At 69.7% G+C, this 57,671-nt stretch carries 41 protein-coding genes (2 of these 41 running past the window's edge); 31 read left to right on the forward strand and 10 right to left on the reverse strand.

Features of this window, described 5'->3' with window-relative positions; genetic code table 11:
- Positions 1-2,177 carry the 5' portion of a 4Fe-4S binding protein gene (locus JJL56_RS24240; protein WP_345772630.1) on the reverse strand. It extends 58 nt beyond the left edge of the window, so 2,177 of the gene's 2,235 nt are visible here — the first part of the coding sequence; its start codon is at positions 2,175-2,177; the stop codon falls past the left edge of the window.
- Between the two features lie 249 nt (positions 2,178-2,426).
- On the opposite strand from JJL56_RS24240, the gene JJL56_RS24245 reads away from it, so the two are divergent.
- Entirely contained in the window at positions 2,427-3,329 is a 903-nt protein-coding gene (locus JJL56_RS24245; RefSeq protein ID WP_200486606.1) for a ferritin-like domain-containing protein, read from the forward strand.
- 4 nt (positions 3,330-3,333) lie between these two features.
- Here the strand turns inward: JJL56_RS24245 and JJL56_RS24250 are convergent, their stop codons facing one another.
- The 5 genes from JJL56_RS24250 to JJL56_RS24270 form a co-directional block, all read right to left on the reverse strand.
- Positions 3,334-5,256: a nitric oxide reductase activation protein NorD gene (locus tag JJL56_RS24250; RefSeq protein ID WP_200486607.1), complete on the reverse strand. Its 1,923-nt coding sequence runs from the start codon at positions 5,254-5,256 to the stop codon at positions 3,334-3,336.
- A 26-nt stretch (positions 5,257-5,282) separates the two neighbouring features.
- Positions 5,283-6,095: a CbbQ/NirQ/NorQ/GpvN family protein gene (locus tag JJL56_RS24255; RefSeq protein WP_200486608.1), complete on the reverse strand. Its 813-nt coding sequence runs from the start codon at positions 6,093-6,095 to the stop codon at positions 5,283-5,285.
- Positions 6,096-6,196: 101 nt separating this feature from the next.
- Positions 6,197-7,549 (reverse strand): cbb3-type cytochrome c oxidase subunit I, encoded by a 1,353-nt coding sequence (locus JJL56_RS24260; protein ID WP_200486609.1) that lies wholly within the window; start codon positions 7,547-7,549, stop codon positions 6,197-6,199.
- Between the two features lie 16 nt (positions 7,550-7,565).
- Complete coding sequence (locus tag JJL56_RS24265) at positions 7,566-8,018, reverse strand: c-type cytochrome (RefSeq protein WP_200486610.1); 453 nt, start codon at positions 8,016-8,018, stop codon at positions 7,566-7,568.
- 211 nt (positions 8,019-8,229) lie between these two features.
- Positions 8,230-8,979, reverse strand: coding sequence for a TrmB family transcriptional regulator (locus JJL56_RS24270; protein ID WP_200486611.1), 750 nt, complete (start codon positions 8,977-8,979; stop codon positions 8,230-8,232).
- A 295-nt stretch (positions 8,980-9,274) separates the two neighbouring features.
- On the opposite strand from JJL56_RS24270, the gene JJL56_RS24275 reads away from it, so the two are divergent.
- The 13 genes from JJL56_RS24275 to JJL56_RS24335 all read left to right on the forward strand — a co-directional run bounded on the left by JJL56_RS24275 (position 9,275) and on the right by JJL56_RS24335 (position 23,310).
- A complete protein-coding gene (locus tag JJL56_RS24275) occupies positions 9,275-10,114 on the forward strand; it encodes an ABC transporter permease (protein WP_200486612.1) in 840 nt (279 codons plus the stop codon).
- Between the two features lie 17 nt (positions 10,115-10,131).
- Entirely contained in the window at positions 10,132-10,974 is an 843-nt protein-coding gene (locus JJL56_RS24280; protein WP_200486613.1) for an ABC transporter ATP-binding protein, read from the forward strand.
- Positions 10,971-12,029 carry an ABC transporter substrate-binding protein gene (locus JJL56_RS24285; RefSeq protein ID WP_247891223.1) on the forward strand — a complete coding sequence of 353 codons (1,059 nt, stop codon included), beginning with the start codon at positions 10,971-10,973 and terminating at the stop codon, positions 12,027-12,029. Before JJL56_RS24280 ends, JJL56_RS24285 begins: the two co-directional genes overlap by 4 nt.
- Before the next feature lie 71 nt (positions 12,030-12,100).
- Entirely contained in the window at positions 12,101-12,865 is a 765-nt protein-coding gene (locus tag JJL56_RS24290; RefSeq protein WP_247891224.1) for a flavin reductase family protein, read from the forward strand.
- The gene (locus JJL56_RS24295; RefSeq protein WP_200486615.1) at positions 12,862-13,833 is read left to right on the forward strand and encodes a carbon-nitrogen hydrolase family protein; all 972 of its coding nucleotides are present in this window, start codon (positions 12,862-12,864) and stop codon (positions 13,831-13,833) included. Before JJL56_RS24290 ends, JJL56_RS24295 begins: the two co-directional genes overlap by 4 nt.
- Positions 13,834-14,226: 393 nt before the next feature.
- Positions 14,227-15,210, forward strand: a complete 984-nt coding sequence (locus tag JJL56_RS24300) for a ChuX/HutX family heme-like substrate-binding protein (RefSeq protein ID WP_200486616.1) — start codon at positions 14,227-14,229, stop codon at positions 15,208-15,210.
- A gap of 17 nt (positions 15,211-15,227) precedes the next feature.
- Positions 15,228-16,103 (forward strand): heme/hemin ABC transporter substrate-binding protein, encoded by an 876-nt coding sequence (locus JJL56_RS24305; RefSeq protein WP_200486617.1) that lies wholly within the window; start codon positions 15,228-15,230, stop codon positions 16,101-16,103.
- Positions 16,100-17,209 (forward strand): FecCD family ABC transporter permease, encoded by a 1,110-nt coding sequence (locus tag JJL56_RS24310; RefSeq protein WP_200486618.1) that lies wholly within the window; start codon positions 16,100-16,102, stop codon positions 17,207-17,209. Before JJL56_RS24305 ends, JJL56_RS24310 begins: the two co-directional genes overlap by 4 nt.
- Before the next feature lie 2 nt (positions 17,210-17,211).
- Complete coding sequence (locus JJL56_RS24315) at positions 17,212-18,033, forward strand: ATP-binding cassette domain-containing protein (protein WP_200486619.1); 822 nt, start codon at positions 17,212-17,214, stop codon at positions 18,031-18,033.
- A 61-nt stretch (positions 18,034-18,094) separates the two neighbouring features.
- A complete protein-coding gene (locus JJL56_RS24320) occupies positions 18,095-18,763 on the forward strand; it encodes a response regulator (protein WP_200486620.1) in 669 nt (222 codons plus the stop codon).
- A complete protein-coding gene (locus tag JJL56_RS24325) occupies positions 18,750-20,219 on the forward strand; it encodes a sensor histidine kinase (RefSeq protein ID WP_200486621.1) in 1,470 nt (489 codons plus the stop codon). Before JJL56_RS24320 ends, JJL56_RS24325 begins: the two co-directional genes overlap by 14 nt.
- Positions 20,220-20,306: 87 nt before the next feature.
- Positions 20,307-20,855, forward strand: a complete 549-nt coding sequence (gene hutX / locus JJL56_RS24330; RefSeq protein ID WP_200486622.1) for a heme utilization cystosolic carrier protein HutX — start codon at positions 20,307-20,309, stop codon at positions 20,853-20,855.
- A 124-nt stretch (positions 20,856-20,979) separates the two neighbouring features.
- Positions 20,980-23,310 (forward strand): TonB-dependent hemoglobin/transferrin/lactoferrin family receptor, encoded by a 2,331-nt coding sequence (locus JJL56_RS24335; RefSeq protein ID WP_200486623.1) that lies wholly within the window; start codon positions 20,980-20,982, stop codon positions 23,308-23,310.
- A 112-nt stretch (positions 23,311-23,422) separates the two neighbouring features.
- Here JJL56_RS24335 and JJL56_RS24340 read toward each other — a convergent pair whose 3' ends face one another.
- Together JJL56_RS24340 and JJL56_RS24345 are read right to left on the reverse strand one after the other, a co-directional pair.
- The gene (locus JJL56_RS24340) at positions 23,423-24,022 is read right to left on the reverse strand and encodes a hypothetical protein (protein WP_200486624.1); all 600 of its coding nucleotides are present in this window, start codon (positions 24,020-24,022) and stop codon (positions 23,423-23,425) included.
- Between the two features lie 11 nt (positions 24,023-24,033).
- Positions 24,034-24,843 (reverse strand): helix-turn-helix domain-containing protein, encoded by an 810-nt coding sequence (locus tag JJL56_RS24345; protein WP_200486625.1) that lies wholly within the window; start codon positions 24,841-24,843, stop codon positions 24,034-24,036.
- A 738-nt stretch (positions 24,844-25,581) separates the two neighbouring features.
- Here JJL56_RS24345 and JJL56_RS24350 point away from each other — a divergent pair.
- A complete protein-coding gene (locus JJL56_RS24350) occupies positions 25,582-26,880 on the forward strand; it encodes a plasmid replication protein (protein ID WP_200486626.1) in 1,299 nt (432 codons plus the stop codon).
- An 84-nt stretch (positions 26,881-26,964) separates the two neighbouring features.
- Here JJL56_RS24350 and JJL56_RS24355 read toward each other — a convergent pair whose 3' ends face one another.
- Both JJL56_RS24355 and JJL56_RS24360 read right to left on the reverse strand, forming a co-directional pair.
- Complete coding sequence (locus tag JJL56_RS24355; RefSeq protein WP_200486627.1) at positions 26,965-27,813, reverse strand: ParB/RepB/Spo0J family partition protein; 849 nt, start codon at positions 27,811-27,813, stop codon at positions 26,965-26,967.
- Complete coding sequence (locus JJL56_RS24360) at positions 27,803-28,798, reverse strand: AAA family ATPase (protein WP_200486628.1); 996 nt, start codon at positions 28,796-28,798, stop codon at positions 27,803-27,805. The genes JJL56_RS24355 and JJL56_RS24360 overlap by 11 nt, the downstream gene beginning before the upstream one ends.
- 473 nt (positions 28,799-29,271) lie before the next feature.
- Here JJL56_RS24360 and JJL56_RS24365 point away from each other — a divergent pair, with 473 nt between their 5' ends.
- From JJL56_RS24365 to JJL56_RS24440, 16 genes are all read left to right on the forward strand, one after another.
- Complete coding sequence (locus JJL56_RS24365) at positions 29,272-30,906, forward strand: ABC transporter substrate-binding protein (RefSeq protein ID WP_345772631.1); 1,635 nt, start codon at positions 29,272-29,274, stop codon at positions 30,904-30,906.
- Between the two features lie 13 nt (positions 30,907-30,919).
- Entirely contained in the window at positions 30,920-34,600 is a 3,681-nt protein-coding gene (locus JJL56_RS24370) for a hybrid sensor histidine kinase/response regulator (RefSeq protein WP_345772632.1), read from the forward strand.
- A 16-nt stretch (positions 34,601-34,616) separates the two neighbouring features.
- Positions 34,617-35,036, forward strand: coding sequence for a response regulator (locus JJL56_RS24375; RefSeq protein WP_200486629.1), 420 nt, complete (start codon positions 34,617-34,619; stop codon positions 35,034-35,036).
- Positions 35,037-35,347: 311 nt separating this feature from the next.
- The gene (locus tag JJL56_RS24380; protein WP_200486630.1) at positions 35,348-35,635 is read left to right on the forward strand and encodes a hypothetical protein; all 288 of its coding nucleotides are present in this window, start codon (positions 35,348-35,350) and stop codon (positions 35,633-35,635) included.
- Between the two features lie 3 nt (positions 35,636-35,638).
- Positions 35,639-35,956, forward strand: a complete 318-nt coding sequence (locus tag JJL56_RS24385; protein ID WP_200486631.1) for a hypothetical protein — start codon at positions 35,639-35,641, stop codon at positions 35,954-35,956.
- 43 nt (positions 35,957-35,999) lie between these two features.
- Complete coding sequence (locus JJL56_RS24390) at positions 36,000-37,640, forward strand: PepSY-associated TM helix domain-containing protein (RefSeq protein WP_200486632.1); 1,641 nt, start codon at positions 36,000-36,002, stop codon at positions 37,638-37,640.
- 217 nt (positions 37,641-37,857) lie between these two features.
- The gene (locus tag JJL56_RS24395; protein WP_345772633.1) at positions 37,858-39,795 is read left to right on the forward strand and encodes a TonB-dependent receptor domain-containing protein; all 1,938 of its coding nucleotides are present in this window, start codon (positions 37,858-37,860) and stop codon (positions 39,793-39,795) included.
- A gap of 106 nt (positions 39,796-39,901) precedes the next feature.
- Positions 39,902-41,152 (forward strand): enterobactin transporter EntS, encoded by a 1,251-nt coding sequence (entS, locus tag JJL56_RS24400; RefSeq protein WP_200486633.1) that lies wholly within the window; start codon positions 39,902-39,904, stop codon positions 41,150-41,152.
- On the forward strand, positions 41,149-42,234 hold the full coding sequence (locus tag JJL56_RS24405) for an efflux RND transporter periplasmic adaptor subunit (protein WP_200486634.1): 1,086 nt from the start codon (positions 41,149-41,151) through the stop codon (positions 42,232-42,234). Before entS ends, JJL56_RS24405 begins: the two co-directional genes overlap by 4 nt.
- 177 nt (positions 42,235-42,411) lie before the next feature.
- Complete coding sequence (locus tag JJL56_RS24410; protein ID WP_200486635.1) at positions 42,412-45,564, forward strand: efflux RND transporter permease subunit; 3,153 nt, start codon at positions 42,412-42,414, stop codon at positions 45,562-45,564.
- Positions 45,565-45,794: 230 nt separating this feature from the next.
- Complete coding sequence (locus tag JJL56_RS24415; RefSeq protein ID WP_200486636.1) at positions 45,795-47,000, forward strand: isochorismate synthase; 1,206 nt, start codon at positions 45,795-45,797, stop codon at positions 46,998-47,000.
- Positions 46,997-48,622 (forward strand): (2,3-dihydroxybenzoyl)adenylate synthase, encoded by a 1,626-nt coding sequence (locus JJL56_RS24420; RefSeq protein ID WP_200486637.1) that lies wholly within the window; start codon positions 46,997-46,999, stop codon positions 48,620-48,622. Before JJL56_RS24415 ends, JJL56_RS24420 begins: the two co-directional genes overlap by 4 nt.
- Complete coding sequence (locus JJL56_RS24425; protein ID WP_200486638.1) at positions 48,619-49,494, forward strand: isochorismatase family protein; 876 nt, start codon at positions 48,619-48,621, stop codon at positions 49,492-49,494. Before JJL56_RS24420 ends, JJL56_RS24425 begins: the two co-directional genes overlap by 4 nt.
- Positions 49,491-50,246 (forward strand): 2,3-dihydro-2,3-dihydroxybenzoate dehydrogenase, encoded by a 756-nt coding sequence (gene dhbA, locus JJL56_RS24430; protein WP_200486639.1) that lies wholly within the window; start codon positions 49,491-49,493, stop codon positions 50,244-50,246. Before JJL56_RS24425 ends, dhbA begins: the two co-directional genes overlap by 4 nt.
- Before the next feature lie 25 nt (positions 50,247-50,271).
- A complete protein-coding gene (locus JJL56_RS24435; protein ID WP_200486640.1) occupies positions 50,272-50,550 on the forward strand; it encodes an MbtH family protein in 279 nt (92 codons plus the stop codon).
- Positions 50,551-50,603: 53 nt separating this feature from the next.
- Positions 50,604-57,671: the 5' portion of an amino acid adenylation domain-containing protein gene (locus tag JJL56_RS24440; RefSeq protein WP_200486641.1), read on the forward strand. It continues 105 nt past the right edge of the window; the window shows 7,068 of its 7,173 coding nt (coding positions 1-7,068); its start codon is at positions 50,604-50,606; the stop codon falls past the right edge of the window.

The following is a 57,671-nucleotide window of genomic DNA, read 5'->3' on the forward strand; positions in this document are numbered from 1 at the left end:
GCGGCGCGGGGCTTGGCCTCGGCAACCGTGCCGGTGGATTGGGTGGCGTCGCGGCGCTCCCGCTTCAGGCGCTTCTGGATCATGACCGGGCACTTGCGGTCGTGGTGGTAGAGCACCTGGCAGTGGAGGCACTGGATGCATTCGTTGGGGTTGATCGAGCCGTCGGGGTGGATCGCCTGGACCGGGCACTCGTTGGCGCAGCGCCGGCACGGGTTGCCGCATTCCTTGTAGCGGCGCAGCCAGTCGAACATCCGCATCCGGCCGGGGATGGCGAGCGCCGCGCCCAGCGGGCACAGGTAGCGGCAGAAGAAGCGCTCGATGAACAGGCCGGCGGCGATCAGGGCCACGGCGAACAGGACGAACCACCAGTCGCGGACGAAATGCAGGATGATCGCGGTCTTGAACGGCTCGATCTCCGCCGCCTTCTCCGCCGTCGCCAGCGAGGTCAGCGACAGGCCGAACAGAAGCAGGAAGATCATGTACTTGATCGGCCACAGCCGCTGGTGCAGCCCGAAGGGCACCGCGATCTGGCGCACGCCCAGCTTCTTCGCGGCCTTGGAGGCCAGCTCCTGCAACGCGCCGAACGGGCACAGCCAGCCGCAGAAGGCGCCCCGGCCCCAGAACAGCAGCGACGCGGCGACCGAGAACCACAGGATGAACACCAGCGGGTCCATCAGGAAATAGTCCCAGCGGAAGTCGGTGCGCAGCGCGTTGGCGAAGGTCAGCACGTTGACCACCGACAGCTGCGCCGTCGCGTACCAGCCGAGCCAGACCAGCGTGAAGACGAGAAACCCGGTGCGCACCCGCTCGTAGAGGGCCGGACGCTTCACGAGCTGGTCCTGGAAGAAGAAGATACCGGTCAGCAGCAGGATCGCGCTCGCCAGCACGGCGACGTCGAACAGCCGGTTCTCCCAGATGCGCCGCCACAGCGGGATCTCGTCGGCCGCGTCCGGGTCCGCCAGGGCGGCGGACATCGGCACTCCGGAGGACGGCGCTCCGGAGGACGGCGCTGCGGCTGCGGGAGCGGCCACCGGCTCGGCCTTCAGGAACTTCTCCGGCGGCTGGTAGCCGAGGTCGAAGGTGACGAAGGCCTTGTCGAGCGCTGCGGTCGCGCGCTGCACCAGCAGCTGCAGGCGCCAGGGATCGGCGGGATTGAAGCCGGACCCTTCGGGGATGACGAACAGGCCGATCTCGGGGAAGTCCGGCGCGCCCGCCGCAGCCAGGGAACCCAGGCGCTTGTGCAGGCGGTCGCGGAAGCGGATGGCGCCCTCGTGCTGGACCAGTTCGAAACGGTCGAAGATGCCGCCGCGCACATAGCCCGAGCCCTTGAAGGAATAGCGCCCCTGCCCGGCCACGACGATGGCGTGCTGGCCCGGCTTCAGCCGCTGCACCAGCGCCTCGTACTCCGCGTCGCCCAGCAGGGAGCGGCCGACGGTGGGAATGGTGGCGAGCGCCGCATAGAGGTCGATGAAGCCGTCGTTCGGATCGCCGGCTTCGGGACGGGCGGCGGCTTCGGCCTTGCCGGTGCGCTCGAAGGCGGCGTTCACCTCGCCCACCGTCAGCGTCAGGCGGCGCACGGAGCCGTCGCCGACCAGCGTGGCCCAGTCCTCGACTCCGGTCTTGGACAGGTCGAGGCTGCGGGATACGGTCGGCGCGGCCTCGGCCGCTCCCGGCGCGCCCAGCGCCTGCAGGACCTTCTTGCCGGAACGGATGATCGAATCGCCGATCACCATCACCGTCACGGTGGCGCCGGACACGATGTCCACCGGGGGACTGGACGCGCTCTGCGAGGCCAGGGTCAGCACGTTCTTGCCGACGTAGCCGTCGATGAAGGCGTTGACCTTGGCAGGCGGGATGCCGATCAGGACGATGGGCTCGTGATGGTCCACCAGCTTCGCCCCGGTCACCGTGCCGTCCGGCGCCAGCCCGACCATCACATGGATCGGGCGCCCCGAATAGCCGGTCGTGTTCACGAAGTCGGAGGTCAGGAAGGCGTGGCCGACCAGCGCGTCGCCCTTGTAGAGGGGAACCAGCGGCGCGTTCGGCAGGGGGGGGCCGAAACGGTCCGCCCCGGCGGCGAGATCGCCCGGCTGCACCGTGCCGAGATACCGCGCCAGCAGCGCTTCGGCCGCGTCCGCCGTGCCGAACCCGGCCAGCAGAATCAGCAGCCCAGCCACCAGCGCGCGTGTCCTCCGCAAGAAGTCTGCAACCATTTCCCTTGCCCTGATGTCTTGATCTTGATCAAGAGGCCGCAAGCCCCTTTGACGCGGCGATGAGACCACAAGTTCGGAACCCTGTTCTTGACCGGCGTCAATTCGGAGAAAATGAGTCCGGACTATCCTCCTCCCGGCGTTCCGCTCCTTATGACCGTGCGGGACGCAAGATTGTATTTTAGGCAAACTGTATTTTGAAATTGAGGTGAAGCCATGCCGCTGCTGCGCCACGAGCCTCAGGGCGGGGTCCGCTCGCTGGACGAACTTCTGGGCATCGCCCTGGCGCTGGAACAGGAGGCGGTGCGCCGCTACACGCAGTTGGCGGCCCTGATGGACCGGCGCGGCGAGACCGAGACCGCCGCCACCTTCCGCGCTCTGATCGCGGAGGAGCAGGACCATGTGCAGGCGGTGGACGGTTGGGCGCACAGCCTCGGCCGCCCCACCCCCGACGCCCCGGCGTTCCTCTGGCGCCTGCCGCCGGAGCTTGCCGCTTCCTGGGAGGAACTGACCGAGCGCACGCGGCTGACGCCCTATCAGGCGCTGTCGCTGGCGGTGGTCAACGAGCAGCGCGCCTTCGCCTTCTACAGCTACATCGTTGCCAGCGCGCCGGACGACTCCGTGCGCAGCCATGCCGAGTCGCTCGCCCGCGAGGAGCTTCGCCACGCCGCCCTGCTCCGGCGTGAGCGCCGCAAGGCCTTCCGCCGCGAACGTGGCCGGGCGGACCGCAAGCCGGCCCGCGCGGACACGCCGGCGGAACTGGAACGGTTGGCCGTCGCCCTGCTGTCCGCCACCGCCGCCGAACACAGCGCGCTGGCGGCGCGCCTGCTTGCCCTGGGCGATGACGACGGAGCCGCACTGCTGACCCGCATCGCCGCCGAGGAGGAAGCGTTGATTCCGTCCGGCCCCGGCGCGGCGGCGGCGCAGGCCGCCATCCCCGACACCGATACCGCCTGCCTGCGCGCGGCGGTCGCCGCCTCCGAACGGCTCGCCGAAGCCTTCGGGGACGTGGCGGCCCAGGCGACCGACGAACTAGTCCTGAACGAATCCCTGCGCCTTCAGGAGGCGGTGGTGGGACACCTCGCGCAGTTGGCGGAGCGGATCGACGCGAAGGGTTGAGGCGCTACCCCACCACCTGCCGGTACAGCGCCGGCAGGGCCTTCGTCAGATGCGTGACCTGCGGGAAGATCGCGTAGCCGCCCCGGCCGAACAAATAGGGGAAGTAATCGCGTGCCTCGGCGTCCACGGTGATGCCGAACAGGGCGATTCCCTGGCGGCGGGCCTCCTGGATCGCCACGCGGGTGTCCTCGATGCCGTAGCGCCCCTCGTAATGGTCCACGTCGTTGGGCTTGCCGTCCGACAGCAGGATCAGCAGGCGGTGCCGGTTGGGCCGCTCCGCCAGACGCGCGGCGGTGTGGCGCAGCGCCGCTCCCATGCGGGTGTAATGGCCGGGCTTCAGCGCCTGGACGCGGCGCTGCACACGGGCGTTCAGCGGCTCGTCGAACTCCTTGACCGTCTGCACCCGGACCCAGTCCCGCTTCTTCGAGGTGAAGGCGAAGATCGCGTGTGGATCGCCGCAGGCGTTCAGGCCGTTGGACAGGGCCAGCAGCGCCTCCTTCTCGACGTCGAGCACGCGGTGCCCGTCCACCCAGCCGTCGGTGGACAGCGAGGTGTCGACCAAAACCGCCACCGCCAGATCGCGCGCCGCGTTGCGCGCCGCCTGATAGACGCGGTCGCTGCCCGCCCCGCCCGCGCGCTGGTCGGCGCAACGGCGCACCAACGCGGTGAGGTCGAGATCGTCGCCGTCCGGCTGGCCGGTGAAGACCATGCGCTTGGGGCGCAGGGCCTCGAACTGGCGGCGCACCTGCCGGATGCGGCGCAGCGCGGCCTCGTCGGGCGCCCAGTCCTCGCCGTCCTCCGGCGCCGGTTCGGCGACGACGCGGCAATGGGCGGGGTGGTAGGCGCGGCGGCGATGGTCCCATTCCGGGTAGGTCAGAACCGCGGTCAGCGGCGTCGCGTCCACGGCGGCCGGCGCCAGATCGAGATCGAGCTTCAGCCGGGTCGAAGGCTTGCGCTGGTGCTGGGCGAGCGCGATCTCCTCCATGTCGTCGGCGGCCTGGCGGGCGGCGTCCTCGTCGTCGTCATCGACCGGACGGGGGATGTTCATCATCTCCGCCAGACCGAAAATCTTCTCGAAACGGTTCAGGATCAGCGGGTCCTCGCGCTGCACCTGATCGCTGTCGCGCCGCGTCGCCTTGCGGCGCTGGCCGTCGCTTTCGGCGGAAGGGGCTGCGGCGTCCTGCTCCGCCGCATCGGAGGCGGCCGGCGCACCGGACGGCGCGGGACCCGACACCTCGCCCCACAGCGGCACCGGCAGGAAAGGCTTGTAGCCGGCCGGAGCGGTGAAGCGGTCCAGCGGAATCGTCCCGTCCAGCGCAGCGCCGCCGTCACCGGCGCCCAGCAGAGCCAGCACCGCCGCCTCCACCATCGCCTCGTCCTTCGGCAGGGAGCGCTTGGGCCGGACGGCGATCAGCGCCGCGCACAGCTCGTCGTGCAGGCGGGTCAAACCCGGCCAGCGCGCAAGAACCCGCGCGGTGGTCGCGTGGGCCTGCCGCAGCGCCCGCAGATCGGCCCGCAGCGGGTCGGCCCGCAGCGGACCGGCGGCAGCCTCGCCATCGGCCTCGGCGTGCGCGAAATAGGCGGCGAGCCATTCGTAGAGCCGCTCGTTCAGCGCCGCGTCGGGGAACACGTCGAGCATGGCGGGCAACTGCAGCACGTCGCCGTCCAGCGCCGGCCGCTCCAGCCGTTCGGTGCCGAGGCCGATGCGCTCCAGCACCGACAGCCGGTGGCCGGAGGACGCCCGTCCCGCGGCGGCCAGCCGCACGCCCCGGTCGCCGCCCAGCCCGCGGAAGAACACCGCCAGCCGGGGCCGGATCGCCTCCAGCGTCACCGCGGCATCGGGATGATGCGGCAGGCTCGACCGGCCACCGACCAGGCGGTGCCAGTGGCGGCCGATGAACTCCTCGGGCTCAAGCAGCGACAGCATGTCCGTTTCCCTTACCCCAGTTGCCCTTAGCCCAGGGCGATGTCGGCGACGCGCAGCAGCGCCTGCCGCACGTCGGCGTCGTCGGTCAGCGGTTCGATCAGCGCGGTGCGGATCGCCCGCTCGGGCTTCACGCCGGAACGGATCAGCGTCGCGCAATAGACCAGCAGGCGGGTGGAGACGCCTTCCTCGAGATCCTGGCCCTTGAGGGCGCGCAGCGCGCCGGCCAGACGGACCAGCGGGGCGACGCGCTCCTCCGGCAGGCCGCTTTCGCGGGCGACGATGGCGGCCTCGTCCTCCGGCGCCGGGAAGTCGAATTCGATGGCGAGGAAACGCTGGCGGGTGCTGGGCTTCAGGGTCTTCAGGACGTTCTGGTAACCGGGGTTGTAGGAGACGACCAGCATGAAGTCGTCCGGCGCCTCCAGCAGTTCGCCGGTGCGGTCGAGCGGCAGCAGGCGGCGGTCGTCGGTTAGCGGGTGGAGAACGACGGTCACGTCCTTGCGCGCCTCCACCACCTCGTCGAGATAGCAGACGGCCCCCTCGCGCACGGCGCGGGTCAGCGGGCCGTCCGCCCACACCGTGTCGCCGCCCTTGAGCAGGTAACGCCCGGTCAGGTCGGCGGCGGTCAGGTCGTCGTGGCAGGACACGGTGTAGAGGGGACGACCCAGCCGGGCCGCCATGTGCGACACGAAGCGGGTCTTGCCACAGCCCGTCGGCCCCTTCAGCAACAGCGGCAGGCGGTGGCGAAAGGCGTGCTCGAACAGCTCGCACTCGTCGCCGACGGCCTTGTAGTAGGGGATGTCGAGGTCGTCCGCGACGGCCTTCAGGGCGCTGCGGGTCATGGGTGTCTCCTCGAAAACGGAAGGCGGAAACGGAAGGCGGAAACGGAAGGCGGAAAAGAAACGCCCCCTCCCCCGGTGTGCGGAGGAGGGGACGGCTCTGGTCACTCGGCGGGCTGCACGGCAGCGCCGATCCCGGAGGTCTTCCGGGACGCGGGCACCGGCCCCAGCAGAGCGTAGAGGTAGAGGACGGCGCCGATGAACACCGCCGCACCGGCGGCCAGACGCACCCAGTAGAAGGGGGCGATCTCCGCCTGGACGGTCATGTAGTCCATGCCCATCACGCGCTGCAGGTGGACCTGCACGACCCCGGCGAAGGTCAGGGCGAAGGTCATCACCGTCATGCCGCCGGTCATCAGCCAGAAGCTGGCCTTGTTGAGGGTCTGGTGGTAGGGCGCGACGCCGCGCAGATGCGGCATGGCGTAGCTGAAGATGGCGAGGTTGATCATCACATAGGCGCCGAAGAAGGCGAGATGCCCGTGCGCCGCCGTCACCTGCGTGCCGTGGGTGTAGTAGTTGACCCAGGACAGCGTGTGCAGGAAGCCCCAGACGCCCGCCCCGAAGAAGGCCGTCACCGCGCAGCCGACCGACCACAGCAGGGCGGCCTTGTTCGGGTGATCGCGCCCGCCCTTCAGCACCATCTTCACCGCGAAGACGACCATGAAGAAGAAGGGGGCGACCTCAAGCGTCGAGAACAGCGAGCCGATCCACTGCCAGTAGCCCGGCGTGCCGATCCAGTAGTAATGGTGGCCGGTGCCCAGCAGGCCGGAGAAGAGGGCCAACCCGACGATGGCGTAGAGCCACTTCTCGACGATCTCGCGGTCGACGCCGGTCATCTTGATCATCAGGAAGGCGAGGATGGAGGCCATCACCAGTTCCCACACACCCTCGACCCAGAGATGGACGACGTACCACCAGTACATCTTGTCCAGCGCGAGGTTGGTCGGGTTGTAGAAGGAGAACAGGAAGAACAGCGCGATGCCCCACAGCCCCATCACCAGGATGTTGGTGATGACCGTGCGCCGGCCCTTCAGCACCGTCATGGAGATGTTGTAGAGGAACATCAGCGCGACGACGACGATGGCGACCTTGATCCACGTCGGCTGTTCCAGGAACTCGCGCCCCTCGTGGATGCGGAAGACGTAGCCGACGACGGCGGCCAGCGCGCCGAACATGAACAGGCCGAACTGGATGTAGGCCAGCTTCGGGCTGTGCAGCTCGCGCTCCGCCTCCTCGGGAATCAGGTAATAGGCGGCGCCGAAGAAGCCCATCAGCAGCCACACGATCAGCGCGTTCGTGTGGATCATCCGCAGGATGTTGAAGGGCAGCAGTTCCGACAGGACGTTGGGCAGCACATAGACCGTGCCGGCCAGCAGGCCGACCAGGAGCTGAACGCCGAACAGGGCCAGCGCGCCGTAGAAGTAAGGCAGCGCGACCTTCTGGGATTGGTATTTCATGGCCTTTCGTCCTTCGTCAGCCGGAGATCTTGGGCGGCCAGTTCTGGGTGTTGATGCGGCTGGTCCACTCCAGGAAGTCGGCGAGGTCGTTGACCTCCTGTTCCGTCAGATTGAACTGCGGCATCTGGCGGCGGCCCTCGATGCCGCTGGGCTGGGCGGCCATCCAGCCGGCCAGAGCGGCGCGCGCGCCCTCCGCGTCCTTGTCGCCGCCATAGCGAATCCAGACATTGCCCAGCTCCGGCGCGAAATAGGCGCCCTCGCCCAGCAGCGTGTGGCAATTGATGCAGGAATTCTTCTCCCACACATGCTTGCCGCGGGCGACGCTTTCGGTCAGCCCCTTGCTGTCGGTTCCGGTGTTGACGACGTAGATGTGGCTTGCCGCCGTCAGCGAGACGAAGGCGGCGAAGAAGAAGAGCGATCCGCCGTAAAAAATGTTTCGGGCGGCCGCTTTGGTGAAGCGTTCCGTCATGCGTTCGTTTCTCCTGGGTCAGGCCCCCGAGTCAGACCTTCGTGGAACGGAGGGGCCTTGAGCAGCGTTGGCCGTGCGCCATGCCGGAGAAAGTTGACCGATTTGGTGCGACTATCCTTGACGGCGGTCAAGCGGAGGTCGCGGCCCGGAATTTGGGCTGTGTGAAAATGCGGGCGCCGGGCCAACCCGGCGCTTCCCGCGTCCGGCGCGCTCAGGGAATGGTCGGCGCCGGGGTGCTCAGGCTCCACATGGCGTCGAACATGGACGCCTGGAAGGCCGCGAAATCGGCGCTGTCGAGGATCAGGCCGTAGCTCTCGCGGGCCGACGAGATGACGGAAACCTTGCTGCCGTGGATGAAGCAGGTCATCGCGAGGTTGTAGGTGGCGGGCGCGTAGCGCAGTTCGCGCCGCTCCTCCTGGCTCGACGGCCAGATCGGGGCGATGTCGCGCTCCTCCGAGCGGATCACCCGCAGCCAGATGCCACGCCGCGCCCGCTCCTTCAGGTAACGCTCCATCTCCTCCAGCCCCGGCTCGACCATCAGCTCCCGCATGGAGAGGGTGGCGCGCAGGTCCTTCTCATCGCCGCTCAGCGTCTCCCACAGGACGGTGCGGATGCCTTCGGGACCGGGATGGAAGCGGACGTTCGGCTGGCCGTTCTCGTGATGGTACATCGACCGCAGCACCGGCATCACGTCTTCGAGCATCTGCCGCCGGGCCTCGCTGCGTTCCAGCAGGATGCCCGGGTCCTGGGCGACCACGAAGCGGCGCTTGCCGTGATCGACGAAGCGGACGAGCCCTTCCGCCTCCAGCTTGGCGAGAGCGTCGTGCGCCGTGGTGCGGGCCATGCCGGCACCCGCGGCCACCTCCGTCACGGAGCCGCCGCCAAGACGGATCGTCGTCAGATAGAGCTTGTAGAGCGTCCCCGATATGCCGATCCGGGACAGCTTCTCCTCAAGATTCACCCACGTGCTCCCTTTTGAATCGCGTCGCAACATGCCCGATTCCGCGCCACCCGTCCATCGTCGGTTTTTGCCGATAAAATGCCGTCTCTTTGCGTCACTGCTTTGGCGAAAAGACAATAAAATGGGCTTTCCTCCCGCAGAATGCTCGTTAAAACGGCAAGTTTAGGCCTGCCAAGCGCCATTCATTTGTATTTTTCGAATTGACGGATTTTTCCGACACTGTCATCGTTTTGTCGTCGTCCAAGGACGCTGACGTCCCACGAGGCGGCGCCGAACGGTGGAACGAGGGAAGGTGATGGAAGCGAATTCAAAAGCGCATGCGGCGGCGCCGCCCTTCATGCAGAGGGCGCCGCGCCGCGCCGTAAGTCCTCGCATTCTGACGGACCGGTCCTTCCGCGCGGCGCTGGGCCTCACCGCCTTCTTCGCCGTCTGGCAGGCGCTGACCTCGCTCGGCGTCATCGACGCCTTCCTTCTGCCCTCGCCGGTCGCGGTGGCGGGGGCGCTCTGGGACATGGCGCTCGACGGCTCGCTGTGGGTCCATCTCGGCGCCAGCCTGCAGCGGGTGGCCGTCGGCTTCGCGCTCGCCTGCGTCGTCGGCATGGCGCTCGGGCTGATGTGCGGCTGGTGGCGCAGCGTCGCGGACTTCGTGCGGCCGGTCGTCGAGGCGCTTCGCCCCATCCCCCCGCTCGCCTGGATTCCGATCACCATCCTGTGGTTCGGGCTCGGCGACGCCGCGTCCTACTTCCTGGTCTTCCTCGGCGCCGTCTTCCCGGCCTTCGTCGCCACCTACACGGCGGTGCGCGGCCTCGACCGGAACCAGATGAACGCGGCGCTCTGCCTCGGCGCGACGCCCTGGCAGCTGTTCACCGACGTGCTGATCCCCGCCTCCCTGCCGATCATCCTGCCGGGGCTGCGGATCGCGCTGGGCGTGGGCTGGATGTGCGTGGTGACCGCCGAGCTGATCGCGGCGCAAACCGGCCTCGGCTACCTGATCCAGCAGTCGCGCATGCTGTTCCAGATCAACAACGTCGTTGCGGGCATGGTGGCCATCGGTCTCGTCGGCTTCGCCATGTCCGCCGTCCTCGAACGGATCGAGCGTCGGGTGAACGCCTGGGCGCCTTCCGAGCGCAATTGAGCAGGAGGCGAAGGAACATGGCCGCCAACACCGCACTCAAAGCCCCCTATCCGCCGCCCGGCGCGCCGCAGGCCCAGCCGGCCGACATCCAGATCGACATCCGGAATCTGGGCAAGGTCTATGGCGGGACCTCGTCCGACAACATGGTCGTCGCCCTCGACGGGGTCGATCTGCGCATCCGCCGCGGCGAGTTCATCTCGCTGCTTGGCCCCTCGGGCTGCGGAAAGTCGACCCTGCTCGGCATCGTCGCCGGCTTCCAGTCGGCGTCGAGCGGGACGCTCCTGCAGAACGGGCGCCCCATCGTGAAGCCGGACCCGTCGCGGACGGTCGTCTTCCAGGACTACGCGCTGTTCGGCTGGATGACCGTACAGCAGAACGTGGAGTTCGGCCTGAAGGCCAAGGGCATGGCGAAGAAGCAGCGCGCGGAGATCGCCCGCTCGCTGATCGACATGGTCCGGCTGACCGGCTTCGAGGAGAAGTACCCGCACCAGATCTCCGGCGGCATGAAGCAGCGGGCGGCCATCGCCCGAGCGCTCGCCCCGGACCCCGACATCCTGCTGATGGACGAGCCGTTCGGCGCGCTGGACGCGCAGACCCGCGTGCTTCTGCAGGAGGAGATCGCCCGCATTTCGTCCGAGGCCGGCAAGACGGTGATCTTCGTCACCCACGGCATCGACGAGGCGGTGTTCCTGGCCGACCGCGTGGTGGTGATGAGCCCGCGGCCCGGCCGGGTGCGCGAGGAGGTCGCCGTGCCGCTGCCGCGGCCCCGCACGGCCGAGATGCGCTCCGATCCCTGGTTCGTCTCCACGGTCAACGACCTGTGGGAGACCCTGAAACCCGAATGGCAAAAAGGGGAATGAACGTGACCTCGACACTTTCTCGCCGTCGTTTCGGCCAGCTCGCCGCCGGCATCGCCGCCGCTGCAACCCTCGCCAAGCCGGCGATCCTCCGCGCGCAGGGCGCGGACGTCGTCAAGATGGGCTGGTTCAACACCACCACCGTCTCGGCTCAGATCGCCCATGTGCTGATGCGCACGGACATCGCGGCCCGCAACGGCCTGCGGATGAACATGATCCAGCTCAACGCCTCGCCGGCGGTGAACGAGGCGATCGTGTCGAACGCGGCCGACGTCGGCACGTTGTCCGACTTCGCCGCCGTCACCACCATGGCGGTCGGGGCGCCAGTCACCACCATCGCCTCGCAGGCGCGCTTCCGCTCGGCGGTGCTGGTGACCAAGAAGTCGGGGATCACCGACGTCGCCGGGCTGAAGGGCAAGCAGGTCTACGGCACCTTCGGCATCACCGCGTTCCAGAACGCCCAGGAGGCGATGACCAAGGCCGGCCTCACCCCCGGCCGCGACATGACCTTCGTCAATGTCGGGCCGGCGGAGCTGGCCGACGCGGTGGGCGCGCAGCGGATCGACGCCTTCTTCACCTACGACCCGTTCGTGAGCTTCTTCGAGAACGCGGGCTTCGCCCAGGTGATCTCGGAGAATCTGACCCCGGTCATCGTGCTGACCGCGAACAACCGCTTCTTCAAGGACCGGCCCGAAGTGGCGGAGCGCTTCCTGCTCGCCAACTCCCAGGCACTGTATTTTGCCAGCCAGAACCACGACCTCGTCAACGGCTGGTTCCGCTCGCTGGAACCGGCGAAGAACATCCCGGAAGCCGTGCTCGAAAAGGCGTCGGGCTACGATCCCGCCTGGAACGCCAAGGCGCCCACCGACATCAAGGCGGCGCTGTCGGAGGAGCAGATCAAAAAGCTGAACCTGCTCGCCGAATGGGGCGTCGAGGCGAAGCTGCTGCCGCGCCGCCCCGACGTCTCGAAGTTCGTCGACACGGGCATCGCCAGCCGGGTGGACGCCGCCTTCGCCGCCCAGAACTTCGATCCGAAGACGGTCAAGATCGTCGGCTGAGCGGCCGGATATCCCGACGCATCGCGCAGGACGGGGCGGCGGCCGCGACGGGCCGCGCCGAAGGAGACTTCATGACCCTACGACTTGACGACGCACCGGCGCGGGGCGACGCCGCGCCGTCCCTCGACGCGACGCGGCCGGCCACCGACAACCCCATGCGCCATTTCGACTTCGCCACGTTGCCGGCGCCCGACCGCTACCGCCTTCTGACCGCCGCGGTCCTGCCGCGGCCGATCGCCTGGGCGGTCACCCGCTCGGCCGAGGGACGGGTGAACGCGGCTCCCTACTCCTTCTTCAACGTCTTCGGCTCCGACCGGCCGGTGGTCTGTCTCGGCGTGCTCGCGCGCCCGGACCGGCCGAAGGACACGGCGGTCAACATCCGGGCGACGCGCGAGTTCGTGATCAACCTCGTCCCCTTCGCCCTGACGGAGGCGATGAACCTTACCTGCGTCGAGGCGCCGCCCGAGGTGGACGAGACCCGGCTCGCCGGCCTCGCCACCCTGCCGAGCGTCGCGGTCCGGCCGCCGCGCATAGCAGATTCTCCGGTCGCCTTCGAATGCCGTCTGATCCATGAGTTCGAAAGCGGTCCCGGACAATGGCTGTTCGTGGGCGAGGTGCTGCACGCCCATGTCGCGACGCGCGTCCTGACCGGCAACCCCGAACGCCCCCGCATCGACCATGAGGCACTCGACCTCGTCGCCCGCATGCATGGCCCCTCGGCCTATCTGCGCACCCGCGACATCTTCGATCTGGTGAGGCCGGTCTGGGCCGACATCCCGCCTCAAGCCCCCCCGACTCAGCCCAATGACTCACACTGCAAGGAACGACAAGCATGACCAAGGTTAAAGTGGCCGCGGTGCAGGCGGCGACGGTGCCGTTCGACGCCGCCGCCGCGACCGCGCGCACGGTCGAACTGATCGCCGAGGCCGCTGCAACCGGCGCGTCGCTCGCCGTCTTCCCGGAGGCCTTCATCGGCGGCTACCCGAAGGGGCTCGATTTCGGCTGCTCCATCGGCCGGCGCACGGCGGAGGGGCGCGCCGACTTCGCCCGCTACGTCCGCGGCGCGATCACGGTGCCGGGACCGGAAACCGAGACGCTGTCGGCCGCCTGCGCGCGGCACGGCATCCACGCGGTCGTCGGCGTCATCGAGCGCGACGGCGGAACGCTCTACTGCACGGTGCTCTACCTGTCGCCGGACGGCCGGATGGGCAAGCACCGCAAGGTGATGCCGACCGGGTCGGAGCGGCTGGTCTGGGGGTTCGGCGACGGCTCGACCCTCACCGTCATGGACACGCCGTTCGGCCGTGTCGGCGGCGCCATCTGCTGGGAGCATTACATGCCGCTGATGCGCGCGGCCTACTACGCCAAGGGCGTCCAGCTTTGGGCGGCCCCGACGGCGGACGACCGCGAAAGCTGGATCGCCACCATGCGCCACGTCGCCATGGAGGGCCGCTGCTTCGTGATCGGTGCCTGCCAGGTGATGCGCCGCTCCGACTTCCCGGAGGACTACGCCAGCCGCATCGACGCCGGGCCGGACGAGTGGATGATGCACGGCCGCTCGGTCATCGTCGGGCCGCTCGGCGAGATCCTGGCCGGCCCGCTGGTCGACGCGGAGGGCATCCTGACCGCCGAGGTGGACGTCGAGGATCTGGTCGGCGCCAAGCTCGATTTCGATCCGGTGGGCCATTACGCGCGGCCGGACCTGTTCAGCATGCGCGTCGACGAGACCCCGCGCGCGCCGGTCGCCACGGTGCGCGAGGGCGCCCTCCCGGAGCGCAACGAGACGGTCGAAGAGGCGGCCTGACCGGCAGGGTGATCGCGTTTAACATCCCCTCTCCCCTCTGGGGAGAGGGTTAGGGTGAGGGGGTTGCGCTTTTGCCGGACGTATCGCCACGCGCACCCCCCTCACCGGCTCTCAGCGGATGCCAGAGGCATCCGCCTGCCGCCGTCAGCGCTGGCCTTCGGCCAGCGCGAGAGGCCCTGCGGGCCACCCTCTCCCCGGAGGGGAGAGGGCTATGGAGGTCAAATGCGATTGCCCTGGCCTGACGCACGCGCCGGTTCCGGCGGGCGCCGGGCGATTAATGCCGGTTAATGATCGGCGCCTTGTAACTGATAATGCTTCTCATGATCATTTGCGGGAGATTTGGCCCTGTCCGGACGGGCCGACCACACCGCATCTTGTCAAGGGAAGCCCCCAATGCCCGACACCCGTCTCCCGCCCATTCCGCCGCCCGTCCTGCCGATTATCGATCCGATTCTGTCCACCCTCCCCGGCTGGGAGAACGGCGCCGCCTGCCCGACGCGGCTTGAGGTGGACTGGACCGACGCCCTGAGGAAACTGGACGTCCTGGGGACGGTCCGGGTCGTCACCAGCAACCGCAGCATCACCCACGAGAAGACCGGACGCTTCGGCAACGTCGACGGCAACGGCCCGGCCCTGATCGTGCTGAACCGCGAGGTCGATCTGCGCGTCTTCCCGCGCCATTGGTCGATCACCGTCCACACGCCGGAGACGGACGGCGAGGCCGAGGCCATCCGCGTCTTCGACCGGCACGGCCGCGCCGTCCACGCCATCCACCGCACCGCCGAGACCAACGCGGCCGCCTGGGACGCCTTCCTGATCCTGCACCGCGCCGCCGACCAGGACGCGCCGGCCCTGGAGCCGCTGCCCGCCCCCGCCGCCGAGCGGCCCGACGCCGAAATCGACGTGGAAGGGCTGCGCGCCGCCTGGAGCGCGATGACCGATGTGCACGAGTTCTTCGGCATGCTGAGGACCTTCGGGGTCGGGCGCCGGCAGGCGCTGCGCCTCGCCGGGCCGGGCTTCGCGCGGGAGCTGCCCGCCGCCGCCGTCCTGCCGCTGCTGGAAGCGGCGCGCGACCGCCGTCTGGACATCATGATCTTCGTCGGCAACGCCGGCTGCATCCAGATCCACACCGGAACGGTGGACCGCCCGGCGGCGGCGGACGGGCTGCTGCGCATCGACGACCCCGGCTTCACCCTGCGCGCCGTCCAGGCCCGACTGTCCAGCGCCTGGGTCGTCCACAAGCCGACCGACAAGGGCGGCATCACCACGGTCGAGCTGTACGACGACCACGGCGACAACGCGGCGATCCTGTGCGGCCAGCGCGACGAGGACAAGCCGGAACGGGCGGAGTGGCGCGCGCTCGCCGCGTCCCTGTGATAGGCGGGGACCGGCCGATGAGGCGCCTGCGTTTTCTCCCCGCGGCGATCGCCGCCACCCTCGCGCTCACCGCCGCCACCCTGGCAGGGGCGGCGGAGCGGCGGATCGTCACCGTCGGCCCGCCGGTGACCGAGCTGGTCTACGCGCTCGGCGACGGCGGCTCGGTCGTCGGGCGCGACACCAGCAGCCATCATCCGCAGCCGGTGAACGACCTGCCCGACGTCGGCTACATGCGCGCCCTCTCGGCGGAGGGGGTGATGTCGCTGGACCCGACCCACGTCCTGGCGATCCAGGGCGCCGGCCCCGAGACGACGCTCGACCAGTTGCGTGCGCTCGGCGTCACGGTGGAGGTCGTGCCGGAAACGCCGACGCTGGCCGGTCTGCTCGACAAGGTGGAGCGGGTCGCCCGCCTGCTCGGCCGGGAGGCGGAGGGACGGCGCTTGGCGGACTCGCTGCATCGCGACCTCGCCGCGCTGGCCGCCGTCGCCGCCACGTCCGGGACAAAGGACGGCGCACCGGTCGTGCTCGGCGTGGTCGGCGGCGGGCCCGGCGGGCTGATGGCGGCGGGCAGCCGCTCCGTCCCGGCGGCGCTGATCGCCATGGCCGGCGGGCGCAACGCCCTGGAGGTGGAGCGCGACTATGTGCCGATGTCGTCGGAGGCCGCCCTGGCCGCAGCACCCGATGTGCTGCTGGTCAGCCGGTCGCTGATCGACCGTTCGGGCGGGCTCGACCCATTCCTGGCAACGCCGCAGATCGCCCTGACCCCGGCGGCCAAGGCCCGACGGGTGGCGGTGGTGGACGGGGCGTTGCTGATGGGGCTCGGCCCCCGCACGGCCGAGGCGGTCGCCGAACTCACCCGCGTGCAGGGCACCTCTCCTCAAGGACAACCATGAGCCTGACCCTGACCATGCCGTCCTCCCGGAAAGGGGGCCGGGCGGCGCCGGCCTTCCGCCGCCCGCCGCTCGTCCCCGTGCTGGCGGCGCTGGCCGTGGCGCTGGCGCTGGCCGTTCTGACCGCCGTCGCGACGGGCGGCGTGTCCGTCCCGCTCGACCGCAGCCTGTCCCACCTCGCCTCCCTGCTCGGCCTGCCCGGCACGCCGCTGTCCGAGCGCGACTGGATGGTGCTGACCATGCTGCGCCTGCCGCGCATCGTCCTGGCCGCCGCGGTCGGGGTGACGCTGGGCGTGGCGGGGGTGGCGCTCCAGGCCGTCTTCCGCAACCCCCTGGCCGATCCCGGGCTGGTCGGCGTGTCGAGCGGCGCGGCGCTGGCCGGCTCCGCCGCCATGGTGCTGGGGGTGTCGGGGCTCGGGCTAGCGCGCAGCGGCCTCTCGCTCGCCACCGTGCTGCCGCTGGCCGCCTTCCTCGGCGCGCTGGCCGCCACCGTGCTGATCCTGGCGATCTCCCGCCGCGACGGGCGCAATTCTCCCGCCACCATGTTGCTGGCCGGCATCGCGGTGAACGCCATGGGCGGGGCCGGCATCGGGCTGTTCAGCTACCTCGGCGACGATCTGGCGCTGCGCCAGATGACCTTCTGGATGATGGGCGGCTTCGGCGGTTCGAGCTGGGCGCAGATCGGACCGGCGATGCTCCTGATGGGGCTGGCGACCGCCGGGCTGCTGGCCGGGGCGCGGCGGCTCGACCTGTTCGCCATGGGCGAGCGGGAGGCCTTCCTCCAGGGCCTCGACCCGCACCGCTTCGCCGTGCGCACGGTGCTTCTGGTGGCGCTGGGCGTCGGGGCGGCGGTGGCGGTGTCCGGCCTGATCGGCTTCGTCGGGCTGATCGTGCCGCACGTCATGCGAATCCTGCTGGGACCGGTGCACCGCCGCCTGATGCCGGCGACGGCGCTGGCGGCGGCGATTTTGCTGGTCCTGGCCGACACGGTGGCCCGCAGCATCGCCGCCCCGGCCGACGTGCCGGCCGGCCTGCTGCTGGGCGCCGTCGGCGGTCCCTTCTTCCTGTGGCTTCTGCGCCGCCGCGCCAGCGCGCTGGGAGGGACCTGACCATGCTGCAAGCGATCGACGCCGGCCTGACCATCGGCCGCGCCCGCCTGCTCGATGGCGTCACCGCCGCGGTGCGGCCCGGCCGGGTCCTGGCCATCCTGGGCCCCAACGGGGCCGGCAAATCCACCCTGCTCTCCCTCCTGTCCGGGGAGCGGCGGCCGACCGCGGGGCGCGCCCTGCTGGACGGGGTGGAAATGGCAGCCATCCCGGCGCCGCGGCTGGCCGTCCGCCGCGCCCTGGTGGCGCAGCACCAAGCGGTCGCCTTCGCCTTCTCGGTGGAGGAGGTGATGGAGCTGGCGACCGAGCCCTGGCTGATCCGCCCCGGCGACCGGCGGGCGCTGATCGCCGACTGCCTGATCCGCGCCGGGGCCGGCGGACTGGCCGGTCGGCTGATGCCCCAGCTCTCCGGTGGCGAGCGCCAGCGCGTCGCCTTCGCCCGCGCGCTCGCGCAATTGGCCGCCGGTCGGCACGGGCGCGACGTGGCGGGGCCGTCCTATCTGCTGCTGGACGAGCCGACAGCCAGCCTCGACCCCGCCCACCAGCACCATCTGCTGCGGGCGGCGCGCGACTGGGTGGAGCGGACCGGCGGCGGCTGCGCGGTGATCCTGCACGACCTGACGCTGGCCGCGCGCTACGCCGACGACGGGCTGCTGCTGGCCGGCGGGCGCGTCGCCTGGGCCGGGTCGATGACCGGCCTGCCAGTGCCGGTGCTGGAGCGCGTCTTCGGCACGGCCTTCGTCCGGCTCGACCTGCCGGAGGAGGAGGGCGTGGTCTACGCGGCCACGGGGCGCGCGGCGGCGTCTGGAAAAACGATTTGCGAATAATTATTAATATCAAATAAGGGACGGGATGGGTGCCCGAGACTGGCGCCGGAGGGAGGGGACGGTGCGTGTTCTGATCGTTGAGGACGACGCGGCGGTCAGCTACTGGATCGGGGCGAAGCTCGGCGGCTCCGGCCATTCCTGCCGCTTCGCCGGCGACGGGGAGGACGCGCTGCGCCTGCTGCGCGAGGAGGCGTTCGACGTGGTGGTGCTGGACCGCATGCTGCCCAAGCTGGACGGCATGGAGGTGCTGAAACGTCTGCAGGGCACCCGCCACCCGCCGGTCCTTGTGCTGTCGGCGCTGGATGAGACGACGGAACGGGTGGCCGGGCTGCGCGCCGGGGCCGACGACTATCTGGGCAAGCCCTTCGACTTCGCCGAGTTGCTGGTCCGGCTGGAGCATCTGGCGACCCGCCGCGCCGTCCTGGCCGGGGCCGGCGACGTTCTGGAGGTCGCCGATCTGGTGATGGACGTCACCCGCCGGCATGTGACCCGGCGCGGCGTGCCCATCGAGCTGACCGACAAGGAGTTCAAGTTCCTGCACATCCTGATGAGCAACCCCGGCCGCACCGTGACCCGCAGCATGCTGCTGGAGAAGGCCTGGGGCTACGGCTTCAACCCCCCGACCAATCTGGTGGAGGTCCATGTCTTCAAGCTGCGGGCGAAGATCGACAAGGATTTCGACCCGCCGCTTTTGAAGACCGTGCGGGCCATCGGCTATGTCCTGGGCTAAGCCGCGCGACGCTGGCCCGTCCTGGGTCCAAAGACTCCGCCGCCATCTCGACACGCGCAGCTTCCGCCAGGCCATGGCCATCGGCGCGGTTTTCCTGGTGGTGGCCGGCGGCGCCGTGCTGTGGAGCCGCGACCTGCTGGTGGAGCTGGTCAACGAGCATGTCGGCGACCTGCTGGAGCGCGACCAGGAGACGCAGCGTCTGCACGGTGGGTTCGGCGACGCCGCCGCGCTGGTCGCGGAGTTGCGCCGCCGCGAGCGCTTCGCGCCGGAGGGCACGCGGCGGCGCATCGTGATCGATCACGACGGGCGCGTGCTCTACGGCGACGAGGCGATGGCGCGGCGGCTGCTCGCCGTCGTCGCCTGCGGCGGACCGGCCCCCTGCGAGACCGGGCGCATCGACCAGCGCGGCGACGGCTGGAAGGTGCGCGGTATCGTGGTGCGGCTGAGCGACGGCGGGCGCTACGTCAACGCCTACGACATCCAGCCCATGCTCGACCAGCTCCGCGCCGTGCCGCTGGCGGCGGGCTGCGGCGTGTTGGTGTTCCTGCTGACCAGCGTGGCCTTCGGCATCCGCTTCAGCACCGGCACGCTGCGCCGGGTGTCGGCCATCACCATGGCGCTGACCTCCTACGCGGCGGGCGACCGCGACCGCCGCGTCGCCATCACCGGCCCGGACGACGAGTTCGCCCGCCTGGGCCGCGAAATCAACCGCACGCTCGACCGCGTGACCCGGCTGGTCGAGGAGGTGTCCAGCGTGTCGAGCAGCATCGCGCACGAGATGCGCACGCCGCTGACCCACCTGCACAACCGGCTGGTCACCATCGCCGAGAACTGCCCCGACGACGCCCTGCGCCGCGAGCTGGAGGAGGGGATCGAGGAGACGCGGCGCATCCAGCACCTGTTCCGCGCCATCATGCGGCTGGGCGAGATCGAGACCGGGCGCTGCACCCTGGCGGTGGAACAGCTGGACGCCAAGGCGCTGCTGGACGAGGTGGCCGAATCCTACCTGCCGCTGGCCGAGGTCACCGGCACGGTCATCACCGTCGCCGTGGAGCGCGACCTCGATCTGCGCGGCGACCGCACGCTGCTGTTCCAGACCGTCGCCAATCTGGTGGACAACGCCCTGAAATACGCGCCGGGCGAGGCGCTGCATCTGTCGGCCGGGCGGCGCGACGGCTGGAACGAGATCACCGTCGCCGACCGCGGCCGGGGGTTGGCGCCCGGCCAACGCGCGCTCGCGGTGCAGCGCTTCTGCCGGCTCGACCCTGCGGACCGGGTGCCCGGCCATGGGCTCGGCCTTGCCATCGTGGACGCCATCGCCCGGCTGCACGGCGGCGCCCTGCGGTTGGAGGACAATGGGCCGGGCCTGCGCGCGGTGGTCCGGCTGGAACGCCGGGGCCGCCCGGTGACTGCCCCCACGGCCGTTCCCGGCGCCATCACCGGCATTCTCCATTAAGCGAAATTAAGCGAAGGGCCGTTGAGCAAATTTGCGAATGAGAACTATTCTCAAAATAGTTCGCAACCGACGCTTCGGACCGCCTCCATGCCGCACAGCCCCCAAACCGCTCCATCCCCCGACACGCTCGCCGCCCTGCGCGAGCGCCTCGCCGCCGCGCCGAACGGCGTGCTGGAGGCGATCGCGGCGGAGACCGGCGTCAGCTTGCTCGCCGTCACCGAATGCCTGCCGGACGCCTTCCGCGCCTTCGCGCCGGGGGAAACCGCCGAGGCGGCCATGCTGGACATGGCGGAGTGGGGCACGGTCACCGTGCTGGTGCACAGCGCTGACCTCGTTCTGGAATGCAAGGGACCGCTGCCGCGCGGGCAGTTCGGGCGCGGCTTCTACAACCTTGCCGGCGGCAGCCCGATCGGCGGCCACATCCGGCTGGACCGCTGCCGCACCGTCGGCTTCGTCCGCCGGCCCTTCATGGGCAGCGCCGACAGCGCCTCTGTCGTCTTCTTCAACGGTGACGGGGACGCGATGTTCAAGGTCTTCGTCGGCCGCGACGACGCTCGCCAGCTTCTGCCCGATCAGGTGGAGCGGTTCGAGGCCCTGAAGGCCCGCCTGTGTGGGGCGCCGAGCCAGACCGCCTGAGTTGGCGCCGGGCCGCTTGGCGGCTTGGCGGCTTGGCGGCTTCAGCCGATCAATTGCGAATAAGACGCAATCGCATTTTAACAAAGAACAACGCGCCAAAAAAACCTCGTGCAGAGAGACAGAGATGATCGAGCCACCCGTGTCCCACCGCCCTCCCCTCCGGCCGGCCCGCTCCCGCCTGCGCGCGGCGCTATGGCTGTCGGCCTCCGCCCTGACGCTGCTGGCCCCCGCCGCCCAAGCGCAGCAGCAGACTCAGCAAGCCGCCGACCAGACCGCCACCCAGACCGCGCAGGCGACCACGGCACCGCCCCCGACCATCCTCGACGCGGTGACGGTCTATGGCGAGCGCGGCCTGCGCAGCGTTGGCGAGAACACGGGCACGGTGTCGGTCATCCCCGACTACGAGCTTGAGAAGCGCGGCGTCCACCGCCTCCAGGACCTGCCGCGCTACGAACCCGGCGTGACGGTCAGCAACTCCCCGTCCCGCGCGGGGGCCGGCGGCTACACCATCCGTGGCATCAGCAACAACCGCATCCTGATGCAGGTCGACGGCACGCGCCTGCCGGAGTCGCCGGCCTCCGCCGCACCCTCCGCCGGCTACAACCGCGACGTGGTCGATCTGGACTCGGTCAAGCAGGTGGAGATCGTGCGCGGCCCGGCCTCGGCGCTCTACGGATCGGACGCGCTGGGCGGCGTGGTGACCTATGTGACCAAGGACCCGGCCGACTATCTGCGGCCCGGCCGCGACAGCTTCGTGTCGCTGAAGACGACCTACGACAGCGTCGATTCCAGCCTGTCGGAGACCGGCACGGGCGTGCTGCGCTCCGGCGACTTCTCCCTGCTCGGCATCTACACGCGCCGCGATGGGGAGGAGTACAAGTCCAAGGACAAGGCCTACCGCAACCCGCAGGACTATGAGGGCAACAATGGCCTCGCCAAGCTGGTCTGGGACCACGGGCCGGACAAGGTGACGCTGACCGGCGAGTATTTCCACCGCAGCACCGACACGACACTGCGCAACGACGTCGGCGGCAGCGCCAGCTACATCTTCTCCATGGTCCCGATGCGGATGACGCGCGGCGCCTTCACCGGCTCCACCGCCGACGACACGGCGACCCGTTGGCGCGTCAGCCTGGAGCACGCGCACGACGCACCGATCGGCTTCATCGACCACATCGACTGGCGCCTCTACGGCACCCAGCTCGACCGCGAGGAGAAGCGCACCCGCAACGCCCGCGTCGCCACCTCCACCAGCCCGCTGTTCACCGCCGGCACCGGCCTGCGGGAAACCACCAGCAACGAATCCAAGCAGACGATCGTCGGCGGCGCCGTCAACCTGCGCTCCGACACCCGGCTGTTCGGGCTGCACAACAGCATCTCCTACGGCTTCAGCGTCGATTCCATCCGCACCGAGCGGATGCGCGACGTGACTCTGACCAACCTCGCGACCGGAGCCACCACGAAGAGCTACAACGGCGACACCTACCCCAGCCGCACCTTCCCCAACACCGACACGCTCATGGCTTCGGCCTATGTGCAGGACGAGATCACGATCGACCGGCTGCGGCTGGTGCCGGCGCTGCGGCTCGACTATTACCGGATGGACCCTGACAAGGACGCCGCTTATTTCGCCGCCCGGCCGTCCACCCAGCCGGAGGCGCTGGACAAGCTGGCCCTGTCGCCGAAGTTCGGCGCAACCTACGACCTGACCAGGGAGTACGCGCTGTTCGGCCAGTACGCGCACGGCTTCCGCGCGCCGCCCTACGACGACGCCAACCTCGGCTTCTCCAACCCAACCTACGGCTACGAGGTGCTGCCCAACGCCGACCTCAAGCCGGAGAGCAGCGACGGCGTCGAGGCCGGCCTGCGCGGCAAGTTCAGCGACGGGTCGAGCTTCCAGGTCTCCAGCTTCTACAACCGCTACAGCGATTTCATTCTGCAGAGGGCGGTCGGCACCGGCGCCGGCGGCATCCTGCGCTATCAGGCGCAGAACGTCTCGAAGGTCGAGATCTTCGGCGCCGAGGGCAAGGGCGAATGGCGGTTCCAGCCGGGCTGGGCGCTGTTCGGCGCGGCCGCCTTCGCCCGTGGTTTCGACATCGACGCCGGCACCGCCATCGACGAGGTGGCGCCCTTCACCGTCAACGCCGGCCTGTCCTACACCGCGCCGGACGACGTCTGGGGCGCGCAGGTCGCCGCCACCCATGTGATGGCGAAGACGGCGAGCGACGTGAGCAACCCCACCTATCTGAAGGCCCCGGCCTACACCACGGTGGATCTGGCGGCCTATGTCAACCCGACGGAAAACATCAGCCTCGGTACCTCCGTCTACAACCTGTTCAACCAGGGCTATTACAACTACGTCAACGTCGTCGGCGTCAGCGAGACCTCGCCCGATCGTCGCCGCTATCTGGAGGCCGGCCGCTCCTTCCTGGTTCACGCCACGCTCAAGTGGTGACGATACGGACGCCCCCGTCCACTCTGTGCGTTTCGGCATCGCCGTTCCGTTGGGAGGCGGCGATGCCGAATTGTGCAAGATTTGATGATCGTTCAGCGCATCCCACGCAGGCTTATGGAAATCGGCGTATCTCCGCCAGCCCATGTCCTCCGTTCGACGCCTGTGACGCCTGCACAATCCGCCGGAGCCGTTGCCCCATGACGCGCTCCTTCGCGCAGGCCTCCTCGCACAGCGCGCGCATCTCGGCGATGCTTGGTCTCCACTTCTTCGTCCGGCGCCACGCGCGCGCCGCGTCGTCGATGGCCCAGGCCGGGAACTCGCCCAAGTCTTCCACCCAGTCCATGGCGACCAGCTGCTCAACGTCGGGGGTCAGTCCCTTGGCCGGGAAATGGGACAGCAAGGCCAGCACACGGCCAAGAAGGTGGTCGGGCTCGGCCGGCGCGAGAATGGTATCCTCCAGCTCCGTCAGCACCCGCTGGGCCATGGCGACCTGCCGGGCGGAAACGGTCGCTGGCGGTGACCAGCTTTCCTGAAGCCCCTCGAAACCATTTTCGCCGAAGCGCGGACGGTGTTCCAGCGTGCCGGCGGCCAGAATCTCGCGCAATGCACCCGGAAAGGCGGCGACGAGAAGCCGGCAACGCTCGGCCGGGGCCATTGCCGGGTCGAAGGGCAGCGGGGATCGTTCCAGCAGGGGCATCACGGCGACGGACATCGACAACCTCCTCAGAATCGGGAACGGGGGGCGGGCTGGGCGCCCTTGAGCCTTGCGGCAACGGTCATCCAGGCATCGACCCGCTGTTCGGCGACGCTTTGGCGGGCGTGACTGGTGCTCATGGTGGCCGTCCCGCCGGACGGGGTGGGAATCACCGTCGGCGCTTTGCCGGCCGCCACATCCTGGGCCAGCCACGCCCGCCAAGCCGCGGAGATGTCACGGTACCGGTAGCCGTGCGCTTGGCAGCGCAGGACAAACCCTTCGACATGCCGGCTGAGATCGACCGTTCCGAAGCCGCTCCGGGCCCAGGCGAGGTCGTCGGCGTTGGGCATCCAATCCGCGGGCACCACACACGCCGGTCCGCGCCCACCCGAAGCGAGCGAGTCCGGATTCTGTTCAGGATGACGGTGTTCCTGACTCGGTGCTGGACAGGGAGCGTTCACCGGCGAGTCATCCCTGTCGCCGGCCGCAACAGGGCGCAACGGTGCTTGGTTGCCAGCGGCCCGGGGGACGTCCTCCTCGGTCTGGGCGACGCGCAGCTGGTACAGGCAGGACAGCCGCGAGCCGTCGCGGCCGCGACGGTGCTCGATGGTAACCAGACCGATGTCGTGTAGGCGCTGCAGGATGCGGTTGATGGTCGGGCGCGAGCGTTTCAGCTTTGCCGCCAGCGTCGACTGCGACGGCCAGCAGACGCCGTTCTCGTTGGCGAAGGTGGCAAGCGCCGCAAGCACGGCGAAGCCATCCGCGTCGAGGTCGGGGTGGTCGAGCCACCAGGCGGGGATCTTGCCCCAGCGGTTGTTGCTCTCGGTCGTGGTGGTCATGCGGCGCTCCCGCGAGATCGTGGAACCGGCGTGGGCCGGCGTTCTTGCGGGCAGGATTCCCCGGATGCTTCGGAGTCACCAAAGCGCGCCCGTCTCCTATCGACAGGTGGCGGGCGCGCTCGTGGTAGGTGTCAGGCGCAATTGCGAAGGTTGCAGGCGCGGCATCGGCAGGCGACAGACGCGCATATGAAGGTGTCAGGCGCGGTAACCACAGCGACTCGGGGGCGTCGAAACGCGCCTGTGACCTATCGGTGCGTCGAGGAGACTCCGGAACCGCCCCATCCTATAGGATACAGGCGCGTTTCGGGGCTGCCGGGATAGGGCACAGGCGCGCTTCGACTCGTTGGATTCTCTAGGTGTCAGGCGCGCTCGATGAGCCGGACCACCCGGTAGGTCGCAGGCGCGCTCCGCCGCAGCGCGGAATCTCCAGCTTGCGGAGCCTGGAAAGGATTTGCCGGCGCGCTCGTGCGACCGGGCCAACCCTTGGGGGCCATGTGGTGGCGAAGCGTGGCGCGACGCCATCACCGCGTTGAAGGGGCCGTCCGATTCGGCCCTGTGCCGGCCTGTTCTTCGGCAAGCGCGCCTGTGACCTACTGCCTGTGCGCCCGTTGCCTACCGGAAGCGCGCCTGCCACCTACAGCATGCGCGCCTGTCACCTATGGTTCTGCGCGCGACGTCGTTGCGTTGGGCGGCGGAAGAGACATAGGCTTGGTGTTCAGGATTTCGGAGAGGCACCAGATGTCGGGGCAGATCGTCGTCAAGCAGCGCCGTATGGAGACGCCGGGCCAGACCGTCCAGGGCACGCTGTTCGAACACATCGACGCGACCACGGGCCGGCGCCACAGCGTCAACATGGTGTCTCTGTACGATCTGGCTCCGAAGTACATTTTCGACAGCCCTGAATCGAAGGCCAACGGGCAGGCGGCGCACAGCCTGGAGCCCCGCGATCCCGCGGCTCAGGACGATCGCCTGCCGATGATCCACCGTCAATTCTCCTTCGCCGATCAGATCTACCACCTCACGGTCGTTCCGGCGCGCATCCAGCGCCGGGTGAAGGGCAAGGACGGCCGTTTCGTTCGTGACGCCGACGGGGCTCAGGTGGTGGAGGAGATCGACGCCTATCCGGGCGAGCGCGAACAGATCATCGAGGACGTGATCCGCAAGCTGGCCTCGGACCCGGCGCGCCTGTCGGTGGACAACGGCGAGGCGATCCTGCGCTTCTCGCTCTACGAGGTCTGGCAGGAGCTTCGCTCCGTCCGGCACACCCTCAGCATTCCGGAGATCAAGGAAGCGCTGATGATCATGCGGCGCTGCACGGTCCAGATCGAGCGCCGCGGCCGCCGCAAGGTCATGATGGATTCCGGCATCTTCGCCGGCCTCGGGTTGCGGCAGCGTCCCAGCGAGACGGACGACGCCGACGATGCCTCGATCCTCGATGACGAGAGCAGCGACGCGGAGACCTTCGTCCAATTCAACATGATGCTTCGCGAGGCGATCCGCCGGGTCGACTGGCACTCGATCTCCTACGAAGCCCTGATGAAGATCCGCAACCCGTTCTCGCGCTGGCTGTTCAAGCGCATCGCGGAGACGCTGAGGCAGGACCCCTCGCAGTCGGTCGTCAGCATCACCGCCCGCGACATCATCCGCGATTCCGGAATGTCGGAGTGGTCGCGGTTCCGCGACATGCGGCTGCGGATTCACGACGTCGTCAAGGCGCTCGCCGACACGCAGATCGGGGCACTCGACCGCATCGAGATCGAGGAGATCAAGGAGGGGCGGAAGTACGTCGACGTCGAGTACAACCTTTATCCCTCCCAGTCCTTCCTCGACCAGATCCGTCGCGCGGTGGCGGAGCGGACCGTCAACGAACGCGAACTCACCCTGGTGGTCGACAACGACGATCTCGACGAGAGCGGGCGCCCCAAGCGTTTCGTTCCGGTCACTCCCGAGGTGGCCAACCAAAGCCGCCGTCGCCGTCGCGCGGCGCTGCCGAAGGGTGGCGACGGGCAGATGCCTCTGCTGGACATCGTCAAGTAAGCGTAGGCAGGGGGGGCAAATGTGAACAGCCCCCGCCCTCTCCCGCCCGCCCGATAGGCAGGCCGGGCGGTGCGGCGAGCCGATTCATTCGGCGAGGAGCGCCGCCAGCTTCTTCTGAACCGCCTCGAGAGCGGACCGTTCGGCGGCGCCGATGCCCTCACGGTTGTCCTCAAGCTTGGCAACCATGTGAATCAGCCCCCGAACCGCAGCACCGGCCGCGCGTCTCCTGAGCAAGAGGCCATCCGGCTCCTTGCGCTTCATCTCCTGACGCTGCTCGGTGATCGCCTTCGCCGTCGCTCCCCTTCTGGCGAGGCTCCACAGCTTGCGCTGCCCGTCTTCGCTGGGCGCGGCGGCGACTTCCTCCAGCGTGGTCTGCGGAACGCGGTCGGAGAGGGTCATGTACTCGTCGAGCACGTCCGGCGGCAGAGTGAGGATGCCGAGCGCCCGCGAGATCGCCGCGGGAGTCTTGCCGATCACTTCGGCCAGCTTTTCCTGGGTGTAGCCGTGCTTGTTGCGAAGGCCGTCAAGCGAGCGGGCCGTTTCGACCGCGTTCAGCGATTTGCGCTGCAGATTGTCGACCAGCGCCAGCTCGTCAGGGTCTCCCGAGAGCACCCGCGCGAAGATCGTGGTTCGGCCCAGCAACTCGAAAACCCGCAGGCGCCGTCCGCCGCCGACCAGGGCGTAGCCGTTGCCGCCTCCGGGGGTCACCAGGATCGGGTACATCAGGCCATGCCGCAGGATGGACTGCCGCAGTTCGGCGAGGGAAGCATCGTCCTGCACGGCGCGCGGCTGGTGCGCGTGGCGGTCGATGCGGTCGATGTCCAGTTCGAGCACCGAGGGGAAGTCGTCGGAGAGGCCGAACGCCTTCGGCGCCGGTCCCGTCACCTCGGCCGATGCGGTCAGGTCGGTGCGGCGGGCGAGCTTACGCGACATGGGCCTTCATCTCCTTGGCGGCGGCGCGGGCGGCGGCGGCGATCTCCTCGAAGACGGCGCGTCCGGGGATGCTCTTGACGGCGGCGAGAGGTATCACGCCCGACGCCGCCGCCTGCGCGAACACGGTCGCTCTCGGAATGGGATCGAAGATGCGGTAGCGATCGCCGTAGCCCCGGCGCAGATCCTCCAGCGTCGCCTGGTCCTGGGTCAGGCGGGCGGAGAACAGCGTGGGGAGGATGCCCAGCATGCGCAGCCCGGGATTGCGGCGCCGCCGCAGATTCTCCAGGGATTGCAGCACGTTTCGCAGGCCGACGAGCGCCAACGCCTCGGTCTGGCACGGCACCAGCAGAAGGTCCGATGCCTCGAGCGCGCTGACGGTGACGGCGCCCAGGTTCGGAGCAGTGTCGAGGACGATGAAGTCGTAGTGTTTCCGGACTTCGCCGATGCGCTGGCGGAGGGGCGCCAGCTTGCCAAGGGCAAGTTCGACGTCGGCGTCGGCCAGGCTCATGAAGGCGGGAAGGAGGTCGAGCCGCGGCTCCGGGGTTTGGATGATGTAGTCGGTGAAGGGCTTGTCGTCCGCCAGGGCGTAGTACAGGGTCCGGCGTTCGACCTCCATCTGGTCCATCTGGGTCGGCGAGTAGCCGAGATGGACGGTGGCGCTGCCCTGGCTGTCGCAGTCGATCAGCAGAACCTTCGCCCCCTGGGCGAGCAGGCAATAAGCGATGCACAGGGCCGAGGTCGTCTTCGAAACGCCTCCTTTCGCCGATCCACACATCACGACGGTGGCGTGGCGCGGCCGGTCGGTGCTGCGCTCGGTCTCGACCGCGTCCACGACCGCTTTGGGGGTCCGTTCCGATCCGCTTTCCCAGCGTGAGATCTGAGCCCGGTCGTATTTGCGGCCGAGGCTATTGTTGAGCCAAGCCGCCAGCTCGGTCTGGCTCCATCCGCGCTCCTCGCGCAGCCCCTTGAGGCTTTCTCCGGCCATGGTTCGTGGGGTCTCCCGTCCGCCTGTCCGGCCGCATCCTTCGTTACACCCTCAACATTGTCAACGGGATTTTCCCAAGATTGCCTCAACAGAGCGACTTCGCCCTCCAATCCGGGAAGTTGCGCATTGTCCGATAGTGCGCAGCTTTTGCGAGCTTAAATCGACTTAACCTCAGCCGGTCCGCTTCCGGGCAACGCATCGCCGGAGGCGGCCCGGACGTTGATCCAAACGCGGTGCCCTGGCCGGAGGATCGGGCACGGTCGTCGAGCAAGCGATCCGGGAGCCGCTCGGCTGGGCCACGCCGCGGTCGGGTCGTTATAGAAAATTTCGACGGCGAAGTATTGTTTCCCCGGAGAAACTTAAAGATTGTCTTTTGAAAGATATCATCAATTGCAAGTAAGCGCCTCTTGGCTTTAATCTCCGCGAACCAATTCGGGGCTCGGGCAGGTGATCGGTTGAAGGAGTACGGCGCGGTGAAGGCAGGTTTGTTGAAGAAAGGGGTGGCCCGGCTGGGCGGGGCATTCCTGATCGCGGCGGCCGCTCTGGCGGGTGCCGGAGCGCAGCAGAAGGCCGAGGCGGCATCGACGCTGGTCTTCTGTTCGGAAGGCAACCCGGACAATCTGGCCCCGGCGCTGGCCCGCACCAACACCAGTTTCGACGCGATTCTGCACGCCTACGACACGCTGGTGCGCTTCGACGCGGAATCGAAGAGCATCGTGCCCGCGCTGGCGGAATCCTGGACCATCTCGCCGGACGGCACCGTCTACACGTTCAAACTGCGGCCCGGCGTGCGCTTCCACGACACGCCCGGCTACACGCCGACGCGCACGCTGACCTCCGCCGACGTGCTGTTCAGCTTCTTCCGGCAGTGGCACAAGGACCACCCGTACCATTCGGTCGGAAACGGGGCCTACAACTACTTCAACGACCTCTCCATGGGATCGATGCTCAAGTCGATCGAGGCGGTGGACGACCTGACGGTGCGCTTCACCCTCAACCGGCCGCAAGCGCCCTTCCTGGCCAACCTGTCGATGGTCTTCGCCGCCATCACCTCGGCGGAATACGCCGACACCATGGCCAAGCGCGGCACGCCGGAGCTGTTCGATCTGGAGCCGGTGGGTACCGGCGCCTTCCAGCTTCTCTCCTATCAGAAGGACAACCTGCTCCAGTACAAGGCGTTCGAGGGGCATTGGGCGGGGCGCCCGCCGCTGGACAATCTGGTCTTCGCCATCACCCCCAACGCCACGGTCCGCTTGAACCGGCTGCAGGCCGGCGAATGCCACGTCATGCCTTATCCCAATCTGACCGACCTGCCGAAGATCCGGAACAGCCAATCGCTGACCCTGCTGCGGCAGGAGGGCTACAACGTCGCCTTCCTCACCTTCAACGTGGAGAGGAAGCCGCTGGACGACGTGCGGGTGCGCCGGGCGATCAGCATGGCCATCGACAAGGAAACGCTGGTGGACGCGCTCTACGGCGACACCGGGCGCACGGCGAAGAACCCCCTGCCGCCGACGAGCTGGGGCTACAACGACGCCATCACGGACATCCCCTACGACCCCAAGGGCGCGAGCCAGCTTCTGGCCGAGGCCGGCCACGCCAACGGCTTCGAGATCGAGTTGTGGCACATGCCGGTGGCCCGCCCCTACATGCCCGCCGGCAAGCGGGCGGCGGAAATGATGGCCAACGACCTGGCCCAGGTCGGCGTCAAGGCGACCCTGGTGACCGACGACTGGTCGGTCTACATGAAGAGGCTGATGAACGGCGACCACCAGCTGGGCATGATCGGCTGGACCGGCGACAACAGCGACCCGGACAATTTCCTCTACACGCTGCTGAGCTGCGAGGGGGCCCGCAAGGGCGGCGGCAACATGGGCAAATGGTGCGACCGCTCCTTCGACGACCTCATCACCGAGGCCAAGCAGACCACCGACGTCGCCAAGCGCACCGCCCTGTACCACCGGGCGCAGGAGGTGTTCAAAGACCAGGCTCCATGGCTGCCGCTGGCCCATTCCATGGTGTTCATGGTGCTGCGCGAGGAGGTGAAGGGCTATCGGATGAATCCCTTCGGCCTGCACCTGTTCCACCGCGTCGATCTCGCCCGGTGAGCGGCGGCGCGCGGTGACGATCCGTACCAACATCGCCCAGCGGATCGCCGCGGTCGGCGGCATGCCGGTGCTGGTGGCGGCGGCCATCGCCATCGTCGCATGGTTCCTGCTGCAGCAATCCGACCGCGCCAACGGTTCGGTGGTCACCGCCGGCACGATCTACCGCGAACTGCTGGGGGCGGAGGCGGCGCGCTCCGACTATCTGAACACGGCGGCCAGCCGGCGGGCGGCGCAGGCCGTCCGCTTCGACGCCCACACCGGCGAGGCGCGCCGCCAGCTCGACGCTCTGGCCGACGCAACGGAAGACGATGCGCTGGAAGGCGCCGTCAGCGAGACGCGGCGGATTCTGGACCGCTACACCACGCAGATGGAGGAGCTGAAGGCGGTCACGGAGCAGAACGATGCCCTGATCGGCGCCATGGCCCAGCAGGCGGCCCTGCTGATCGACATCACCGACGCCGCCCGCCAGCGCCAGAATCTCGCCAACCTCGGCTATGCCGAGACCGTCGCCGACTCCGACCGCCGCTTGAGCCTGCACCGCGACGTTCTGGACAACGCCCGCAGCATCTACGCCGCGCTGGCCGGGCTGTGGCGGCACGAGGCGGCACGGCTGTCCCAGGGGGCCGGACAGACTCAAGGCGGCGGCGCGACGTCCAGAAACGCCGACTCGCACGACACCGGCGTGCTGATGCTGCGCCTGAGCAACAGCGCGGAGGCGCTGGAGGAAGCACTGGAGCGGGCCGCCGCCGCGGAAGGGCGTGGGAGCCGGGGGCCGAAGCGCATCGTCGCGGCGGTCTCGCAGGTGTCCGGCGCGTTGATGGACGGCGGCGACATCCGGGACAGCGCGCAGGAGCTGGAAAAGCGCATCGACCAGATCCTGAACGTCTATGGCACGGCCTACGCCGCCACGCTGAACGAGGTCACCGAACTCACCGCCCATGCCGTGTCGGCCAACGAGACCGAACAACAGGCGCAGGGCGTGACCATCGCCGTGCTGAAGCTGGCGCACAGCACCGCCGACGCGGTCGGCAATCGGGACATCGGCGCGACCATCGCGCTGATCGCGGACGGCGCCGCGGTGGAGGAGCAGATCGCGCGGATCGCCCTGCCCCCGCTGGTTCGCGGCGGCATGATGTCCGCCGTGGCCGGCTGGCGGGACAGCCTGGACAAGGTGCGCGATGGGCTGAGCATCCAGGATCTGATGATCGCCCAGATGGACGGCGATGCGAAGGAGATGGCGTCGGGCGCCAGCGCGCTGAACGACATCTTCCGCAGCAACGCCGAAACCATCGGGGCCTTCCTGCGGTCGGCGCTCGTGCTCGGCGCCACCGCCGGCCTGCTGTTGGCCATCGCCGGGGCCTTCTACGCCGCGCGCTCGATCACCCGTCCGCTGGACCGCCTGCAAAGGCAGATGGTCCATCTGGCCGGAAACCCGCTGACCGGCGACATCGTGGACACCGGACGCCAGGACGAGGTCGGGGCCATGGCCCGCTCGGTGCAGCATTTCGTCACCGAGATCGCCCAACGGGAAACCGCCCTGCACGAGGCCAAGAACCAGGCGGAGGAGGCGACGCGGGCGAAGTCCTCCTTCCTGGCAGTGATGAGCCACGAGATCCGCACACCGATGAACGGCGTGACGGCGATGGCCGAGATGCTGGACCAGACCGACCTGACCGAGGAACAGCACGGCATGCTGGGCGTCATCCGGTCTTCGGCCCAGGCGCTTCTCATCATCATCAACGACATCCTCGACTTCTCCAAGATCGAGGCGGGCAAGCTGGAGATCGAATCCGTTCCCTTCTCCCCCCTGGAGGTGGTCGAGGAGTCGGCGGAGCTGGTAGCCGGGCGCATCGAGGAAAAGGGGCTTCAGCTGTCCGTCGATGTCGGGCCGTGCGTTCCCGACCGGCTGACCGGCGATCCGACGCGCGTGCGGCAGATCCTCATCAACCTGATGGGCAACGCCGTCAAATTCACCGAGAAGGGCAGCGTCGCCGTGACGGTCAGCGCCGAACCGCGTTCCGCCACGGATGGTGCCACGGATGACGGAGTGATGCTGCGCTTCGCCGTGACCGACAGCGGCATCGGCCTGACCGAGGAGCAGCGGGCCAAGCTGTTCCAGCCCTTCCAGCAGGCCGACAGTTCCACCTCGCGCCGCTTCGGCGGCACCGGGCTGGGGCTGACCATCTGCCACAAGCTGTGCACCATGATGGGGGGCGGCATCGGGGTGGATTCGGTGTTCGGCGAGGGCTCCACCTTCTGGTTCGAGCTGCCCTTCGCGGTGGCCGCTCCCTCCGCCGACTGCCCGCAGCCGCGAACGCCAGCGGCCCCGGCGGTGGCGGTGGACGACGCCCGCGTGGTGGCCATCGGCTTCGATGGGGACGGGCGCCGGGCGCTGCAGGGCATCCTGGCCGCCGCCGGCATCGCCCCGCTGGGCTGGTACGATCTGAACGGCGGCCTTGAGGCGGTGACCGAGACCCGGGTCGGTCCGGCGGATCAGTCCGCTCTTGGCGGCGAGGCCGGGCGTCTGGTGGTGCTGGTCAATGGCGGGGTTCAGTCCGAAGCCGCCATCGCCTGCTGCCGCGCCATCGTGCAGTCCCCCGCCTTCGCCGACGGTCCCATCCCCGCGGTCATCCTGGCCGTTCCGCGGGCGCTGGCCTCCACCATGTCGGAAGCCGACCGCATCGGGCTGCTGTGCGCCGTCAATCTGCCTTTGCGGCGGCGGCGGGTCTGGCTGGCCATCGCGGCGGCGCTGGGCCGGGCCAGCCTGGAACGGCGGTCGGAACCGCGGGAGCATGACGCCGCCGGCTGGGAACCGCCGCCCATCGAGACCGCCATCGCGGCCGGTGCGCTGATCCTGGTCGCGGAGGACAACCCGATCAACCAGACGGTGATCCGCCGCATGCTGAACAAGCGCGGCTACGCCATCGAAATGGCCGACAACGGCGCCCGCGCGCTGGAAATGCTGCAGCCGGGCCGCCATGGCCTGCTGCTGACCGACTTCCACATGCCGGAGATGGACGGCTTCGGCCTGACCCACGCCATCCGCGCCCGCGAGCGGGAGCTGGCGGAGGCGTTGGGCGCCGGTGCCGTGACCCGGCTGCCCATCGTCGCCCTGACCGCCGATGCTCTGCCGGGCACCCAGCAGCGCTGCCTGGAAGCGGGGATGGACGGCTATCTGACGAAGCCCATCGAATCCCGGCTGCTGGCCGAAACGCTGGACCGCTTCCTGCCGCAAGCCCGCTCGCTGCGCCTGCCGGCCCGGCGCCCGCCCGCCAAGCCGGAGCCGGTGGCCGTTGCGCTGCCTGCGCCGAGTTGGGCGGACGCCGACATCGACCCGCAGATCTTCGACCTCGGCCAGCTGGGCCAGAATTTCGGCCGCGACGACCCGGACGCCATGGTTTTCCTCGGCGATTTCCTAAGCATGGCGCCGGGGTTGATCCAGGCCGCCGTGACGGCGCTGGAGGCCGGAGCCGCCGGGGAAGCCCGCGACGCGGTCCATGCGCTGAAGGGGGCGGCCCTGTCGATCGGGGCGGCCCGGCTGGGCCGGCTGGCCGCCGACACCCAGGACCTGCTGGACGCCGGGGACGCGGAGACCGCCGCGCTTCTCGCCAGCATGCTGGACGCCACCCTGGACGAGCTGATCACCGCGACCGCCGCGATGCGGGCGTCGCACAGTCCCGCACCGACGTCTTGAACAAGGGCAGCCCACCATGGCGGTAGATTACTCGAAGTTGAGCATCCTGATCGTCGAGGACGACAACTTCACCCGAGGCCTGATCCGTAAGGTGCTGAAGGAGATCGGCGTCCGCTCGATCGCGGAATCCTCCAACGGCAAGGATGGGCTGATGGAGGTGGTGCGCACACGCCCGGACATCGTCTTCTGCGACATCCACATGGCGCCGATGAACGGCAAGCAGTTCCTGCAGGGCGTGCGGGGGATCAAGGTCAAGGATGTGGACAAGACCCCGGTGATCTTCCTGACCGGCGACGCCGACCTCAGCACCGTGCGCTTCGCCAAGGAACACAACGTCAACGGCTATCTGGTGAAGCCGATCAGCCTCGCCAAGCTGCGCGACAGCATCGACGCGGTGGTGTCCAGCAACACGGGAATGACGCAATGGCTGACCTGAAACCAGCCTGAACCCGCCGTCGCAACCGCCCTGAAGCCGGCGTTGCGCGTTCTGCCGCAGGTTAGATGGGCGGGTGAGGAACGCTTCGGTTTGAGCGACGCCACGCGGCGGCCCGGCCACCCGCGCTCCACAGCCATGGGCAAAACCAGCTTCCGAGGCTTCTTGAAAAAACGCGGAGCGAGCGCCGGTCAACGACCGCAGCTGTGATTTTTAATGCAAATAGGAATCACTTGCAATTTCAATTCCTGATTGGCAGAACATGGCCTTTCTCCACCAAATCGGATTGGCGCGCCATGATTGGAACCGCACCGATGGCAGAAACCGCCTTTCACGGGCTGGCCTTCGCCGCGACCCTGGTCGGAATCGTCTGTTTCTACCTTTCGGCACCCCGCCAGCAATGGCTGATCCGTCCGCTGGCCGGTCGCCGCAGCCGCATAATCGGGACGCTCGCACTGCTGGAAGGGTGGCTGCTGTGGTCGGTGGTGATGCATCCGGTAACCGCGCTGTTCACCAGCCTCACCGTCGCGATGCTGGTCCTCACCATCCTGCCGTTCGCCGCCGCCGCCCGCGGAGCCTTGCCCGCGCGCCGGGAGGGCTGAGCGATGGCCGACACATCCGCCGCCCGCAACACGCAGGCCCCGATCCATCCTGACTGGTGGAGCAAGAGCGTGGCCGGGGTGGTCCTGGGATTCTCGCTGGCCATCGCCCTGTCGGGACTGTTCGCCTGGATCGGCCCCGGCGGGCCGGCCGCGGTGAACAAGCTGCAATTCATCATGTGGCTCGTCGTTCCGATCTGGCTGGGGGTGGTCAGCGTCTGCTTCCTGTTCCGCAGCGGGCGTCAGGCCTGGCTGTGGCTGGGCTGCGCCAACATCCTGGCCCACACAGCGCTGCTCGCCGCGCGCAGCCCGCTGTTGCACTGACCCTTCGCCCACCCGTCCCGCCCTCACAGCCGCGAGCCGAGCCATGGCCATCCGCACCGACGTCGTGCGCATCTACCGTCAGGTCCACACCTGGACCGGCATCCTGACCGGGTTGATCCTGTTCGTCTGCTTCTATGCCGGCGCCCTGACCATGTTCAAGGAACCGCTGGAGCGCTGGATCACGCCGCCAGCGGCGGTGACTCCGGCGACGCTCGACCGGGCGGAGGATCTGGTCGCCGCCACGCGCGCCCTGCGGCCGGAGGTGCGGGACTTCACCCTGGCTGTGGAACCGGCGCTGGCCGGAGAGGCGCCGCTGCGCCTGACCTGGACCGAGGAACGCTTCGACCCCGCCCCCTGGGCCGCCACCCTGGCGCCGGACGGGAGCGTGGCGGTGGAGCAGCTCAACCCGTCGGGCATCGGGCTGCTGGTGGATTTCCTGCACCGCACCGTGGGCATTCCGGGCGATCTGGACATCGGCACCATGGTGACCGGCATCGCCAGCGCGCTCTACGTCGTGGCCCTGGTGTCGGGCGTGATCATCCTGCTGCCGTCGCTGGTCAAGGACTTCCTGATCCTGCGCGTTACCCGGAACGTGAAGCGCCTGTGGCTGGACGCCCACAACGTGCTGGGACTGATCAGCCTGCCCTTCCACATCGTCATCGCCCTGTCGGCGGTGGTGTTCGGGCTGCACGACCACATCTACGACACGCTGGACCGTGTGGTCTATGGCGGGCAGATGCGCGCCGTGGCGGCGGCCAGCAGCCCCTTCCGCACCGTATCAAAGGACATGGGCCCGGCGGGGATGCTCCCGCCCAAGGAGTTCCTGACGCGCGTCCACAGCCTCGCCCCCGGTTTCCAGCCGGTCAGCCTGGAGTACCACGACGCCGGCACCGGGGCCGCCACCGTGCGCGTCTGGGGCCATGACCCGCGCTATCTGGTGCGGCGGGAGGGCTTCGTCCTGATGGGCGCGGTGGATGGCCGGATCATCGACACCCAATACATGCCGGGCCACCAGAACGGATGGTCGGCCACCGTCTCGGCCTTCTTCGCGCTGCATTTCGGGACCTTCGGCGGCGGCATCGTGCGCTGGTCCTACTTCCTGCTCGGGCTGGCCGGAGCGGCGCTGTTCTACACCGGCAACCTGCTGTGGATCGAATCGCGGCGGCGCACGGAGCGGCAGGCGAAAGGCCGGTCGGCCAGCGGCCCGGTCGAGCAGAGCCGCACCACGCGCCTGCTGGCCGCCGGGACGGTCGGGGTCTGCCTGGGCTGCGTGGGCGGCCTGTCGCTGACCATCGCCGCCGGAAAATGGCTGAGCGGTCTGGTGGACGACCTGCACGCCTGGCATTGGGGCATCTACTACGCGGCTTTCCTGGGAGCCTGCGCCTGGGCCTTCCTGCGCGGGGCGGCCCGCGCCGGGGTGGAGCTTTTGCGGGCCAGCGCGGCGGCCACAGCCGCCATTCCGGCGACGTCGCTGCTCGGTCTCGTCACGCCGGGTCTTTGGGTGTCGGATGGGCTGGTCGGTGTCGATCTGGTGGCGCTGGCCGGCGCCCTGGCCTTCGTCGCCCTGGCCCGCAGCGCGGAGCGGCGCGCCCAAACCGGCCCGCGGGACAGCGTTTGGGCCTCCCCGGTTGAGCGCTCGGACTCGGAGATGGGCATCCAGCCGCTGGCCAACCCGGCGGAGTGATCCCCTCACGAGTGATGGGGCTCGCCGGAAAGACAACTTCGCCGAGTCATAGTCCTTGCAGCGAAAAGGGATATGCACTAACAATCGGAAGAAGTAGTTGAGAATGAGTCGCATTAGCAACTACGCATTTGTCTAATCAGGGGATATGAGTATGACCAATCGCACATCGGGGGCGTGTGCAGAGGAAGGAACGGCAGCCGGCCGTCCGGTGGCTGCGGTGAAATCCGCAACCATGGTGGGTGCGGCGTTGGCGGCCGCGCTGGCGGGGGGAACGCCGGCGCTGGCCCAGCAGGCCGCCGCGCAAGGGGCGCCCGCCGCCGTCCAGACGCTGGGACCGGTGACGGTGACGGCGACCGGCACGGCACAGAGCACGCTGACCGCTCCCGCTTTCACCACCGTCATCACGTCGGAGGATCTGAAGAGAGAGGGCGTCGCCTCCTCCGGCCTGCCGGAAGTCCTGGGCCGCTCGGTGGGCGTGAACGACCGCACCGACGCCACGGGCCGCGACGAGGTGGTGATCCGCGGCATGGGCCAAAACTACTCGCTGGTGCTGGTGAACGGGCGCCGCGTCTCCACCTCCGACGCGCTGTGGCGGGGCGGCGACTTCGACTACCACTCGATCCCGATGTCGGCCATCGAGCGGGTGGAGGTCGTGCGCGGCCCGATGTCGGCGCTCTACGGCTCCGACGCCATCGGCGGCGTGGTCAACATCATCACCAAGAAGCCGACCGACAAGTGGTCGGGCGAGATCAACGGCGACTACCGCGTCGTCGAGCCGGGCCGCGGCGGCACCCAGTACCGCACCGGCCTGTACGCCGCCGGCCCGATCGTGGACAAGGTCTCGGCCTCGGTCTCCGCCGAGTATTTCAACCGGCAGGCCTGGTATGACGACTCCCGCTACAACGGCGTCGTTCCGGTCCTGGAAAAGAAGAATCTGGCGAACCTGCTGACCACGCTGGCTTTCGACGTGACCGAGAACCAGACGCTGGAGGCCAATTACGGCCTGAACCGCGACAACCGGCCGCGCGGCTACTACGACCGCTGGCTCTCCTCCCAGAAACAGGAGATCGTCCGCAACACCTTCGGCGCCGCCCATCGCGGCAACTGGGGCTGGGGCGACACGCTGGTGGAGGCCAATTACGAAGACGGCCGCATCGACGACTTCAACTCCGCCTTCAACGCGCCGCAGCAGCGGCACCTGAAGGAGAAGAACCTCTTCCTGCACGGCCGCTCCAACTTCCAGCTCGGCTTCAACCGGCTGACCGCGGGTGCGGAATACCGCAAGCAGACGGTGGAGGACCCCAACACCTTCCTGCAGTCCGGCAAGTCGGAAATTGGGCAGAAGGCCGTCTATCTCCAGGACCAGATCGGGCTGATCGACGGGCTGACCCTGACGGTCGGCACCCGCTATGACCACCACGAGATCTTCGGCGGCAACTTCACCAGCCGCGCCAACGTCGTCTACGCGCTGACCGACGCGCTGTCGCTGAAGGCCGGCGTCAGCCAGGGCTACAAGGCTCCGGACGCCTACCAGCTCAGCCGCGAATACCGGATCGTCAGCTGCGGCGGCCGCTGCTTCCTGTCGGGCAACCCGGACCTCGAACCGGAGACCAGCACCAACTACGAGATCGGCCTGGAAACCCGCTATGACCGCTGGGACGGCAGCGTCGTGCTGTTCCACAACAAGGTCAAGGACATGATCCAGGCGGTCTACGATCCGGTGGCCGTCGCCCGCAATTGGAGCAACATCAACAACGTGGACATCTCGGGCGTCGAGGTGACCGGCTCCGTCAGCCTGACGCCGAAGCTGCTGCTGTCGGGCAACTACACCTACCTCTACACCGAGCAGAGCAACGGTGCGGAGCTGGACTACCGTCCGCGCCACAAGATCAACGCCTCCCTGACCTGGCAGGCGCTGGACACCGTCAGCACGTCGGTGTCGACCAGCTACACCGGCCCGCAGCTCCAGGGCACCAGCAAGATGCCCGGCTACACCCTGCTCAACTGGGGAGTCAGCGCCGACGTCACCGAGGCGCTGACCGTCGGGGCCGGCGTCAAGAACATCACCGACGTCATCCTCAGCGAGAAGAACGTCAACTTCACGTCGGTGGAGGTGGGACGCAACTACTACGTCTCCGCCAACTACCGCTTCTGATCAGCCGCCGCCCGTCCCCGGCTTGCTCCGGGGGCGGGCGCGCCCGCCTTCTGAAAGCCGCCTTCGGTCCCGTTGCCGCGGGCGTCGGTGCCGGAAAGGACCGCCGATGATCCTGTCGAACCTTTTCGTCGATGTCAGCCTCCTGAAGACCAACCCCGATTTCCGCCGCGTGCTGATCGCCCGGACGATTTCGCTGATGGCGCTCGGTCTGCTGTCGGTGGCGGTGCCGCTTCAGGTCTATGCCCTCACCGGGTCGAGCCTTCAGGTCGGGATGGCCGCCGCCTGCGACGGCGTGGGCATGTTCCTGGGTCTGCTGCTGGGCGGCGTGCTGGCCGACCGGATGGACCGCCGCCGCCTGATCCTGTTCGCCCGCAGCGTCTGCGGCCTGGGATTTCTCGGGCTGGCCGCCAACGCGGCGCTGCCCTCCCCGTCCCTTCCGGCGATCTACGCCCTGTCCTTCTGGGACGGCTTCTTCGGAGCCATCGGAGTCAACGCCCTGCTGGCGGCGATGCCCCATCTCGTCGGGCGCGCCAATCTGGTGCAGGCCCGCGCGCTGGGCATGCTGTCGATGCGCGTCGCCACCATCCTGTCGCCGGCACTGGGCGGCCTGCTGATCGCCGGGATGGGCGTCGGCTGGGTCTATCTGCTGACGGCGCTGGGCACCGGGCTGACCGTCCTGACCCTGCTCGGCCTGCCCCGGATGATGCCGCAGGGCGAGGCCGGGGAGAATCCGCTGCGCGCCATGGCGCAGGCCTTCGCCTTCCTGTTCGGGCACAAGGTGATCGTGAGCGTGGTCGCGCTCGGCTGCCTGACCACCGTCGCCACCTCCATCCGCATCCTTTTCCCGGCTTTGGTCGAGGAGGTGTTCGGCGGCGGCGCCTTCGAGACCGGGCTGATGTACAGCGCCGTCCCCATCGGGGCGACGCTGGGCGCGGCACTCAGCGGCTGGGCCGCGCGGCTGGAGCGTCCGGGTCCGGTGATGGGCGGCGCCTGCATGGGCGCCTTCGCCTGCGTCGCCGTGATCGGGGCCGTGGGAAGCCTCTATGTGGCGCTGCCGCTGCTGGTGCTGTTCGGCTATGCCACCTCCATCGCCTCGCTTCTGGAATACAGCATGGTGCAGGGCCACACGCCCGACCATTTGCTGGGCCGCGTCAACAGCCTGTGGACCGCCCAGGACGTGTTCGGCGACAGCGCCGGCACCATCGGCATGGGCCTGCTGGCGACGCTGCTGAGCCCCGCCGTGGGAATCCTGGCGCTGGGCTTAGGCGCATTGGCGCTCGCCGCCGCCGTGACCGCCACCGCCACCACGATGCGCGGAGCGCCGATGAGCGACCCCGCCCTGGAGGGAACCGGATGATGACCCGCGCCATGCCGATCCTGCTGACCGCCGCCCTGCTCGCCGCCGCGCTTCCCGCCGCCGCCCAGACGCGGGTGAAGGTGACGGCGGTGGTCGCCGCCCCCGTCCGCCAGGCATTGCATCTCCCCGGCACGCTGGTGTCGCCGCGGAGCAGTGCCCTGTCCGCCCAGGTCGAAGGCCGGGTGGACGCCCTTCTGGTCGAGGCCGGAGACCGGGTGGAAGCCGGGCAACCGCTGCTGCGGCTGGACGACACCGTCGCCCGGCTGGAACTGGAGCGGCTGGAACATTCCCTGGCCGAGGCCGAGCACCTCCAGCGCGACGCCCTGCGGCTGGCCCGCGAGGCGGAGGCGCTGGCCGGCGTGCAGAGCGTCTCGCAGTCCCGCTTCCGCACGCAGCTCGCCCAGGCCGCCATCGAGGAGGCCAAGGTCCGCCAACTCCGCGCCGCTGTCGCCATCCAGCGCGAGCAGGTGGCGCGCCACGGGCTGACCGCGCCCTTCGCCGGGGTGGTGACCGAACGGCGCACCGAACGCGGGCAATGGGTGGGGTCCGGCGGCTCGGTGCTTCAACTCGCCGCCACCGACCCGCTGCGCGTCGTGGTCGATGTGCCGGAGCGCCAGCACGGGCGCATCGAAGCCGGCACGCCGGTCACCGTTCTGGTCGCCGACGCGCCGGAGGGGGCCGGCATCGCCACGGCGGTCGAGCGGGTGGTGCCCGCCGCCGATCCGGTCAGCCGCAGCTTCCGCGTCCACATCGCGCTTCCCAACCCCGAGGGGCGGCTGATGCCCGGCATGTCGGCGCGCGTCGGCGTCGCGCTCGGCCCGGCGCCGGGAACGGCGGAGATCGCGCTCCAGGTCCCGGCGGACGCGGTGCAGCGCCATCCCGACGGCAGCGCCCGTGTCTGGGTGGTGCAGCGCGGCGACGACGGGGCGGTGGCGCGCCCGGTGGCGGTGCGCACGGGCCGCCATTCCGGTGACCATGTGGAAATCCTCAGCCACGAGCTTCGCCCCGACGATCTGGTGGTCGTCCAGGGCAACGAGGGCCTGCGCCCCGACCAGCCGGTCGTGCCGGACATGGTGGGGTGAGGAGCCGGAGTGCGTTTTGATGAACCCTCTCCCCTCCGGGGAGAGGGTGCCCGCGAAGCGGGCGGTGAGGGGGTTGCGCGTGGCGGTACGTCCGGCACAAGCGCAACCCCCTCACCCTAACCCTCTCCCCAGAGGGGAGAGGGGAAAAAAACTACACGTTTCCTATCCGGAGTCGCGATGACCCGCCTGATCCTGCGCAACCCGTTGGCCGCCTTGGTGTCGGTCCTGATCCTGTGCCTGCTGGGCGCGGTGTCGGTCCTCCGCATTCCGGTGCAGATGATCCCCGACATCAGCCCGCGCCGGATCATGGTGGAAACCAACTGGCCCGGCGCCACCCCGCAGGACATCGAGCAGGAGATCCTGATCGAGCAGGAGAAGTACCTGCGCGCCATCCCCGGCCTCGTCCGCCTGTCCTCCAGCGCCGAGTTCGGCGGCGGTCAGGTGGAGCTGGAATTCCCCTCCGGCATCTCCATCGACGAGGCGCTGATCCACATTGACAACGCGCTGTCGCAGGTCACCGATTACCCGGAGACGGTGGACCGCCCGCGCATCGTCGCCGAGTCCGCGACGGCGGAGCCCTTCCTGTTCTTCGGCGTCGAGCGGCTGGACGGCGCCACCGACCCGGTGTCCATCCAGCGCGAGACCAATTGGATCGAGAACGTCCTGCGCCCCCGGCTGGAGCGGGTGGCCGGCGTGGCCAAGGCCGAGGTGATCGGCGGGGCCGCGCAGGAGATCCACATCCTGCTCGACCCGCTGAAGCTGTCCGCCCGCAACCTGAATGTGGGGACGGTGCGCGACGCCGTGCGGGCGCGCAACCGCGACGTCTCCGGCGGCGACCGCGATTTCGGCAAGCGCCGCTACTTCCTGCGCACCATCGGGCGCTTCGCCGACCTGGAGGATCTGGCCGACCTGATCGTCGCGCGGGAGAATGGCACGGCCATCCGCCTGCGCGACGTCGGATCGGTGACCATGGCGACCCAGGAGGCGCGCAGCGTCGCCTTCGCCGACGGGCGCCCCACCCTGCTCGTCACCATCGGCAAGCGGGCCGGCGCCAACGTCATCGCCGTCAAGGAGGCGGTGACCGGGGCGGTGGAGGAGTTGAACCGCCACGCCCTGAAGGAGCGCGGGCTGACCATGCGGCTCCTGTCGGAGGACGTGCGCTACATGGAACGGTCCATCGACAACGTGTTGAGCAACCTGATCGCCGGCAGCGTTCTGGCCGCGGTGGTGCTTCTGCTGTTTCTGCGCTCCATCCCGGCGACCGCGGCGGCGGCGGCGAGCATGCCGGTCTGCACGCTGGCGACCCTGCTGGTCCTGGCGGCGGCCGGGCGCAGCATCAACGTGATCTCGCTGTCCGGCGTCGCCTTCGCCATCGGCATGACGCTGGACAACAGCGTGGTCGCGCTGGACGCCATCGCCCGCCACCTGCGGATGGGCAAGTCGAAGGCCGCCGCGACCGAGGATGGCATCGCCGAGGTGTGGCCGGCGATCCTCTCCTCCACCCTCACCACCGTCCTGGTCTTCCTGCCGGTGCTGTTCATCACGGCGGAGGCCGGGCAGCTCTATTCCGACATCGCCATCGCCATCACCGGCGCCGTCGTCATGTCGATGGTCGCGGCCCTCGTCCTGGTCCCCGTCGTCGCCGGACGCTGGTCGGTGGCGCCCCCGGCGGCGAAAGGCCCGGAAAAGGAAGGCGCGCTGGGCGTCGCGGTGCGCTGGATGCTGCGCAGCGCTCGGCGGGAGCTGACGATCCTCGCCGTCTCCGCCGCGGCCGTGCTGGCCGTTATGCTGCACATGGCGCCGCCCGCCGAATATCTGCCGGAGGGCGAGGAGGCGACCGTCTTCAGCTTCATGGCCGCCCCGCCCGGCTACAGCATGGAGTCGATGCAGGAGGTCTGGCGGCGGATCGACCCGCTGCTGAGCCGTCAGGTGGGTGCCGCGGACACCGACGCCGAGACCGGCATTCCGCCGCTGCGCGTCAATCTGAGCTTCATCCGGCCCGGCTTCATCCGCTTCGTGACGGAGCCGCTGAACCCCGCCGACACCGACGCGCTGATCGCCAACGTCACCAAGCGGATGCGGGCGATCCCCGGCATGCGCGGCTTCGCCGCGCGCGGGTCGATCTTCTCCGGCAACAGCGGCGGCGCCCGCGCCATCCGGCTGGAGCTGAGCGGCGGCGACCTGACCAGGCTCTACGCCACGGCTCTGGCGGTGCTCGACCGCGCGGGCGACCTGTTCCCCGACGGGCAGGTCAACAGCGATCCCTCCCCGCCCACTCTGGCCATGTCGCAGCCCTTCCTGGAGCTGCACCCGAACTGGGAGCGCGCGGGCGAGATGGGCATCGGGCTGGCCGAACTGGGCTACACGCTGCGCGCCTATTCGGACGGCGCCTTCGCCGACGAGTATCTGCTGAACGACGAGACGCTGGACATCTATCTGCGGGTGGCCGGGGGCCTGGGCCGCGACCGCCAGAGCTTCGCCGATCTGGTGCTCCACACCGGCCGCGGCGCCCCGGTGCCGCTGTCCAGCCTCGCCGAGCTGCGGGAAACCGTGGGCTCCTCCAGCATCGCGCGGATCGACGGGTTCCGGACGGTCACCCTGACCATCATCCCGCCGCGCTCGGTGGCGCTGGAATCCGGCATCGCCGCGGTGCGGAGCGACCTGGTGGACCGGCTGCGCGCCGAGGGCGTGATTCCCGACGGGATGAACACCCGCATCACCGGGGCCGGCGGGTCGCTGGACGAGCTGCGCTCCGCCCTGACCGGCGGGTTCCTGCTGGCGCTCGCCATCACCTATCTGGTTCTGGTCGCCGTCTTCTCGCACTGGGGCTATCCGCTGATCATCATGGCGGTGGTGCCCACGGGGATCGGCGGCGGGCTGGTCGGGCTGTGGCTCTACAACCTCGTCGCCGGCCTGTCCGGAGGCTTCGGCCCGCCCCAGCCCTTCGACGTGCTGACCATGATGGGCTTCCTGGTGCTGGTCGGGACGGTGGTGAACAACCCCATCCTGATCGTGGAGCAGGCCGCCGTGAACCGCCGGACGCACGGCATGTCCGGAGCGGAGGCCATCGCCGACGCCTTGCAGAGCCGGCTTCGCCCCATCCTGATCACCACGGTGACGACCGTCGCCGGCCTGATTCCGATGGTCGCGGTGTCCAGCGCCGGGACGGAGTTGTACCGCGGGCTGGGGTTGGTCGTGCTGTGCGGACTGTTGATTTCCAGCCTGGTGACGGTGACGGTCCTGCCCGTGGTGCTGTCGCTGGTCTTCCGCCTGTCCGACCGGCTGGGCGCTTCGGCGTACGACCGCAGGATGGGGGAAGCGGGCGACTGAGTCCGAAAGCGAGAAAAACATATTCCATGATGCAAAAAATACTTGCAGTCCTTCGGGCGTAACTCTATATTGCGAATGAGAATCATTCGCATATTTGCGAACGCGATCCGCGGTCCCGGCAGAATGCCGATGGCGATTCCCGCGCCCGTCCGGACCGTCAACGGCGCGCATTTTCCGAACATGTCAACGTCGTCCGCGCTGGCGGATGGACAGTGGAGGCTCGTGTTTCCATGGACGTTCTACCCCTGCCCGCCGGGGAGCGGCCGCTCGGCGGCCGTTCCGACCCGGATTTCGCCTTCGCCTCACGCGGCCGTGTCCTGAAAGCCTACGGCGTGGATGAGCGGCTGGACGTCGCCCTCGACGACCGCAGCTTCGCTGACGGCCGGTGGGAGGAGGCGCTTGACCGCGCCTTCCGCCGCCGCAAGGCCCAGGGTGTCGAGAATCCCATCCTGGTCGGCGCCGTCCCCTTCGACGGACGCCAGCACGCCCGCCTGTTCATCCCCGAGCGTTGCGATTACGAGGACGCCGGCCGCATGGCCGCCGAACCCGACTCCGTCGCGCTGAACGCCATTGAGGAGACGGTGGGGCGCAACGCCTTCGAAGCGGCGGTGGCCCAGGCCATCGACCTGTTCCGCGACACCGCTTTGAAAAAGGTCGTGCTGTCGCGCCCGCTCGACGTGGAAGCGCGCGAGGCCTTCGCGCCGGGCCGCCTGCTGCGCGCCCTGCTGCGGCAGAATCCCGGAGCCTACGTCTTCGCGGCCCCGGTCGCCTATGGACAGACCCTGGTGGGGGCGAGCCCGGAGCTGCTGATCCGCAAGACCGGGCGGACCGTGGTCAGTAACCCGTTGGCCGGGTCCGCCCCGCGCAGCCCGTCCGCCGAGGTGGAGCGCCAGCGCACCGCCGCCCTGCTCGCGTCCACGAAGGACCGGACGGAGCACCGCTACGTCGTCGATGCGGTGCGCGCGGCGCTCGCCGGCCATTGCAGCCCGTTGTCCGTGCCGGACGCCCCCAGCGTGATCCGCACCCCGACCATGCTGCATCTGTCGACCGAACTGACCGGTGAGCTGATCGATCCCGCGGTGTCGTCACTGCAACTCGCCCACGCGCTGCATCCGACGCCGGCGATCTGCGGCACGCCGACCGACCTCGCCCGCGCCGCCATCGACCGGCTGGAGAGCTACGCCCGCAACTGGTACGGCGGCATGGTCGGCTGGATGGACAGCCGGGGCAACGGCGAATGGGCGCTGTCCATCCGCTGCGGGCTGGTCCAGGGCCGCCATCTGCGCCTCTACGCCGGGGCCGGCGTCGTCGCGGACTCCGACCCGGCGGCGGAGTGGGAGGAGACGGCGGCCAAGCTGACCACCATGCTGAACCTGTTCGGCGTCGCGTCCGCCCAGCCCTCCAACACCGACCTTCCGGTGGAGCTGGCGTCGTGAGTGTCGCCTTCACCCCCTGGCCCGCCGACTTCGCGGAGCGCTACCGCGCCAAGGGCTATTGGACCGCCGACCCGCTGACCGACGTGATCGACCGCCACCGGGGTGCTGCGGCGGAGGCCACCGCGATCCTCTGCGGAGAGCGCCGGTTCCGCTACGCCGACCTGCAGCGCCTGTCGTCCCGTCTGGCGGCCGCCTTCCGCGCCCGTGGCCTGCGGCCCGGCGACACCGCGCTGGTGCGGCTGCCCAACCGCGCGGAATTCTATCTGGTCTTCTTCGCCCTGCTGCGCTGCGGGGTGGTGCCGGTCAACGCGCTGAACAGCCACGGCGTCTATGAGTTGACCGCCTACGCGCGCCAGATCGAACCGGCGCTGGCCGTCCTGCCGGCGGCGGACCAGGCCTTGGTCACCCTGATGACGCGGACGGTCGGGCCGGAGCGGCTGCTCCTGCTCGGCGCTCCGTCCGACGACGGGATCGGCGGCTTCGCCTGGGCCGACGGCGATGCGCTGGCGGAGGACGCAGCCGGGCCGGACCCCGTCGCCGACCCGTCCGGCGTGGCCTTCTTCCAGCTGTCCGGCGGCAGCACCGGCACACCGAAGCTGATCCCGCGCACCCACGACGACTATCTCTACAGCGTCCGCCGCAGCGTCGAGATCTGCGGGCTGGACGGGTCCTGCCGCTTCCTCTGCGCCCTGCCGGCGCCGCACAACTTCACGCTCAGTTCGCCCGGCGCGCTCGGCGTGTTCCATGCCGGCGGCACGGTGGTGATGGCCGGTGATCCCAGCCCCGCCACCTGCTTCCCGCTGATCGCGCGTCACCGCGTCACCTGGGCGGCGCTGGTCCCGCCGATGCTGTCGGTCTGGCTGGAGGCCGCCGGCGGCGCCGGGGACCTGTCCAGCCTGGAGGTCGTCCAGGTCGGCGGCGCCAAGCTCAGCCCCGCCGTCGCCGAACGGGTGCCGGAGCGGCTGGGCTGCCGTCTCCAGCAGGTCTTCGGCATGGCGGAGGGGCTGGTGAACTACACGCGGCTCGACGACGATGCCTGGACGGTGGTCAACACCCAGGGCCGCCCGATGAGCCCCGACGACGAGATCCGCATCCTCGACGCCGCCGGGCACCCGGTCCCGCCCGGCGCGGTGGGGGAGCTGTGGACCCGCGGCCCCTACACCTTCCGCGGCTATTACAAGGCCGACGCGCACAACGCCCGCGTCTTCGACGCCGAGGGCTTCTACTGCAGCGGCGATCTGGTCAGTCTGGCGCCGGGCGGCAACCTCGTCGTCTGCGGGCGCAACAAGGACCAGATCAACCGCGGCGGCGAGAAGATCGACGCGCAGGAGGTCGAGGACCTGCTGGCCGCCCACCCCGCGGTGAGCCACGCCGCCGTCGTCGCCATGCCCGACGCGCTGATGGGCGAGCGGGCCTGCGCCTTCGTGATCGCCCCGCCCGGCACGAAACCTTCGGAGCTGCGCCGCTTCCTGCGCGGCCAGGGGCTGGCCGATTTCAAGCTGCCCGACCGCTTCGTCTTCGTTCCGGACCTGCCCAAGACCGCCGTCGGCAAGGTCGACAAGCAGACCCTGCGCGAGCGGGCGCGCAAAGACAACGCCCTCATGGAAACGACCGCATCATGACCATCCGATCCATCGCTCCCTACGCCCTGCCCACCGCGGCGGACCTGCCGCAGGACAAGGTGTCCTGGGACGTCGACCTCGCCCGCGCGGTCCTGCTGATCCACGACATGCAGGACTATTTCATCGGCTTCTACGGCGCGGCGAACCCGGCCATCGTCAGTTGCATCGACCGGATCGTCCGGCTGAAGCGCCATCTGAAGGCGCTCGGCGTGCCGGTCGTCTACACGGCCCAGCCGCCGGTGCAGTCCGATGCCGACCGCGGCCTGCTGAACGACATGTGGGGGCCGGGCCTGACGGCCAAGCCGGACCTCGCGGGCATCGTCGCCCCGCTGGCTCCGGACGCCGACGACCGGGTGCTGACCAAATGGCGCTACAGCGCCTTCTACCGCGCCCCGCTGGCCGAGATGATGGCGGAGTCCGGGCGCGACCAGCTCCTGATCTGCGGGATCTACGCGCACATCGGCGTGATGCAGACGGCGCTGGACGCCTTCATGCGCGGCATCAAGCCCTTCCTGATCGCCGACGCGATCGCCGACTTCTCGCGCGAGGACCATATGATGGCGCTGCGCTACGTCGCGCGCAACGCCGGGCGGACGATCCATTCCGACAGCGTCCTGGCCAATCCCGCGGCGGTGCTGAGCAAGGAGGGGCTGCGGCGCATCCTGCTGGCCTCGCTCGACGAAGCGCCGGGGGACGACGACAACCTGATGGATTTCGGCCTCGACTCCATCGCGGTGATGCAGGTGGTGGACCGCTGGAAGGCCGCGGGGGTGGAGGTCGGCTTCGCCGAGCTGGCCGCGCAGCCGAGCATCAACGGCTGGTGGGCGCTGATCGAGCCCCGGCTGGCCGCTTCCGGGCGCGTGGCGGCATGACGGACTTCGCGGGCCGGACCGTCTGGGTGACCGGCGCCGGGCAAGGGATCGGGCGGGCCGTGGCCGACCTGTTCCACGCCCGCGGCGCCATCGTCGTCGCCTTCGACCGCCACTGGCACGACGGCGGGGAGCGGCCCTACCGCGCCGTCACGCTGGACATCGCTGACGCCGACGCGGTCGCCGGAACCTGTGAGGCGCTGTTCGCCGAAGGCACGCGGATCGACGCGCTGGCCAACGTCGCGGGCATCCTGCGTATGGGGCCGGTGGAGGCGGTGACCGACGCCGACTGGCGCGACAGCTTCGCCGTCAACGTGGGCGGTCCCTTCCACATGATGCGGGCGGTGATTCCGGCCTTCAAAAGCGGCGGGAGCGGCGGCGCCATCGTCAGCGTGTCGTCCAACGCCGCCCATGTGCCGCGGATCGGCATGGCCGCCTACGGCGCGTCGAAGGCGGCGCTGACCAGCCTGACCATGGCGGTGGGGCTGGAACTGGCGTCCTACGGCGTGCGCTGCAACGTCGTCTCCCCCGGCTCCACCGACACGCGGATGCAGCGCGCGCTGTGGAGCGGGCCGGACGGCGCGGAGAAGACCATCCAGGGCAACCTCGGCCAGCACAAGCTCGGCATCCCGCTCGGCAAGCTCGCCACGCCGCGCGACGTGGCGGAGACGGTCGTCTTCCTCGCCTCCCCCGCCGCCGGCCACATCACGCTCGCCGATCTGCTGGTGGACGGTGGGGCGACGCTCGGGCGTTGATCCTTTCATTTCAGGGACTTACCCGATGACCAACGACCAGTATGTGAATCCTTTCGACGACGAGCGCCACGCCTTCCTGGCGCTGGCGAACGGTTCCGGCCAGTTCAGCCTGTGGCCGTGCTTCGCCGTGGTGCCGGCAGGCTGGACCGCCGTCTTCGGCCCCGCCGGGCGCGCCGCCTGCCTCGACCACATCGAGGCCGTGGCTCAGCCCTCTCCCCTCTGGGGAGAGGGTGCCCGCGAAGCGGGCGGTGAGGGGGGTGCGCGTGGCGGTACGTCCGGCAAAAGCGCAACCCCCTCACCCTAACCCTCTTCCCGAAGGGGAGAGGGGATTCAACGTTTCATATCAAGGACAGGGCCATGCGCATCATCCCCCTGCTGGGCACGCAATTGGGCATCTGGCTGGCGGATCAGGTCGCGGCCCGGAAGAACGCCTACGTCATCGCCCACGCCGTCGAGCTGAACGGCGCCATCGACGCCGCGCGCCTGTCGCGGGCCATCCGCGACGGGCTGGCGGAGGCCGACACGGTGACCGCGCGCTTCGCCGAGCGGGACGGCCGCGTCGTCCAGATTCTGGGCGGCGGTGTGGTGGCCGAGCCGGAGCGCGTGGACCTGACCACCGTCCCCGACCCGGAAGAGGCGGCGCGCGCCGTCATGGCCGACGATCTGGCTGGCGACCTGCCCGCCGACGGCGACCGTCCGCTGTGCCGCCAGATCCTGTTCGACGTCACCGGGGTGGATGGGGCGCCACGCTTGATCTGGTACCAGCGCTACCACCACATCATGCTGGACGGCTACAGCTTCAACGCGCTGACCCGCCGCATCGCGGATCTGTACGGCGCGGCGATCGAAGGGCGGGCGCCGGCCCCCTGCCCCTTCGTCTCCGTCGCCGCGGTCGCGGAGGAGGAAGCGGCCTATCTTGCGTCCGACGCCTTGGCACGCGACCGCGCCTATTGGAGCGGGCTGTGCCGGGACTTTCCGGCGCCGCTGACCCTCTCGGTCCAGGGCGCCAAGCCGACCGAGCAGCAGGCCATGTCGGAGGTGGTGGCCCACGCCGCCGCCCTGCCCGACCCTCTGGCCCGCGCGCTGACGCAACTGGCGGAGGGAGCCGGCGTGTCGGTCGCCGATCTGGCGATGGCCGGCATCGCCGTCTATCTGCACCGGCTGTCCGGCGATCCCCGCCCGGTGGTGGGCATTCCCTTCATGCGGCGCATGGGCTCCGCCGCCGTCCATGCGGTGGCGCCGGTGGTCAATGTGCTGCCGGTGCGCATCGACCTGACCGGGGCCGGCACACTGGCCGAGGCTGCCGGGCGGGTACGGGCCGCGCTGCGGGAGGCGCGCCGGCACCAGCGCTACGACGCGGAGCGCATCCCCCGTGACCTGGGACAGGTCGGGTCGGGAAAGGCGCTCTACGGCCCGGTGGTCAATTACCGGCTGTTCGATTACGACCTGGATTTCGCGGGCGTGGAGGCGATCATCCACCATCTGGCGACCGGTCCGGTGGACGACTTCGAATTCGGGCTGATGACCCGCGGCGGCGGCATCGCTCTGGAACTGCGCGCCGATCGCACCCGCTACGACGCCGATGAACTGGCCCGTCACGCCCGGCGCCTGACCCGGCTGCTCGACGCCGCGGTGACCGGCGCTCCCCTGGACAGTCTGCCGGTGATGGACGCCGACGAGGGCGCGGCCATCGCCGCCTGGTCCAGCGGTCCCGTCTTCGCCGCGCCGGAGCGCCCGGCGACCCTGGTGGCGGTGCTGGACCGCCAAGCCGCCGAGACGCCGGAGGCCACGGCGCTGGTGTTCGGCGACACCCGCATCACCTTCGCGGAGCTGTCGGGCGCGGTGTCGCGGCTGGCGCGGCTGCTGATCGCGCGGGACGTCGGTCCCGGCGAGGTGGTGGCGGTGGCGATTCCGCGCTCCGCCGACGCGGTGGTCGCCATGCTGGCGGTGCTGGCGAGCGGCGCCACCCATCTGCCGCTTGACCTCGACTACCCCACCGAGCGGCTGGCGATGATGTGCGAGGACGCCGGGCCGCGCTGCGCGCTGACCTGGACCTCGGTGGCCGGGCGGCTGCCCACCGGGCTGGAGGCGCTGTGCCTGGACGACGCCGATCTGCTGGCCGCCTGTGCCGCCCTGCCCGGCGACCCCGTCGCGGCGGCGGAGCGCAAGGTGCCGCTGACACCGGGCCACATCGCCACCATCATCTTCACCTCAGGCTCCACCGGGCGCCCGAAAGGGGTTATGAACACCCACGGCGCGCTGCTGAACCTGCTGCTGTCCCACGCGGCGACGGTCTACGGTCCGGCGCTGGAGGCCGTCCGACGGCGCCACGGCGCGCGGGCCTTGAGGGCCGCGCACACCCATTCCTTCGCCTTCGATTCCTCCTGGCTGCAAATCTTCTGGATGCTGCTGGGGCAGGAGCTTCACGTCTTCGACGAGGAGATGCGGCGCGACGCCCACGCGCTGGTGCAGGAGGTGCGGAGCCGGCGCATCGACGCCATGGACCTGCCGCCCTCCTTCTGCGCGCAGATGCTCGCCTGCGGCCTGATGGAGCCGGGCCATCACCACCCGACGCTGATCCTGATCGGCGGCGAGGCGGCCTCCCCCGCCCTGTGGACGGAACTCCGTGGCCACGCGGATCTGATGGCGGTCAACCTCTATGGCCCGACCGAGAACACCGTGGACACGCTGCGCGCGCCCGTCACGGCGGCGGAGCGGCCGGTGGTCGGGCGTCCGGTCGGCAATGTGCGGGTGCATGTGCTGGACACCCGGCTGCGCCCGGTTCCGGTGGGCGCCGTGGGGGAACTCTACATCGGCGGCGCCGGTCTGGCGGCGGGCTATGTGGGCCGTCCGGGACTGACCGCCCAGCGCTTCGTCGCCGATCCCTTCAGCACGGCTCCCTTCGGGTCCGGCGGACGGCTCTATCGGACCGGCGATCTGGTGCGCTGGACCGGCGACGGGCAGATCGACTTCATCGGGCGCGCCGACCATCAGATCAAGGTTCGCGGCTACCGCATCGAGATCCCGGAGGTCGAGGCCGCCCTGCACCGCCTGCCCGGCGTGTCCGGCGCGCTGGTGGTGGCAGAGGCGGTGAACGGCAGCCACCGGCTGATCGCCTACTGCACCCTGGCCGACGGAGCGGGCCGGACGTCCCGTGACCTGCTGCATGGGCTGCGCGAGCGGCTGCCCGACTACATGGTGCCCTCGGCGCTGGTGGTTCTGGACGCCTTCCCGTTGACCGTCAACGGCAAGGTGGACCGCGCCCGTCTGCCCGCCCCGGCGGCGGAGAGCGGTGGTGCTGCCCCCGCCACCCCGGCGGAGGCGCTGCTCTGCCGCGCCATGGCGACGGTTCTGCACCTGCCGGCGGTCGGCGCCGACGCCGATTTCTTCGCTTTGGGCGGCGACAGCATCAGCGCCATCGCGCTGGGCAGCGCGCTGCGCGCCCATGGATTCGAACTGCGCCCCCGCGACGTCTTCGCCGGGCGCGACCCGCGGCGCATGGCGCTCGCATTGAAGGCGCTGATTCCCGACAGCCGGACCGTCACGGCGCCGCCCGCCGTCGATCGGACGGCGCTGGAGGCCCGGCATGGCCCGGTCGCCGCCGCGGTGCCGCTGCTTCCCTTGCAGAAGGGCATGCTGTTCCAGAGCCAGCTCGGCGGAAAAGCCAGCGTTTACAACGCCTTCACCGCGCTCGACCTCGACGGTCCACTGGACGCGGGGCGGCTGGGACGGGCCTTCGACGCGGTGCTGCGCCGCCACCCGCAGCTTGCCGGGCTGTTCGACCACGACACCCACGGCGATCCGCTGCTGGTCATCCCGGCCCTGCTGGACGGCGGCGCCGGACTGTGGCCCGTCGAGCAACACGACCTGTCGGGCATGCCCCCGGAAGCCCGCGCTGCGGAACTGGCCCGCATCGAGGCCGCGGCGGCGGAACGCGCGAACCCGACCGACCGTTTCCTGGGTCTGGTGAAGGCCATTCTCGTCCGCACCGCGCCCGGCCGTCATCGGTTGCTGATCGCCGTGCATCATCTGGTGGTGGACGGCTGGTCCACGCCGCTGCTGCTGCGCGACCTGCTGACCGCCTATGCGCGGGGTCCCGATGCGCTGTTCCCCCTGACCATCGGCTATCCGGCAGTGGTCCATGGCCTGCTGGCCCGCGACGTGTCCGCGAGCCGGGACGCCTGGGGCGAGGCGCTGGCCGGGGCCACCCCGACTGTCCTGTTCGACCCGGCCGGGTCCGGTGGCGACGCGCCGATGATCGAGGCCGAGCTGGTCCTGCCGGCGGAGCTGACCGATGCCCTTCTCTCCCGGCTGCGGGCGGAGGGGCTGACCCTGAACGCGCTGATGCAGGCGGTGTGGGGGCTTGTGCTGGGCAATCTTGCGGGGCGCGACGACGTGCTGTTCGGCACGCCGGTCTCCGGACGCTCCGCCGCCGTTCCGGGCGTCGGGGAGCAGGTGGGTCTGTTCCTGAACACCCTGCCGGTGCGGGTGGCGCTGGACCCGGCGCGACCGCTGTGGGCGCAGCTTCCCGCCATTCAGGAACGCCACATCGCACTGATGGAGCATGACGGGCTGGGCCTGTCGGAGCTTCAGGCGACGGCGGGCGGCGCCGCGCTGTTCGACACCTTGCTGGTCGTGGAGAATTACCCGGACAGCGGCTGCGAGTCCCTTGATCTCGGCGGCGTCCGCGTCTCCGGGGTGTACAACCGCGGTTACAGCCATTACCCGTTGGCCCTGCTGGTCCTGCCGGGCCGGGAACTGACGCTGCTGGTGGAGAATCGCGGCGCCGTGCCCGACGCGATGGCGCTGGCCGAGCGGGTCCGCGGCCTGCTGGGCGCGCTGGTCCGCCAGCCCGAGACGCCCGTGGCCGCCCTGCCGATCCTGACGGAGGGGGAGCGGCGGCACCTCGCCGCGGGGAACGCCACCGCGCGGGCGGTGCCCCGGACCACGCTGCGCGACCTCCTCGTCGCGCAGGCGGCGCGCACACCGGACGCCGTCGCGCTGGTGGACGAGCGGGAAAGCCTGCCCTTCCGCGAGGTTCGGCGGCGGGTGACCGCTCTGGCCGGGCGGCTGCGCGCCCTGGGGGTGCGCCCCGGCGACGTGGTGGCGGTGGGCGTGCCACGCTCCGCGTCCCTCAGCCTGTCGATCCTGGCGGTCATCGAGGTGGGGGGGGCCTATCTGCCGCTCGACCTCGGCTATCCGGCGGAGCGGCTGGCCTTCATGCTGTCCGACGCCCGCCCGCGCGTCCTGATGACCGACGCGGCCTCGCGCCCGCTGTTCGGCGATGCGGTGCCGGTGCTGACGGTCGATGAGGACGGCGGCACAGTGGATGCCCCGTTCGTGCCTGCCGACGCGCTGACGCCGGATCACCCGGCCTACGTCATCTACACCAGCGGCACCACCGGGCGGCCCAAGGGCGTGGCGGTGTCGCACGGCGCCATCGTCAACCGCATCCTGTGGATGCAGAGCGAGTATCCCCTGGGGCCGGAAGACGCGATCCTGCAGAAGACTCCCTGCGGCTTCGACGTGTCGGTGTGGGAGTTCTTCTGGTCCTTCCTGGTCGGGGCCCGGCTGGTCATGGCGCCGCCCGAGGCCCACCGCGACCCGGCGGCGCTGGTCCGGCTGATCGAGCATCACCGCATCACCACGATCCATTTCGTGCCGTCGATGCTGGCCCTGTTCACCGCCAGCGTGATCGAAACCCACGGTCCCGACGCGCCCATTTGCACCAGCCTGACCCGCGTCTTCTGCAGCGGCGAGGCGTTGGGGCGGGGCCTGTCGCGCGCCTTCGCCGACCGCTTCGGCGCGGAACTGCACAACCTCTACGGCCCAACCGAGGCTGCGGTGGACGTCACCTACTGCCCGGCGTCCGGCGCCTGGATAGAGGGCGACGGCGGCGTTCCCATCGGCCGCCCGGTGTGGAACACCCAGCTCCGCATCCTCGACCACGCCCTGCGCCCTGTCCCGCCGGGCGCGGTGGGGGAGCTGTATCTGTGCGGCGACCAGCTCGCCATCGGCTATCTCGGACGGCCCGGCCTGACCGCGTCGCGCTTCGTCGCCGATCCCTTCGACCACGGGCGGTGCATGTACCGCACGGGCGACCTCGCCCGCTGGCTGCCGGACGGCTCGGTCGAGTATCTGGGCCGCACCGACCATCAGGTGAAGATCCGCGGCCAGCGCATCGAGCTGGGCGAGATCGAGAGCGCGCTGGCCGCCCTGCCCGGCGTCGCCCAGGCGGTGGTGACCGCCGCAGTGCTGGGCGAAGGCCGGTCCGAGCCGGGCATGGACCAGCGCCAGCTCGTCGCCCACCTCGTCCCGGCGGCAGGCTGTGCGGTGGACGAGGCCGCCATCCGCGCCGCCCTGCGGAACACGCTGCCGCCGCACATGCTGCCTGCCGCCTATGTGACGCTGGGCGCCCTCCCCCTCTCGCCGAACGGCAAGCTGGACCGCAAGGCCCTGCCCGCGGCGCGTGCCGAGGCGGCCTCGTCGGGTCGTCCACCGGCGCCGGGGCTGGAAAGCCGTCTGGCGGTCCTCTTCGTCGAACTTCTGGAACGGGAGCGCATCGGCGCCGACGACGACTTCTTCGCCATCGGCGGCCATTCTCTGCTGGCGATGCGGCTGGCGGCGCGCATCCGCCGCGACCTGGGACAGCCGGTGGCGGTCAGCCAGATCATGGTCGCCCCCACGGTCGCCCGGCTGGCCGCGCTGCTGGCCGAAGCGGGCGAGCGGGACGAGCCGGAGAATCTTGGCTTCGCGTCGGTCATCCGCCTGCGCGACGGGTCGGGGCCGCCGCTGATCTGCCTCTATCCGGGGTCCGGCCTGTCCTGGCAATACAGCGTCCTGTCGCGTTACGTGAGCGGGGGCCGGCCCATCATCGGGCTCCAATCGCCCCGCCCCAACGGCCCGCTGGCGCTCAGCGCCGACCTGGACGAACTGTGCGACCGCCAGCTCGCCATCCTGCGCTCGGTGCAGCCTCAGGGCCCCTACCATCTGCTGGGCTACTCGCTGGGTGGCACGGTGGCCTATGGGCTGGCAGTGCGGCTACGGCGGTTGGGGGAGCGGGTGGCCTTCCTCGGCCTGCTCGACACCTATCCGGCGGAGGCCCACGACTGGAGCGGGCTTGGCCGCACCGACGCCGATCAGGCGGCGGAGCGGGAGCAGGAACAATTCCTGGGCGACGCCCTGGCCGACGTGATGGACGAGGAACTGCGACGGGAGAAGGTGGAGATGTTCGGCCACATCTTCGGCAACTACAAGGACGCCGTCCGGGTTCTCTCCAAGGCCCGCACCCCTGTTTACGACGGCGAACTGACGCTGTTCGTGGCGGAAAAGTCGATCCCGCCGGAGATCGACCCCGAGGGAAGCTGGGCGGGCCGTGTCGGACGCCTGTCGGTCCACCGCCTGCCCCACTGCTCGCACGAGGAC

This window comes from Azospirillum aestuarii (assembly GCF_016632405.1).
Classification (GTDB): domain Bacteria; phylum Pseudomonadota; class Alphaproteobacteria; order Azospirillales; family Azospirillaceae; genus Azospirillum; species Azospirillum aestuarii.

What these genes read in the sequence shown, in the direction of transcription:
- JJL56_RS24245 (WP_200486606.1), top strand. Translation starts at nt 2,427, where the DNA reads ATGCCGCTGCTGCGCCACGAGCCTCAGGGCGGGGTCCGCTCGCTGGAC.
- JJL56_RS24250 (WP_200486607.1), bottom strand. Translation starts at nt 5,256, where the DNA reads ATGCTGTCGCTGCTTGAGCCCGAGGAGTTCATCGGCCGCCACTGGCAC.
- JJL56_RS24255 (WP_200486608.1), bottom strand. Translation starts at nt 6,095, where the DNA reads ATGACCCGCAGCGCCCTGAAGGCCGTCGCGGACGACCTCGACATCCCC.
- JJL56_RS24260 (WP_200486609.1), bottom strand. Translation starts at nt 7,549, where the DNA reads ATGAAATACCAATCCCAGAAGGTCGCGCTGCCTTACTTCTACGGCGCG.
- JJL56_RS24265 (WP_200486610.1), bottom strand. Translation starts at nt 8,018, where the DNA reads ATGACGGAACGCTTCACCAAAGCGGCCGCCCGAAACATTTTTTACGGC.
- JJL56_RS24275 (WP_200486612.1), top strand. Translation starts at nt 9,275, where the DNA reads ATGGAAGCGAATTCAAAAGCGCATGCGGCGGCGCCGCCCTTCATGCAG.
- JJL56_RS24280 (WP_200486613.1), top strand. Translation starts at nt 10,132, where the DNA reads ATGGCCGCCAACACCGCACTCAAAGCCCCCTATCCGCCGCCCGGCGCG.
- JJL56_RS24285 (WP_247891223.1), top strand. Translation starts at nt 10,971, where the DNA reads ATGAACGTGACCTCGACACTTTCTCGCCGTCGTTTCGGCCAGCTCGCC.
- JJL56_RS24290 (WP_247891224.1), top strand. Translation starts at nt 12,101, where the DNA reads ATGACCCTACGACTTGACGACGCACCGGCGCGGGGCGACGCCGCGCCG.
- JJL56_RS24295 (WP_200486615.1), top strand. Translation starts at nt 12,862, where the DNA reads ATGACCAAGGTTAAAGTGGCCGCGGTGCAGGCGGCGACGGTGCCGTTC.
- JJL56_RS24300 (WP_200486616.1), top strand. Translation starts at nt 14,227, where the DNA reads ATGCCCGACACCCGTCTCCCGCCCATTCCGCCGCCCGTCCTGCCGATT.
- JJL56_RS24305 (WP_200486617.1), top strand. Translation starts at nt 15,228, where the DNA reads ATGAGGCGCCTGCGTTTTCTCCCCGCGGCGATCGCCGCCACCCTCGCG.
- JJL56_RS24310 (WP_200486618.1), top strand. Translation starts at nt 16,100, where the DNA reads ATGAGCCTGACCCTGACCATGCCGTCCTCCCGGAAAGGGGGCCGGGCG.
- JJL56_RS24315 (WP_200486619.1), top strand. Translation starts at nt 17,212, where the DNA reads ATGCTGCAAGCGATCGACGCCGGCCTGACCATCGGCCGCGCCCGCCTG.
- JJL56_RS24325 (WP_200486621.1), top strand. Translation starts at nt 18,750, where the DNA reads ATGTCCTGGGCTAAGCCGCGCGACGCTGGCCCGTCCTGGGTCCAAAGA.
- hutX (WP_200486622.1), top strand. Translation starts at nt 20,307, where the DNA reads ATGCCGCACAGCCCCCAAACCGCTCCATCCCCCGACACGCTCGCCGCC.
- JJL56_RS24335 (WP_200486623.1), top strand. Translation starts at nt 20,980, where the DNA reads ATGATCGAGCCACCCGTGTCCCACCGCCCTCCCCTCCGGCCGGCCCGC.
- JJL56_RS24340 (WP_200486624.1), bottom strand. Translation starts at nt 24,022, where the DNA reads ATGTCCGTCGCCGTGATGCCCCTGCTGGAACGATCCCCGCTGCCCTTC.
- JJL56_RS24345 (WP_200486625.1), bottom strand. Translation starts at nt 24,843, where the DNA reads ATGACCACCACGACCGAGAGCAACAACCGCTGGGGCAAGATCCCCGCC.
- JJL56_RS24350 (WP_200486626.1), top strand. Translation starts at nt 25,582, where the DNA reads ATGTCGGGGCAGATCGTCGTCAAGCAGCGCCGTATGGAGACGCCGGGC.
- JJL56_RS24355 (WP_200486627.1), bottom strand. Translation starts at nt 27,813, where the DNA reads ATGTCGCGTAAGCTCGCCCGCCGCACCGACCTGACCGCATCGGCCGAG.
- JJL56_RS24360 (WP_200486628.1), bottom strand. Translation starts at nt 28,798, where the DNA reads ATGGCCGGAGAAAGCCTCAAGGGGCTGCGCGAGGAGCGCGGATGGAGC.
- JJL56_RS24375 (WP_200486629.1), top strand. Translation starts at nt 34,617, where the DNA reads ATGGCGGTAGATTACTCGAAGTTGAGCATCCTGATCGTCGAGGACGAC.
- JJL56_RS24380 (WP_200486630.1), top strand. Translation starts at nt 35,348, where the DNA reads ATGGCAGAAACCGCCTTTCACGGGCTGGCCTTCGCCGCGACCCTGGTC.
- JJL56_RS24385 (WP_200486631.1), top strand. Translation starts at nt 35,639, where the DNA reads ATGGCCGACACATCCGCCGCCCGCAACACGCAGGCCCCGATCCATCCT.
- JJL56_RS24390 (WP_200486632.1), top strand. Translation starts at nt 36,000, where the DNA reads ATGGCCATCCGCACCGACGTCGTGCGCATCTACCGTCAGGTCCACACC.
- entS (WP_200486633.1), top strand. Translation starts at nt 39,902, where the DNA reads ATGATCCTGTCGAACCTTTTCGTCGATGTCAGCCTCCTGAAGACCAAC.
- JJL56_RS24405 (WP_200486634.1), top strand. Translation starts at nt 41,149, where the DNA reads ATGATGACCCGCGCCATGCCGATCCTGCTGACCGCCGCCCTGCTCGCC.
- JJL56_RS24410 (WP_200486635.1), top strand. Translation starts at nt 42,412, where the DNA reads ATGACCCGCCTGATCCTGCGCAACCCGTTGGCCGCCTTGGTGTCGGTC.
- JJL56_RS24415 (WP_200486636.1), top strand. Translation starts at nt 45,795, where the DNA reads ATGGACGTTCTACCCCTGCCCGCCGGGGAGCGGCCGCTCGGCGGCCGT.
- JJL56_RS24425 (WP_200486638.1), top strand. Translation starts at nt 48,619, where the DNA reads ATGACCATCCGATCCATCGCTCCCTACGCCCTGCCCACCGCGGCGGAC.
- dhbA (WP_200486639.1), top strand. Translation starts at nt 49,491, where the DNA reads ATGACGGACTTCGCGGGCCGGACCGTCTGGGTGACCGGCGCCGGGCAA.
- JJL56_RS24435 (WP_200486640.1), top strand. Translation starts at nt 50,272, where the DNA reads ATGACCAACGACCAGTATGTGAATCCTTTCGACGACGAGCGCCACGCC.